Raw genomic sequence first — 57671 nt, forward strand, 5'->3', positions numbered from 1 at the left:
CAGAATGCCTATGTCGAGCGATTCAACAAGACCTATCGCACCGAAGTGCTGGACTGCTATGTGTTCGACTCACTGCATGAAGTACGGCAGATGACGCAGGACTGGCTGCACCGGTACAACCACCACCGGCCACACGAATCATTGGGTCGAATCCCGCCCGTCGAATACCGTGTGTCACAATTCCCCAACCTCTACTTCTGACTGGCTCAAGAATTCGAGGAGGCTACACCCGGGCTCTATGGTTCTTCACCATGGATGAGGCAGAAATTCTCAGTTTTCATGTCCCAGCAGGGCATGATCATCAGGAGGCAAGCGTTCGTCACGGGGTAAAGTTGGCTGCGATGGCGGATGCGTTGGAAGCCTTGCTCGGATCTCATGAATCTGCGCATGAGGTGCGTGACATACGGCGCATTGCTGTTCAGCACGGGTATCGCGTGAAGACCTAGGTCGTCGATGCAGCTAAACGGGTTGTCTCAGACTCTTTTGCCCGAAGGCCGTGGGGTCTGCTGGGCTCTCGGTGAGTTGTCTCAGACTCTGGCCCGGTAAACTGGGCACTTGGAAACCCCCGCCCCCTCCAAGAGTTGTCTCAGACTTTATTGGCATGGAACAGGGCCGGGCATGCACACGCCCAGCCCCTGTCAGCCCGCTCCATCTTTGCGTATGATGAGCCCTGCCGCACCAGCCTCATGCTGCGTTGCGGCATTTTCCGTAGCCGAACCCTCCATACCATGACCTCTCTTGCTGCCTACGCAGAAGCCGCCTTCCTCGGCCTGCTGCAGGGACTCACCGAATTCCTGCCGATTTCTTCCAGCGCACACCTGCGCATTGTCGGTCCGCTGCTGCCTTCGGGCGGTGACCCGGGCGCGGCGTTTACCGCCATCACCCAGATCGGCACCGAAGCGGCGGTGCTGATCTATTTCCGCCATGAGCTGTGGGCGATTCTCAAGTCCTGGTGGCAATCGGTGCTGAGCAAGGGCCGGCACATGGATGCCGATGCGCGCATGGGCTGGCTGATCCTGCTGGGTACCCTGCCGATTGCCATTCTGGGCCTGCTGTTCAAGGACGCGATCGAAACCCATTTGCGCAACCTCTACATCACCGCCACCATGCTGATCGTGTTCAGCCTGTTCCTGTGGCTGGCCGACCGCATAGCCAAACAGCGCCAGACGCTGGCCGAACTGAGCTGGCGCGACGGCCTGATCTTCGGTTTTGCGCAGGCCATGGCGCTGATTCCGGGTGTCTCGCGCTCGGGCGGCACCATCACGGCCGGCCTGCTGATGGGCTACACGCGGGAAGCGGCGGCGCGCTATTCCTTTCTGCTGGCGGTCCCGGCGGTGCTGCTGTCCGGCGGCTACCAGCTGCTGCGCAGCTTCCAGGTAGGCAGTCCGATTGCCCCCGGCCCGACGGCACTGGCCACACTGATCGCCTTTGTCACCGGCTATGCGGTGATCGTGGTGTTCCTGAAGTTTGTCTCCAGGAACTCCTACTTTGCCTTTGTGGCCTACCGCATCGTGCTGGGCCTGCTGGTGTTCCTGCTGCTGTACATGGGCGTGCTGACGCCCTGAGGCCAAGCCTGACAGGGCAGCCGCATCGGGCTGCCTGTCATCCAGGCTGCTGTCACTCCTGCGCTGCCGGTTCTGCCACGGCTGCTGCCTGCGCATCCACCGCCTGTTCCGCCCGTGCCGCTGCATAAGCCGCACGGGCTTCTTCCAGGCTAGCCACCGTACCATCAGCCTGTTCCTCCGTTGCGGCGTCTGCTGCCTCGGAAGCCAGAAGCGCGGCCTGGGCCGCGGTCACGGCTGCTTCGGCAGCCTCCACGGCAGCGTCATGAGCGCTGTCACCGTCTTCCGCCCAGGCCACATCATCTGTCTGCGTGCGTGCGCTGACATCGTCATGCATGCTGGCCAGCATGTAGCCCATCAGTGAACCCTTGACCGCCTCGCGCAGGCTGACCGCCTGCTCCGGCTGGATTCTGGCCACCGGCCCGGATGGCACGTCACCGTAGATTCTGCTGCCCATGGTCTTGACCTTCACATAGTCCTCTTCGTCGCCCAGGTGCAGGTCGTAGCGCTTGTCCTCGCGCAGCAGGCGGCCGCGGCGATCCAGCCACAGCCACTGCGTGATGGTGGAATCGTCCAGCGTGCGCGCCACGATCTTGTCGAGGCTGCCAGGCGCGTCCTCGACCGCATCGGCGTGGCTGCCGGATTCCGCGCTGACCGTGGCATCCGGCGTGGCGTTCGGGGCGCTGTCCCCGCTGAGCCTGTCCATTGCCGGAGTGTCAGCCTGATCCGGGAGCTGCGCTGCAGCTGCGGTTGCCTGCGACGGCTTCTGGAGGCCGCCCCCCATGCCGACCAGCACATCCAGCAGCTGGCCGACCTTTTCACGGTTCCTGTCTTCGCGCACGGTTTGCACGATGCCGTCCCGGTTGTCACGCAGGAAATTGCGGTTCTGCAGCAGCGCGGTACGCAGCGGCACCTGGTAGCGGATCTTGCGATAGGCTCCCGGCACCTGCGGACCGTCTTCCAGCGGCTCGTAGCCGATCGCTCCGGCATCGGCATGTTCCAGCGCATAGCTGCGCTGCTGGCGCAGGATGCCGTACAGCTTCATCGCATCCACCTTCCGGTTCAGCGGCCCCAGACCGATGCGTATCGGCTTGTCACGCGTGACCGGGTTCATCAGCATGCTGATGGCTTCGGCGTCCCAGTACAGCTGGCGATTGCGCACATCCACCAGGAACGGCATGTGGTAGCTCTGGCTGGAGGTGCGGGTACGGTAATCCATGCCGGACACATGCTCGATACGGCCAGTGCTGCCATCCACCACGGTATCGCCCTGGAACCGGATGTTGCGCAGCATGTGCAGATAGCCGCTGCCCAGGTTGCCCACCACGCCCAGCAGGTCCAGTTCGCGGTTGTCGGCCGCGATTCCGGCCAGCATGTCTTCATCGGCATCTGCATCGCTGCCGTCGGCAGGCTTCTGCTGCGGCTTGGCGATTCTTGTCGCGGGCTCACCCTCACGGGACGCATCGACGGGAGCCTTGCCGGCCATGCCGCGCAAGGCCTCGCGCGCAGCGCCCAGCGCCGTCCCCGCCTCGCCACTGGCCAGGATCTCCTCGCCCTCTGCGCCCATCAGCGATTCGGCCAGCTCCTGCAGCGATTGCGACAGTTCGACATCTTCCAGCCGGACTTCGCTCTGAACCCGGTAGCTGGTCGCCTCCTGCTGCTGGCGCATGCTGGCCCAGGCCGCCGAGGCAGCAGTCGGGTATGTGTCGTAAAAGCTGCTGCAGGCACCCAGCGAGCCGGCCAGGGGGAGCAGGGTCAACAGGCGGGCATGACGGCGGACAGGATGGGTGGACATGATGCTGGCTCCAGATGACATATGAAATTGAAAATTGTTGGCGCAGATTATGCAGGCTTCAGGACAGCTCATGACAAGGCATCGCACCGGGCCTGACGGCCAGACCCACAACTCCCCGGGGATTCAGGGGCATGCCACAATCGGGTTTTCTGCCAACGCATCCCTTGTGGACCCTGCCCTGACCGCCATGGACCTTCCTGCCCACCAGCTCAGCATGACCGTGCTGATGACGCCCGATACCGCCAACTTCTCCGGCAATGTGCACGGAGGGCATCTGCTCAAGTTGCTGGACCAGGTGGCTTTTGCCTGCGCCAGCCGCTATGCCGGCCATTATGTGGTGACGCTGAGCGTGGACCAGGTGGTATTCCGCCAGCCGATTCACGTTGGCGAACTGGTGACGCTGCTGGCTGCTGTCAACTACACCGGCTCGTCCTCCATGGAAATCGGCATCAAGGTGCTGGCCGAAAACATCCGCACCCAGGACAAGCGCCACGTCAACAGCTGCTTCTTCACCATGGTGGCGGTGGACGAGAGCGGCAAGCCGACCGCCGTGCCGCCGCTGCGCCCGTTCACGCCGGAAGAAAAGCGCCGCTACGCCGCCGCCGAGCTGCGCAAGACCATGCGCCGCGAGATGGAGCAGCGTTACGCGGCAATTCGCGAGGAATCCTGATCAGTTCCTGAACACCGGCTTGCGCTTTTCCAGGAAGGCGTCGATGCCTTCGGCGGCATCGTCTTCCATCATGTTGCAGGCCATCGATTCGGCTGCCAGCGCATAGGCATCGGCCAGTGGCAGCTGGCGCTGGCGCTGGAACATGGCCTTGCCGTGGCGGATCGCTGCCGGGCTCTTGGCGCAGATGCTGCTGGTGTACTCGGCAATCGCGGCATCGAGCTGCCCGGCCGGCACCACGCGGTTCACCAGGCCCCAATCCTGCGCCATGGGCGCATCGATGAAGCGGCCCGTCACCAGCATGTCAAAGGCATTCTTCGCGCCCACATTGCGCGACAGCGCCACCGAGGGCGTGGCACAGAACAGGCCGACATTGATGCCCGATACGGCAAAGCGCGCTTCTTCTGCCGCCACCGCCAGATCGCAGGTGGCCACCAGCTGGCAACCGGCTGCAGTGGCCACGCCATGCACACGCGCAATCACCGGTACCGGCAGCGCCACAATTGACTGCATCAGCGCCGCACAGCGCGCAAACAGGGTCTGGTAGTAGTCCTTGCGATACTGGCTGCGCATTTCGCGCAGGTCATGGCCGGCACAGAAGGCCTTGCCGCGCGCGGCGATCACCACGCAGCGGATGCTGCTGTCGGCAGCGATATCGGCAAGGGCCTCTTCGAGCGCCCCCATCATCGCTTCGGACAAGGGGTTGAACTGGCGCGGGCGGTTCAGCCACAGGGTGCAGACGCCGTCGGCGCGCTCCAGTTGCACATACGGTTCATCGGCGGGGGTAGCGGTACTGCTCATGCGGACTCCAGTGACAAAACGCGCTACAGGATACACTGGGACACTCCGGCCCGCCATGGGCTGTTACCCGCAAGACCTGCCTTTTCCCGTCATGACCGCTGCCGTACCCGCCCTTCCCCGCCTGCCTGGTGCCCGCATCTACATGGTGGGTGGTGCCGTGCGCGATACCCTGCTCGGCCTGCCGGTGCAGGACCACGACTGGGTTGTCGTCGGGGCCACGCCGGAGCTGATGGTGGCGCACGGCTTTGTGCCGGTGGGCAAGGATTTTCCGGTGTTCCTGCACCCGGACACGCACGAGGAATACGCGCTGGCGCGCACCGAACGCAAAACCGCGCGCGGCTACAAGGGCTTTGCCATCCATACCGATCCCGGCGTGACCCTGGAAGAAGACCTGGCGCGCCGCGACCTGACCATCAACGCCATCGCCCGGGCCGAAGACGGCAGCCTGGCCGATCCGTTCCAGGGTCAGCGCGACCTGCAGCAGCGTGTGCTGCGCCATGTGACCGATGCCTTTGGCGAGGATCCGGTACGCATCCTGCGCCTGGCGCGCTTTGCCGCACGCTTCAGCGACTTCCACACCGCCCCGGAAACGCTGGCACTGATGCAGCAGATGGTGGAGGACGGCGAGGCCGATCACCTGGTGGCGGAGCGCGTCTGGCAGGAAATCAGCCGCGGCCTGCTGGAGCAGCGCCCGTCGCGCATGCTGCAGGAACTGCGTGCCAGCGGTGCACTGCAGCGCATCCTGCCCGAAGTGGCGGCCCTGTACGGTGTGCCGCAACGCGCCGAGTACCACCCGGAAATCGATACCGGCGTGCATCTGGAAATGGTGCTGGACATGGCGGCCCGGCTGCAGACGCCGCTGACCGTGCGCTTTGCCTGCCTGTGTCACGACCTGGGCAAGGCCACCACGCCGGCGGATGTGCTGCCACGCCATATCGGCCACGAGCAGCGCAGCGTGCAACTGCTGCGCGGGCTGTGCGAACGCCTGCGCGTGCCGGTCGCCTGCCGCGAGCTGGCCGAAGTGGTGGCCCGCGAGCACGGCAACATCCACCAGAGCCTGGAGTTTTCACCGGTAGCCACGGTGCGTCTGCTGGAGCGCTGCGACGCGCTGCGCCAGCCGGAACGCTTTGCCGAGGTGCTGCTGGCCTGCGCATGCGATGCCCGCGGCCGGCTCGGTTTTGCCGAACGCCCCTACCCGCAGGCGGCACGCCTGCAGGCTGCGCTGGACCGGCTGCGCACGCTGGACGAAGGCGCCATCGCACGCCAGCTGCAGCAACAGTGGCAGACCCCGGATGGGACGCGCCCGGCCAACCCCGGGGAACAGATCCGCCAGGCCATCCACGCCGCGCGCGTGCAGTTGCTGCAGGACGCTGACGCGCAGGCCTGACAAGGCTGTTGCGGACACCGGGGCAAGCGTGCCTCGTCCAGCTCCGGCACGCAGCAGGCTGCCGGATATCTTGTGCTGCCGCCCATGGTCTGCGGATCAGCGGTACGCTACACTAGCAATGCAGGTAGCATTTCCATGCCGGTTCCGGAATCCCGTTTAGCCCTTTTCTCTCATGCCCCACTTTCTGGTTGTAGAAGACGACACCATTCTCCTGGACGCCCTGACCAGCAAGCTCAGCCAATGCGGCTACCAGGTCAGCACTGCCACCACCGGGCTGGAAGCGCAGAAGCTGCTCCAGGAGCACAAGTTCGATGGCCTGGTGCTGGATCTGGGGCTGCCGCTGCTGGACGGCTTGGAGTTGCTGCGCTGGTTGCGCCAGCGTGATGAAACCCTGCCGGTGATGGTGCTGACCGCCCGTATCAATATCGAGGACCGGGTAGCCGGCTTGCGCGCCGGAGCCGATGACTACCTGATCAAGCCCTTTGCCATGGCCGAACTCAAGGCCCGCATCGAGGCCCTGCTGCGCCGCTCCAACCTGCAGGCGCCTGTTGCCGTGCTGGCCCCGCAGGACAGCAGCGCACCGCCGGTGCTGCGCCTGGACCCGGTCGGACGCAGCGCCTGGCTGCAGGATCAGGAGCTTGAGCTGGCCCCGCGTGAATGGACGCTGCTGCGCCTGCTGACCGAACATTTCGGCAATGCCATCAGCCGCGCCCAGATCATTGCCGCCTGGGAACAGGACGCCGATGCGGCCGCCAACCTGATGCAAACCAACACGCCCGAGGTCTATATCCACCGTCTGCGCAAGAAGCTGGAGCATTCGCCGGTGACCATCCGCACGGTACGCGGACTGGGATACATGCTGCGCAACCGCTAAGGGCAGCCAGGGGGCGGCATGGGGGCGCTGACACAGAAAACCATCCGCGGCTCGCTGCTGCGCTGGCTGCTGATACCGGCCTGGGTGCTGGGCGGGCTGGGACTGCTGGCCAGCCTGCTGATGCACAACCTGACGCACCGCAACCACCTGGTGGAGCACGCCCATGATGAGCTGTGCCGCATCGGACGCATGTACCAGCCCGATGCCCCGCTGCAGCAATCGCTGTCCCGGATGGAGCTGGCCAGCACCCTGTTTTCCACTGCTACCAGCCATGGCCACCCGCACTTCCGCTTCAACACCCTGCCCACGCTGCTGAGCGTGGGGGGCCCGCCGATCCCGGTGCCGGAGGATGCCTGGCGCTACCAGCAGGATGGCTGCGAAGTGCGCGTGCACACCATCTGGGACCAGGGCAGCCGGCAGCAGGTGACCTCACTGCTGATCACGCCCGAGCGTGCCGGAGACAAGCGCATGCTGGTGCAATCGGTGCACTTTGCCCCTGTCATCAACTGGCGTGTCCGGGACCTGGGACTGCAAATGGCCATTTCCACGGTGGTGGTCGCCATCGTGTTCAGCCTGATCGTGCTGCTGGGCGTGCGCCGTGGCCTGCAGCCGCTGGCGAATCTGGTCACCGCCATCCGCCAGCTGGACAGCAGCAAGCCCGGCCCTATCCATGTGGACAAGCCACCGCGTGAAATCCGCTATCTGGAGGACACGCTGAACCAGCAGTTGCAACGCATTGGCGACCATGTGCAGCGCGAACGCCAGTTCCTGAACGATGCCGCCCACCAGCTGCGCACGCCGATTGCCGGCATCATGAACCAGGCCGAGCTGGCGCTGGACGACACCGATGCGCAGCAGGTGCGCCAGCGCCTGCAGCACATTCTGCAGGCCGCGGAACGCGGTGCCACGCTGATCCGTCAGCTGCTGATGCTGTCACGCGGCTACGAAAATGGCTCGCTGGGAGCCGTGCCCTTTGACCTGCCCCAACTGGCACGCGAGGTAGCCTTGCAATGGGCCGGCCCGGCCGCCGATGCCGGCATCGAGATCAGCTACGAAGGCGAGGCACAGGGCCTGATGGCCGGCAACCCGGAACTGATCCGGGAGGCGCTGGGCAACCTGCTGGACAACGTCATCAAGCACGCCCGCCACGCCACCGAAGCCGTTGTCAGCGTGCATGCCGATTCGCAACAGGGTCGGTGCATGCTGGTGCTGCAAGTGCAGGACAACGGCAAAGGCGTCACGCCGGAGCAGCTGCAGCACCTGTTCGAACGCTTCTGGACCTGCGATGACAACCAGGGCAACGGCATCGGACTGGCGCTGGTCAGGGAAATCGCCCAGGCCCACCAGGGCCGGGTGGAGGCCGTGCTGCGGCAGCCCCGCGGGCTGCTGGTGCGCATGTGCCTGCCCGCCGCAGTGGCCTGAGCCGGCCGTGACTTACAGCATGCGCAGCCGGTCCCCGCCGGCAAAACCCTGCGCCGCCCAGGGCTCGCCCTTGCACAGGCCGATAACCTTGAACAGCTCGCCCATTTCGTGCTCCATGAGCAGCTTCTGCGCCATGGTGCGGGTGGGCAGGTCAGAGGCTTCCATGCGCTGTGCCAGCCCCAGATTGAGCAGAAACCAGCCCTGGCTGGTGTAACCCAGAATCTCCAGCCCGGCCTGCTGTGCCGCCACCGCCACGCCGGTAAAGTTGACGTGGGCGGTGATGTCCTTGTCTCCCACCGCCAGCAGCGGGTTGTCATCGGCGCGGTGACCCTGGTGGCACATCAGGGTACCGCCGTCGCGCTGCGGATGGTAGTACTCGCGCTCGCCAAAGCCGTAATCGATGAAGAAGGCCGCCCCCTGCTGCAGATGCTGCGCCAAGGTAGCGATGAAGGCCTCGCCCTGCGGATGGATTTCGGTCAGGTAGTCATGGTCGCCGGGCACGTCCAGCGGCGGGCGCAGCGCCGTGGGCCGGTCTTCCCAGATCCATTGGCCATCGGCCGTGCAGGCCACGCCACGCTCGTGCCAGACACCGGCCACGCGGTGCAACAGCTGCACCGGCATGGCATCCAGCACCTCGTTGCCCAGCACCACGCCGCGCATCTGCTCCGGCAGCGCATCGGCCCACTGCACGATGCCGCCAAAGCGCGCCAGGCGCTGCTGCTGGCGTGCGCGCAGACTGCCGGAGACATCGACAATCGTGTAACGGCGCAGCGCCACGCCCTGCTGCTGCAGGCCGTCCAGCACCTGCTCCGCCAGCGCGCCGCTGCCGGCACCAAACTCCCAGACCTCGTCCGTGCCGGTCGCCTGCAAGGCCTCGGCCACCTGCACCGCCAGCGTCTGGCCAAACAGCGGGCTGAGCTCGGGCGCCGTGACAAAATCGCTGCCGTCCTGCGGCAACCGGCCCAGCTTGCGGCTGCCATGCGCGTAATAGCCCAGCCCCGGCGCGTACAGCGCCAGATGCATGAAACGGTCAAACGGCAGCCAGCCGCCGGCATCGTGCACGGCAGCGCGTATCATGGCAGACAGGGCAGCATCCGGCGCACCGGATGCAGGACGGGAAGACAGCGGAATCGACATGGCAGCAATCTACCATCGAACGCCGCTTCCCTGCCGGCCCCGCAACCGCTTTTTCCCCTGATTCACCCGCATGACCCACACGACCGACGCCCGCCGTACCGTGCTGATCACCGGCGGTGCCCGCCGCCTGGGTGCCGTGCTGTGCCAGACCTTTGCCGCCGCCGGCTGGCAGGTGCTGTGCCACTACCAGCACAGCGCCCGCGAAGCCCTTGCCCTGCAGCAGCAGCTGGCCGATGCCGGCACGCCCATCACGCTGTATCAGGCCGATCTGGCCGATGCCGCCCAGCGCCAGGCCATGATGCAGGCGATTGCCGAACAGCACGGCCCGCTGCAGGCCCTGGTCAACAACGCCTCCATGTTCGATGCCGATGGCGGCCACGATTTCCCGCTTGCACTGGCGCGCCAGCAACTGGAAGTGAATCTGCTCGCGCCGCTGGACCTGACCCGCCAGATGGCGGCCCAGCACCCGGCCGATGCCGTGGCCGCCTGCATCGCCATCCATGTGCTGGACCAGAAGGTCTACAACCTGAATCCGGACTATTTCAGCTACTCGGTCAGCAAGCTGGCGCTGGAACGCGCGGTGGAACTGCAGGCCCAGGCGCTGGCCCCGCGCACCCGCGTCTGCGGCGTGGCACCCGGCCTGATGCTGGTCAGCGGTCCGCAAACCGATGCCAACTTTGCCGCTGCCAGCCGCGCCAACCTGCTGCGCCGCCCGCTGGATCCACAGGATGTGGCCCGGGCCTGTGTCTTCCTGGCCGACAACCCGGCCATCACCGGCAGCACGCTGTGCGTGGATAATGGCCAGCACCTGGTTCCCCTGCCGCGCGACATCATGTTCGTGGTGGATGAACTGCTCCAGCAACACCTGCCCCCCACCCCATGAACACGCCTACCCACTGGAACGAATCCCTGGCCCTGACCTGCCGCCGCCTGTTTCTGCGCGATTACGAGGTGCACATCAACATCGGCGTGCACGATTTTGAAAAGCTCGGCCCGCAGCGCGTGCGCGTGAACGTGGACATGTACGTGCTGTTGAGTGAATCCACGCCAGTGCAGGACAAGGTACATGAGGTCGTCGATTACGACTTCATCCGTCGCACCATTGCCGCCCGCGTCGGCGCCGGCCATATCGAGCTGCAGGAAACCCTGTGTGATGATGTGGCCGACACCCTGCTCACCCACCCCAAGGTGCGGGCAGTGCGGGTGTCGACCGAGAAGCCGGATGTCTATCCGGACTGCGATGCCGTGGGCGTGGAGGTGTTCCGCCTCAAGGACGCCGCACTTCTACCGGGTTGAAGCCGGGCTCGCCGGCCAGATTCGTCACCGGCTCACCGGCACGATGCAGCGCCGCTGTCTGGGCGTGGCATTGCGACACGATGTCGCGCGCACACTCGCCGCAGCAGCCGCACTGGGTGGCCACGCCCAGCTCCAGCTGGATCTCGTCAAAGCTCATGCCGTTGCGTGCATGGCGGGCGATGTCACGGTCGGATACGCGCTGGCAAAGACAAACAATCATGGTCGATTCCGGATACGGGAAGTACAGCAGGTGCTGCGATAAGCCGCATCTTAATTGATAATTGTTTTTATTCTCAAACCCTGTCGACATCAGGGTTGTATCCAGGCTACACCGGGCGCGGTCCCAGCATGCGCGCCGGGTCCACCAGCTGGTCAAACTGCTCCGGCGTGACCACGCCCAGCTCCAGCGCCACCTCGCGCAAGGTGCGGCCCTCGCGGTGCGCCTGCAAGGCCACCCTGGCGGTCTGGTCGTAACCGATCACTGGTGCCAGCGCCGTGGCCAGCATCAGCGAACGCTGCAGCAGTTCGGCCACCCGCGCCTCTTCCACCTCGATGCCTTGCGCACAATGCTGGTCAAAGCTGCGCATGCCGTCGGCCAGCAGACGCACGCTCTGCATGGCGTTGTGCATGGCCATGGGCCGGAACACATTCAGCTCGAAATTGCCGGATGCGCCGCCGATGCCGATGGCCACATCGTTGCCCAGCACCTGCGCCGCGATCATGGTCAGCGCCTCGGACTGGGTCGGGTTCACCTTGCCCGGCATGATGGATGAGCCGGGCTCGTTGGCCGGAATGCGCAACTCGCCAATGCCGGCACGCGGGCCGCTGGCCAGCCAGCGCACATCGTTGGCGATTTTCATCAGGGCACAGGCCAGGGTTTTCAGGCTGCCATGCGCCTGCACCACCGGGTCCATGCTGGCCAGGGCGGCAAAGGTGTTGTCGGCCTGCACATAAGGCAGTCCGGTGCTGCGCGCCAGTTCGGCTGCCACGGCCTGGCCAAAGCCCTCAGGCGCATTCAGCCCGGTGCCCACTGCCGTGCCACCCACTGCCAGCGCCTGCAGACCCGGCAAGGAAGCCCGCACCTGGATGGCCGCCTGGCGCAGTTGCGCCGCCCAGCCGGAGATCTCCTGCCCCACCGTCAAGGGCGTGGCATCCTGCAGATGGGTGCGCCCGATCTTGATGATGTGGGCAAAGGCATCGCGCTTGGCCTCGAGTGTGCCGGCCAGCCCGTCCAGCGCCGGCAGCAGCTGCTGCTGCAAGGTACCGGCCAGCGCCACATGCATGGCCGTGGGAAAAATGTCGTTGCTGGACTGGTTGCGATTGACATGGTCATTCGGGTGTACCGCCTGCCCCTGCAGCAGCTGACTGGCCCGGTGCGCCAGCACCTCGTTCATGTTCATGTTGCTTTGGGTGCCGGAGCCGGTCTGCCAGATCGACAGCGGAAACTCGTCGGCCCACTGGCCATCCATGACCTCCTGCGCCGCCTGCGCCACGGCTTGCGCCACTTCGGGCGGCAACTCGCCCAGCGCGCCATTCACGCGCGCACAGGCCTGCTTGACCCGCGCCAGCGCCTGCACGAAGGCAGGCGGGCAGCGTTCGGTGGATATGGCAAAAAAGTGCAGCGAGCGCTGCGTTTGCGCGCCCCACAGGCGATCGGCCGGCACCTGCACCGGCCCCAGGCTGTCGTGTTCCAGACGGTATTCCATGACCATCCCCTCCCCTGTTGCGGGCAGGCACGGCTGCCCTGATCGACATCGCCCGTTGCGGGCTGACCAGACTCAGCCGATCTGGCTTTGCAGGTAATTCTGCAGGCCCAGATCCTCGATCAGGTCCAGCTGGGTTTCCAGCCAGTCCATGTGCTCCTCGTTTTCATCCTTGAGCTCGACCAGCAGCGCCCGCGACACATAGTCCTGCTCCGCCTCGCAAAAGGCAATCGCCTCGACCAGGGTCTGGTGCTTTTTCTGTTCCAGGCGCAGATCACATTCCAGCGCCTCCTGGGCATCCTCGCCCAGCAGCAGCTTGCCCAGATCCTGCAGATTGGGCAGGCCGTCCAGCAGGAAGATGCGCTGGACCAGCTTGTCCGACATCTTCATTTCCTCGATCGACTGCTCGTACAGCTGCTTGCCCAGTCCGTCCAGGCCCCAGTTCTTGAGCATGCGCGCATGCATGAAATACTGGTTGATGGCGATCAGGGAATCGCCCAGCACGGCATTGAGCTGCTTGTGGATGGCGGCTTGGCTTTTCATGATGACGCCTCCTTAGCTGGCCTGGCTTTGCAGGTAGTTCTTCAGGCCCACCTGATCGATCAGGCGCAGCTGCTGCTCCAGCCAGTGGGCATGGTCTTCCTCGGTGTCCTTGAGCTGTTCGACCAGCATTTCGCGACTGACATAGTCCTGGTGCTGTTCGCACAGGGCCACGCCCTTTTTCAGCGCATCGCGCACGCGCAGCTCGACTTCCAGATCGGCCTGCAGCATGGAGGGCACATCGTTGCCCAGTACCAGCGCCTCGGGCACCATGTCGGGCATGCCTTCCAGCATCAGAATGCGCTGGATCAGCGCGCTGGCATGCTGGGTTTCGTCGTCCATCTCGTGGTTGATGCGCTCGTACAGCTTGTCGTAGCCCCACTCGTGGTACATGCGGGAGTGGATGAAATACTGGTCGCGTGCTGCCAGTTCGCCAGCCACCAGAGTGTTGAGATAAGCAATGACTTCGGGATGACCTTTCATGGGGTGCCTCTTCTGGTTGTGATGGGAATGGCAACAAGCATACCTGCAATGCCGGCAGGCGTCTGCAACAGGCTGCATGCCGACAGCAACTTCAGGATATCTCCTGATGCCGCAACGGCCCGGCGGCCAGTGGCAGACAGTACACAGGTCGCTGGACGGGTCATGTCCCGCCTCGTAAAATCATGGGTTTACCTGATGATGCGCGCCCTAGCGGGCCGCCCTGTGCTGCCCATGTCTGCCACCCTGCCGCTTTCCGACGCCCCGCCCGCCACCAAGCCTGCCAAGGATTCTCCCGAGGCGCGCCAGCTACGCGAGATGCGCAAGCTGGAAAAACGCCTGAACCGCCAGGTCGGCCAGGCGATTGTCGACTTCAACATGATCGAGGAAGGCGACAAGGTGATGGTGTGCCTGAGCGGCGGCAAGGACAGCTACACCCTGCTGGACGTGCTGATGAAGCTGCAGAAGCGCGCGCCGATCCGCTTTGAGCTGGTGGCGGTCAACCTGGACCAGAAGCAGCCGGGCTTTCCGTCCGACGTGCTGCCGGCCTACCTGGACAGCGTGGGCGTGCCCTACCATATCGAAACCCAGGACACCTACAGCGTGGTCAAGCGCGTGGTGCCCGAGGGCAAGACCATGTGCAGCCTGTGCTCGCGCCTGCGCCGCGGCGCACTGTACACGGTGGCGCGCCGGCTGGGCTGCAACAAGATCGCGCTGGGCCACCACCGCGACGATATCGTGGCCACCTTCTTCCTGAACCTGTTCTTTGCCGCCAAGATCAAGAGCATGCCGCCCAAGCTGGTAACCGACAACGGCGAGTTCATGGTGATCCGCCCGCTGGCCTATGTGAAGGAAGCCGATACCCTGGCCTGGGCCGAGCACATGCAGTTCCCCATCATCCCCTGCAACCTGTGCGGCAGCCAGGAGCACCTGCAGCGCAAGCAGGTCAGCAACATGCTCAAGGAGTGGGAAAAGCAGTACCCCGGCCGCACCGAGCTGATCCTGACCGCGCTGCAAAACGTGGTGCCTAGTCACCTGCTGGACCGCAAGCTGCACAACTTTGCCGATCTGCAGATCACCGGCATTCCCGATGCCGATGGCGACAAGGCCTTTGACGAGGAAGAGCGCATTCCGCCGCTGGTCGCCATTGACGCCGACAGCATTCCGCTGGCGCGCGGCTGAGCGCAGCCGTGCCAAAGCAGGGATAATGCCGGCATGTCCTCTGTCGCCGCCGCCACCCGCCTGCTGATCATTCGCCATGGCGAAACCGACTGGAATGCCCAACGGCGCATCCAGGGGCATACCGACATCCCGCTCAATGCCGTGGGGCACCAGCAGTCACGGCTGCTGGCCCAGGTACTGACCGACAGCCCGATCCACCATGTCTACAGCAGTGATCTGCTGCGGGCCGCCGAAACGGCCGAGGCCATTGCCGCCCCGCATGGCGCCCCGGTGGCGCGCACGCCGCAATTGCGCGAGCGCCACTTTGGTGCCATCGAGGGCAGCAGCTTCATCGATTTCGAACAGCACTACCCGCAGGACTCGCTGCGCTGGCGCAAGCGCGACCCGGCCTGGGAGCCGCCTGGCGGTGGCGAATCGCTGCAGCAACTGCGTGACCGCATCGTGCAGACCGTGCTGGAAATTGGCCGCCAGCACAATGGCGAGCATGTGGCCATCGTGACGCATGGCGGCGTGCTGGATGTGCTGTACCGCGCTGCCACCCGCCAGGGCCTGCAGGCCCCGCGCACCTGGTACCTGCCCAACTGCGCCATCAACCGCCTGCTGTGGACACCCGAAGGCCTGACGCTGATCGGCTGGGGCGACACGCGGCATCTGGAGGCGCTGGAGGGCGCGCCGCTGCAGGATAGCAGCGTGCGCTGAGAATCAGGCTTCCAGCAGGCTGCGCAGCATCCAGGCGGTTTTTTCGTGCACGTCGATGCGCTGGGTCAACACATCGGCCGTGGGCTGGTCATTGGCCTTGTCCACTACCGGGAACAGTTCGCGCGCGGTACGGGCGGTGGCTTCCTGCGCCAGCACCAGGTGGCGGATCATGTCGTCGGCCTTGGGCACGCCTTCCACTTCCTCGATCGAGGCCAGCTGGACAAACTCCTTGTAGGTGCCCGGTGCCGGGAAACCCAGGGCACGGATGCGCTCGGCGATCACGTCCAGGGCGTTCCACTGCTCGGTGTACTGGTCCATGAACATCACGTGCAGGCTGTTGAACTGCGGGCCGGTGACGTTCCAGTGGAAGTTGTGCGTCATCAGGTACAGCGTGTAGCTGTCGGCCAGCAGGCGCGACAGGCCTTCGGCAATCTTCTTGCGGTTGGCGTCGGAAATGCCGATGTTGACGGGTAGGGAAATGCTTTTCTTGGCCATGAAGTGCTCCTTGTCAAAGTGGGGAACAGCGGTACCCGCTGTCGTGATGACTTCATTGTAAGGACCGGAGCCTGACTTGCTGCGCATGTGCACTTATGACGGTCTTAGACAGGATTTATGGCTGGCTGGCCATTCCCGCCACCGAGCCCGTCCACTCACGGCTGCACCGCCTCCAGCAGCAACTCCAGCAACAGCTGGTTGCCCTCGGGCTCCGGCAGCGCCAGCAGTTTGCCGACCATGTCCAGCTCCGGGTTGCAGAACATGCTGCTGATGGCGCGGCCCATGGCGTGTTCGTCGTATCCTGCCATCGGGTAACGCTCCGGATGCCGCTGCAGCTCGTCGGCTACCAGACGGGCGAATTGGGCGCGCGCCCGTTCCAGGCCTGCCGTATCCGGCCTGGCAACCGCCGGACTTTGCCGGATTGCGGCCAGCATGGCGTCACGCGTCAGCTGCAGGGCCTGATCCAGCTCGGTGGTGGACATGGCAGACAGCGCCCGCAGCTCCATGCGCATCCAGTCGCCTGCCGTGATCAGGTCGGAGGTGATGACACGGCAATCGTCGGCCTGCAGGGTGCGCAAAAAGGGCCGGGTCAGAGCGACTTGCTGACGCCAGGCCGACGCCGGCAGGCGCACCAGGCCAAGCTCCAGCAGCGTGGGCGGTGCGCCACCTTCACTCGGCGGCTTGCCATGCCAGAACAAGGTATCCGGATGGCGTTTTTCCATGAAGCTGAAGCCCAGACCATCCAGCAGGCTGATGCCCTGATAGCGCGTATCCGCTTCCACCGCGCGCGCATGCTGCAGGAACAGCGCCTTGTGCGTGTCCGGCAGCGCATAGGTCTGGATACGCTGCGCAACAGCATCGAAGCGCTGCTGGGCCACAGCCGGCAGGGGCTGGGCGGCACGCTGCTCCAGGCTGGTGCTGCAGCCCGTCAGCAGGAGCAAGCCCAGCAGGGAGGACAGACTGGCATGTCGGAATCGGTTCATGGGCATCACACAGGTAAAGGGGAGCCACGCCGCCGCCCGGGGTCAGGCTGGCGGTGGCTAGCCGCAATGAGCGTACCACAGTAAAATCATGACTTTGCACGCGATCCGGGTCCTGTGTCCCGGATGTTCGCGCCTCCAGCCGCCCCTGCGCGGCTTTTTTCTATCTTTCCCAAAACCCGATCCCGTGTCCTACGCCTCCGAAACCCGCCGTCGCCGCACCTTTGCCATCATCTCCCACCCGGATGCCGGTAAAACCACCCTGACCGAGAAGCTGCTGCTGTTCTCCGGCGCGATCCAGATCGCCGGCGCGGTGAAGGGTCGCAAGGCCAGCCGCCATGCCACCTCGGACTGGATGGAGATCGAGAAGCAGCGCGGCATTTCGGTTGCCTCGTCGGTGATGCAGATGAGCTACCGCGATCACGTGATCAACCTGCTGGACACACCCGGCCACAAGGACTTCTCGGAAGATACCTATCGTGTGCTGACAGCCGTGGACAGCGCGCTGATGGTGATCGATGCCGCCAACGGCGTGGAAACCCAGACCCGCCGCCTGATCGAGGTCTGCCGCCAGCGCGATACGCCCATCATCACCTTCGTCAACAAGATGGACCGCGAGGTGCGTGACCCGCTCGACATCCTGGACGAGGTGGAGCGCGAGCTGGGCATGCCCTGCTGCCCCATCACCTGGCCAGTGGGCCAGGGCAAGAGCTTTGGCGGCATCATCAACCTGCGCACGCAGAGCATGACGGTGTTCCAGGCCGGCAGCGAAAAGCGTCCGCAGGATTTCGAGGTGATTCCGCTGAGCGATAGCGACTCGCTGCGCGCGCGCTTCGGCAAGGCCTATGACGATGCCATCGAGAGCATGGAGCTGGCGGTGGGCGCTTCGGCCGAGTGGGACCATGAGGCCTTTCTGGCCGGCAAGCTGACGCCGGTGTTCTTTGGCTCCGGTGTGAACAACTTCGGGGTGATGGAAGTGCTGGATGCGGTGGTCGACATGTCGCCCTCGCCCGGTTCGCGCCTGGCCTATGCCGAGGTCAACCGCAACCGCGAGGAACACATCGTGCAGCCCGATGACGAGAGCTTTGCCGGCGTGGTGTTCAAGGTGCAGGCCAACATGGACAGCAACCACCGTGACCGCATCGCCTTTGTGCGCGTGGCCAGCGGCAAGTACACGCCCGGCATGAAGATGAAGGTGCAGCGCACCGGCAAGGAATTGCGCCCGACCAGCGTGGTGACCTTCATGTCTCAGCGCCGCGAGGCGGTGGAAGAAGCCTACGCCGGCGACATCATCGGCTTTACCACGCACGGCGGCGTGCAGCTGGGTGACAGCATCACCGACGGCCCCAATCTGCAGTTCACCGGCCTGCCCTTCTTCGCACCCGAGATGTTCATGACCGTGGTGCTGAAGAACCCGCTGCGCACCAAGCAGCTGCAGCAGGGTCTGATGCAGCTGGGTGAGGAAGGCGCGATCCAGGTGTTCAAGCCCGATGCCGGCGGCAACATGCTGCTGGGAGCAGTCGGCCAGCTGCAGTTCGAGGTGGTGCAGCACCGCCTGAAAACCGAGTACGACTGCGAGGTGCGGCTGGAAGGCTGCCAGTACACCGGCGCGCGCTGGATCACCGCCGATACCCCGGCCGAACTGCGCGAATTCGAAAACGCCTATCCGATGCGCATGGCGCACGATGCCGCCGACACGCTGGCCTTTTTGTGCACCAGCCCGTATGACGTGCGGCTGGCGCAGGAGCGCTTTCCCAGGATCCACTTCCACCCGCTGCGCGAGCACGCGGGGCTGTCACTCGGCACGTCCTGATGGCGGATGCATGGAGCCGGCCACCAGGCCGGTTTACCGTTGTTCACATCTGCCCGTAGGCAGCGGCCAGGCGCAGGCGGATAATCACAAGGTTCAATACTGTGATCTTTCAAGGAGAACCTTATGATGCGACATGCGCCTGGTTACCGCCTGCATGCAACACTGGCTGTTGCCGCCTTCGGCCTGTCCCTGTCTGCCACGGCCGCCACCCCGCCTGATGGCCACAACGCGCGCAATGCGCTGGACTGGGCCGGGACCTATATCGGCACCCTGCCCTCGGGTTCCGGTAGCGGCTACCAGACCCTGCTGGTGCTGCGCGACAAGCAGCGCTACGACCTGTACCAGCAGATCGAGCACAAGGGCGAAACCTACCGCGAAGCCACGCGCAACCAGCGTTTCCGCTGGGACAAGAGTGGCTCCGTGATCCAGCTCTCGGCGCGCAATGACCGCCAGCGCTACTTTGTCAGCGAAGGCTATGTGGAATTGCAGGGCAGCCAGGGCCGCCAGACCGGCAAGCTGGCCGAGGACTACCGCCTGCAGCAAATGCACCGCCACGCCGGTCAGAAGGAAGAGCTGCTGATCGATCCGCGCAAGCTCCAGCCCCGGCAGGCGGCCGGCCAGCAGGTCAGCTTTGACGGCATCTGGAACATGCAGCACGCCACCCAGCTCGGCCACCGCTCGCTGGCAGCCCGCTTCGTGCTGAATTGCAAGCAGCAGAGCTACCGCATGAACGATGTGCGCTACTACAGCCGCAGCCACCTGCAGGGCAAGCTGCTGGACAGCATGCGCGGCCAGGGTCACGATATCCCGGTCACGCCCGAGGACAAGGTCATGACCGAGGTCATGCAAACCTACTGCGCGGCCCGATAACGGAGTCGGCCGCCCGCTGCGGGGCCGGGCTGCGTCAGCGCAGCCTCAGCGCCCGGCAGCCGGCATGCCCGGCAGGCGGCTGTAGGCCTGGCGCGTACCGGCCGTGACCGCCGCCAGCACCTGGCCGTACGAGGTCTTGTGCTGTGCATGCAGCCGCGCCGAAGCCAGCGCGCGCGAGCGGCAATACCAGTGGCAGCTGTGCTGCATCAGCATCAGCTCGGCCGTCATGGCAAAGGCGCGGCGCTTGCGCGATTCGGCATCTTCTTCGGTATCCGCTGCCTGGCAGGCCAGAATGCCACGCGCATGCACCTGCATCACTTCGCGCAGGTCAAAGCTGCCTTCCGTGCCCAGATAGCGGCCCAGCGCGGCCTGATACGGAATCGGCGCCATGCGGGTATCGCCTTCGGCACGCTGCAGATCGGCCACAAAGGCGCTGAACTGGCGCTGCAGGCTGCGTTCGGTGTCCTGCAACACGCCCCAGACCTGCTCCTGCCGTACCGGGTCCTGCTCGCCCAGCACGCGCAGGTAGCCGTTCATCAGGCTTTCCATCTGTTTTTCGATCTGGTAGGGGCGCAGGTATTCGGCCAGCAAGGCCATGCGCTTGCGCTGTTCCTGGCGATTCCAGAAGGACAGGCCCAGCCACAGGACCAGCAGCAGACTGAAGAGGTGTTCCATGTGATGCAGGGGAATGGGGAGACAAGCCGTCTAGTGTAACGGCAGGGCAGCAGGTCTTTGGCTGTGCCGGCCTGCCAGGCCCGTCCGGCAGCTGGAAATTGTCACACCCCTGTCCCCATGCCGGAGGTACCATGCAGCTATTGCCGGCTGCTGCGGCCGGCCTGCATCGGTCATCCCCTGCCCACCCCGTTTCCAGGAGCCTGCCGTGAACCATCGTCTTGTCTTCTACACCCACCCCATGTCCCGGGGCCGCATGGTCCGCTGGATGCTGGAAGAATGCCGCGCCAGCTACGACACCGTGGTGCTGGACTACCAGGGCGGCATGAAGACCCCGGAATTCCTGGCGCTCAACCCCATGGGCAAGGTGCCGACGCTGCAACACGGCCCGCTGGTGGTCACCGAAACCGCCGCCATCCTGTGTTACCTGGCCGATCTGCATGCCGAGGAAAAGCTGGCCCCGCCCGTGAACGATGCCCGCCGCGGCAGCTATTACCGCTGGCTGTTCTTTGTGGCCGGCCCGATGGAGGCCGCCGTGACCGGCAAGGCGCTGGGCCTGCTGGCACCGCCCGACAAGGCCGGCATGGTGGGCTATGGCAGCCATGACGACGTGATGCGCACCCTGGCCACGCTGCTGGAGCAACTGCGCCAGCAGGGGCCTTTTGTGTGCGGCCAGGACTTCAGCGCCGCCGACCTGTACCTGGCCTCCCAGCTGCACTGGGGCATGCAGTTTGGCACCGTGGCCCGGCGCGGCCTGTTCGAGGATTACGTACAACTCTGCACGGACCGCCCGGCTTACGCCCACGCCGCAGCCCTGGACGAAGCCGAACTGGCGCATCTGCGCGGCGTACACGACCCGATCTGAACACGGGTTGCACCTTTTCATCTGGCGGGTTGCACTTTTTCGCCCGCACCAAGGGTTAACCCGCTATATCTCGACCAATTTCCTCCAGTACCATCGCTCCCACTCCGAAAACGGCGCGTGATTCGTCATCGCGTCGTCGATTCGGCATCGCAACGCCGCAGCCGCCCGGGCTGGGGCCATGGAGTTTTACTGATGAGTACCACCGTAGGAATCAAGGTCGACGACACCTTGCGCGAACGCATTCGCGTGGCCGCACAGCAATTGGGACGCACGCCGCACTGGCTGATCAAGCAGGCTGTCGTGCAATACGTGGATGCACTGGAGCGTGGCGCCCACACCATCCGCATCGCCCCGCAACAGGAAGGGATCGGCGACGACGCCGAGGTGCAACCCGATGCCCCGCAAGAGGTGCAACCTTTTCTGGAGTTTGCCCAGGGCATTCTGCCGCAAACCGAGTTGCGCGCCGCCATCACCGCCGCCTGGCATCGCCCGGAGCCGGAATGCCTGCCCATGCTGCTGCCGTTGGCACGCAGCAGCGATGCCCGGCAGGCCGAGGCCGTCCAGCAGCTGGCCAGCCAGTTGGTGCAAGGCCTGCGCGATGCCCCCGTGGCCAGCGGCGTGGCCGCGCTGGTGCAGGAGTTCTCGCTGTCCAGCCAGGAAGGCATCGCGCTGATGTGTCTGGCCGAAGCGCTGCTGCGCATTCCCGACAAGGCCACGCGTGATGCCCTGATCCGCGACAAGATCAGCCACGGCGACTGGCGTTCGCATGTGGGCCGTTCGCCTTCGCTGTTCGTGAACGCGGCGGCCTGGGGCCTGGTGATTACCGGCAAGCTGACCTCCACCACCAGCGAAAAATCCCTGACTTCGGCCCTGAGCCGCGTCATCAGCAAGGGCGGCGAGCCGGTCATTCGCCAGGGCGTGCATCGTGCCATGAAGCTGATGGGCGAGCAGTTCGTGACCGGCCAGGATATTGCCGAGGCGCTGGCCAATAGCCGCGCCTTCGAGAAAAAGGGCTTTCGCTACAGCTACGACATGCTGGGCGAAGCCGCCACCACCGAAGCCGATGCCCTGCGCTACCTGCAATCGTACGAGCAGGCGATCCACGCCATTGGCGCAGCCTCGGCCGGGCGCGGCATTTTTGAGGGGCCGGGCATTTCCATCAAGCTGTCGGCGCTGCACCCGCGCTACAGCCGGGCCCAGTACGAGCGCGTGATGGCCGAACTACTGCCGCGCCTGCTGCATCTGGCCGAACTGGCCCGCCGCTACGACATCGGCATGAATATCGATGCCGAGGAAGCCGACCGGCTGGAGCTGTCGCTGGACCTGCTGGAAGCGCTGTGCATGGCACCTTCGCTCAAGGGCTGGAACGGCATCGGCTTTGTGGTGCAGGCGTACCAGAAACGCTGCCCGCAGGTGATCGATGCCCTGGTGGACCTGGCCCGCCGCAGCCGCCGCCGGCTGATGGTGCGTCTGGTGAAAGGGGCCTACTGGGACAGCGAGATCAAGCGCGCCCAGCTGGATGGCCTGGCCGGCTACCCGGTGTACACACGCAAGGTCTATACCGATGTCAGCTACCTGGCCTGTGCGCGCAAGCTGCTGGCCGCACCCGATGCCGTCTACCCGCAATTTGCCACCCACAATGCGCAAACGCTGGCCAGCATCTACCACATGGCCGGCGGCAACTACTACAGCGGCCAGTACGAATTCCAGTGCCTGCACGGCATGGGAGAACCGCTGTACGAGCAGGTCACCGGTGCAACGGCCGATGGCAAGCTGGCCCGCCCCTGCCGCATCTACGCGCCGGTGGGCAACCACGAAACCCTGCTGGCCTACCTGGTGCGCCGCCTGCTGGAAAACGGCGCCAACACTTCGTTCGTGAACCGCATTGGCGATACCAGCGTGCCGGTCAGCGCGCTGGTAACGGACCCGGTGAACGATGCCGAGCAGCTGGCGCGCGAGGAAGGCGTGCTGGGGGCTCCCCATCCGCGCATTCCGCTGCCAGTAGCCCTGTTTGGCCAGCTGGGTACACAGGCCCGCCCCAACTCCCAGGGGCTCAACCTGGCCCACGAGCAGCAGCTGGCCTCGCTGGCGGCCGCCCTGCTGCACAGCACGCGTGAACGCCAACTGGCCGCCCCGCCGGAAGTGGCCCTGCCGGATCAGCCGCAGCAGGCAGCCGGCTGGCAGGCCGTGCGCAACCCGGCCGAACTGGCCGATACCGTGGGTCATGTGTACGAAGCCAGTGCCGACGAAGCCGCCGCCGCCGCCGAGCGTGCCGCCCAGGCCGCCCCGATCTGGGCCGGTACCCCGCCCGCCAGCCGCGCCGACATGCTGCAGCGCGCCGCCGATCTGCTGGAGCAGCGCAGCCAGTCCCTGCTGGGCCTGATCATGCGCGAAGCTGGCAAGACCCTGCCGAATGCCATCGCCGAAGTGCGCGAAGCAGTCGATTTTCTGCGCTACTACGCGGCCCAGGTGGCGGCCGATTTCGACAATGCCAGCCAGCGCCCGCTGGGCGTGGTGCTGGCCATCAGCCCGTGGAACTTCCCGCTGGCGATTTTCTGCGGCCAGGTCGCCGCCGCGCTGGCGGCCGGCAATACGGTGCTGGCCAAGCCGGCCGAACAGACCCCGCTGACGGCGGCGGCCATGGTGGCCATCCTGCATGCCGCCGGCATCCCGCAGGACGCGCTGCAGCTGGTGCCCGGCCAGGGCGACACCGCCGGGGCCACCCTGGTGGCGCACCCGCGCGTGCATGGCGTGATGTTTACCGGCTCCACCGAAGTGGCGCGCCTGATTGCCGGCACGCTGGCGCAGCGTCTGAGCCCGGAAGGCCGGCCGATTCCGCTGATCGCCGAAACCGGTGGCCAGAATGCCATGGTGGTCGATTCCTCCGCGCTGACCGAGCAGGTGGTGGGCGATGTGCTGGCATCGGCGTTCGACTCTGCCGGCCAGCGCTGTTCGGCGCTGCGCCTGCTGTGCGTGCAGGAAGACGTGGCCGATCGCACCATCGGCATGCTCAAACAGGCGCTGGAGCAATACACCCTGGGCAACCCGGATCGCCTGGCCACCGACATCGGCCCGGTGATCGACGCCGAAGCGCGCAGCCAGATCGAGGCCCATATCGAGCGCATGGCCGCTGCCGGCATGCCGGTGACGCGCGCCACGCGCCAGGACGGCCCGCTGAACGGCCACTATGTGGCACCGGCCCTGATCGAGATCGACAGCCCGGCGCGTCTGCAGCGCGAGGTGTTCGGCCCGGTGCTGCATGTGGTGCGCTACCGCCGTGATGCGCTGGACGCCCTGATCGACAGCATCAATGCCACCGGCTACGGCCTGACCTTTGGCGTGCACAGCCGCATCGACGAGACCATTGCCCACCTGGGCACACGCATCCACGCCGGCAACCTGTATGTCAACCGCAACGTGATTGGTGCCGTGGTAGGGGTGCAGCCGTTTGGCGGCATGGGTCTGTCCGGCACCGGCCCCAAGGCTGGCGGCCCGCTTTATCTGTACCGGCTGGTGCAGGCCCAGTCCGGCACCGCCCTGCGGGCCCTGCCCCCGGTCAGCCACGACGCCCTGATGCCGATCCGCAGCAAGCTGGACGCCCTGTGTGCCGCCCTGCGCCAGGGCCAGCTGCAGGCCCTGCCCGGCCAGGCTGCCGAGCAGGCCATGGCCCACTGCGAACAACTGCTGGCCAGCGCCCGCCCGCAGCTGGAACTGCTGCTGCCCGGCCCGACGGGCGAATCCAACCGCTACCGCCTGCTGCCACGCGGCCCGGTCTGGGCCCTGCCCGCCACACCGCTGGGCCTGGTGGTGCAAGTCGCCACCTGTCTGGCGGCGGCGACCCCGTGCCAGCTGGTGCTGCCGTCCGGCGATGCCGCCTGCCAGCAGACCTGGGAGCAGCTGCAGGCGCTGCCAGGCCTGAGCGACGCGGTGCAACCGGCCCAGGCCGATGCCCTGCACGCGGCGGAATCGCCCGTGGCCGTAGTCCTGTTCGAGGGTGATGGCGATGCCCTGCTGCCACTGGCACAGCAATTGGCGGCCCGCAACGGCCCCATCGTGCCCCTGTGCAGCCGCACCAGCCATGAACTGGCCTCCGGAGCTGGTTACGACCTCACCACCCTGGTGCACGAACAAAGCATCAGCATCAACACCGCCGCCGCCGGCGGCAATGCCCAACTCATGACCATGGCCTGAGCTGTGGCCGGCCATTCCGATTCACCTTTACCACCATTTCAAACCCAAGGGACATCATGCAATTCAACTGGAGCGACCCTACCGCCATCATGTTTGGCATCTACCTGATCGCCATGCTGGGCATTGGCTGGCTTGGCTATTTCAGCACCAAGAACCTGTCGGACTACATTCTGGGCGGCCGCAGCCTGGGCAGCTTTGTCACCGCGCTGTCGGCCGGCGCATCCGACATGAGCGGCTGGCTGCTGATGGGCCTGCCCGGCGCCATCTACCTGTCCGGCCTGTCCGAGTCCTGGATTGCCATCGGCCTGATTGCCGGCGCCTACCTGAACTGGCGCTTCGTGGCCGGTCGCCTGCGCCTGTACACCGAGCGCGCCGGCAATGCGCTGACGCTGCCCGACTACCTGTCCAACCGCTTCGAGGACCACTCCAACGTGTTGCGCATCGTGACAGCGCTGGTGATTCTGGTGTTCTTCACGCTGTACTGCGCCTCGGGCGTGGTGGCAGGCGCGCGCCTGTTCGAGAACATGTTCGGCATGCCCTACAGCACCGCCCTGTGGGTGGGTGCGCTGTGCACCATCGCCTATGTGTTCATTGGCGGCTTTCTGGCCGTGAGCTGGACCGACACCATCCAGGCCTCGATGATGATCACGGCGCTGATTCTGGTGCCCATCATGGCCTATCTGGCGATGCAGGGCCAACTGCAGCCGGGCCAGGACTGGACCAGCGTGATGCAGCCGCAGCAATTCGACCTGTTCCGCGGTGCCAGCTTTGTCGGCATCATCTCGCTGATGGCCTGGGGCCTGGGCTACTTTGGCCAGCCGCACATTCTGGTGCGCTTCATGGCGGCCTCCTCGGTCAGGACGATTCCTTCGGCCCGCCGCATCAGCATGACCTGGATGATTCTGTGCCTGGCCGGTGCCGTGGCCGTGGGCTTTATCGGCATTCCCTACTTTGCCACGCATCCCCAGCTGGCTGCTGCCGTCACGGCCAACTCCGAAACCGTGTTCATGGAACTGGCCAAGCAGCTGTTCAACCCCTGGATTGCCGGCGCCCTGCTGGCCGCCATCCTGGCCGCCGTGATGAGCACGCTGTCCTGCCAGCTGCTGGTATGTTCCAGCGCGCTGACCGAGGATATCTACCGCACCTTCCTGCGCCCGCAGGCCTCGCAAAAGGAACTGGTATGGCTGGGCCGTGGCATGGTGCTGCTGGTGGCACTGATCGCGATCTGGATTGCACGTGACCCCGAAGCCAAGGTGCTGGGCATGGTGAGCTACGCCTGGGCCGGTTTTGGTGCCGCCTTCGGCCCGGTGATCATCCTGTCGCTGTTCTGGAAGCGCATGACGCGCAACGGCGCGCTGGCCGGCATCATCGTGGGAGCCGTCACCGTGCTGGTGTGGAAGCAGTTCGGCTGGCTGGGCCTGTACGAGATCATTCCGGGCTTTATCCTGGCCTGGATCGCCACCGTGGTGGTGAGCCAACTGGGCACGCCGTCGGCCAGCATGCAGCAGGCGCATGCGGCGGTGGAGCAGGAAATCGCCACGCTGGGCCGGATCTGATCCGGTGTGAGTGGCTGGCACCCCGCCAGCCACCAGCCGGCGGGATGACGCATCGCGTCAGAACGCCGCCATGCCGGTCTGGGCGCGGCCCAGGATCAGCGCGTGGATGTCGTGCGTGCCTTCGTAGGTGTTGACCACTTCCAGGTTCACCAGATGGCGCGCCACGCCAAATTCGTCGCTGATGCCGTTGCCACCCAGCATGTCACGTGCGGTGCGGGCAATGTCCAGCGCCTTGCCGCAGTTGTTGCGCTTGAAGATGCTGGTGATTTCCACCGCCGCCGTGCCTTCGTCCTTCATGCGGCCCAGGCGCAGCACACCCTGCAGGCCCAACGTGATCTCGGTCTGCATATCGGCCAGCTTTTTCTGGATCAGCTGGTTGGCCGCCAGCGGCTTGCCGAACTGCTTGCGGTCCATGGTGTACTGGCGCGCCGTGTGCCAGCAGGCCTCGGCCGCGCCCAGCGCCCCCCAGGCGATGCCGTAGCGCGCGCTGTTCAGGCAGGTGAACGGGCCTTTCAGGCCGCGCACCTCGGGGAAGGCGTTTTCCTCGGGGCAGAACACCTCGTCCATCACGATCTCGCCGGTGATGCTGGCACGCAGGCCGACCTTGCCGTGAATCGCCGGAGCGCTCAGGCCCTTCCAGCCCTTTTCCAGCACAAAGCCGCGGATCGCGCCTTCATCGTCCTTGGCCCAGACCACGAACACATCGGCCACCGGCGAGTTGGTGATCCACATCTTGTTGCCGGTCAGGCTGTAGCCACCATCGACCTTGCGGGCACGCGTGACCATGCTGCCGGGATCGGAACCATGGTTGGGTTCGGTCAGGCCGAAGCAGCCAATCCATTCGCCCGATGCCAGCCTGGGCAGATACTTTTGCCGGGTTTCCTCGTTGCCGAATTCGTAAATCGGCACCATCACCAGCGAGGATTGCACGCTGGCCATGGAGCGATAGCCGGAGTCGACGCGCTCGATCTCGCGGGCAATCAGGCCGTAGCTGACGTAGTTCAGGCCGGGGCCGCCGTACTGTTCGGGAATGGTGGGGCCGAGCAGGCCCAGCTCGCCCATTTCGCGGAAGATGGCAAGATCAGTCTGTTCGTTGCGAAAGGCGTCGAGCACGCGCGGGGCCAGCTTGTCCTGGCAATAGGCGGCGGCGGCATCGCGCACCATGCGCTCTTCGTCGGTCAATTGCTGGTCCAGCAGCAGCGGATCATCCCAGTGGAAGGCGGTTTTGTTGGAAGCCATGGTATCTCTCCTGAATCAAGTAGGTCGTGGCCGGAGCGGCAGGATGCCGCCGTCCGGGTCCGTCATGTCAATACGTGGGGGTGCCTGCCGTCATTCGCGGCCCACCAGCTCGCGGCCGATGATGATCTGCTGGATTTGCGTGGTGCCTTCGTACAGGCGCAGCAGGCGCACATCGCGGTAGAAACGCTCCACCGGAAATTCGTTGATATAGCCCGAACCACCATGCACCTGCACGCCACGGTCGGCCACGCGGCCGACCATTTCGGTGCAGAACAGCTTGCAGCACGAGGCGCGCATGCTCACGTCCGGATCGCTCACGGCAGGCGAAGGCTTGCCGTCGTAGCGGCGGGCGCAATCCTGCACCATGCTCCAGCCGGCGTACAGCTCGGCCTGGCTGTCGGCCAGCATGGCCTGCACCAGCTGGAAATCGCCAATGCGCTTGCCAAACTGCTTGCGCTGGCGGGCATAGGCCACCGATTCGTCCAGAATGCGCTGCGCCATGCCACAGGCCACGGCCGAGATATGCAACCGGCCGCGATCCAGCACCTTCATCGCGGTCTTGAAGCCCTGGCCGGGCACGCCGCCGATGATGTTGGCCGCCGGCACCCGCACGCCGTCCATGTTCACATCGCAGGTCTTGGTGCCGCGCTGGCCCATCTTCTTGTCCGGCTTGCCCAGCGTCAGGCCGGGCAGATCGGCCGGCACGATAAAGGCACTGATGCCGCCGGCGCCCGGCCCGTCGGTACGCGCCATCAGCGTGAAAGCTCCGGCGCGCGGCGCATTGGTGATGAAGCGCTTGGTGCCGTGCAGCACATAGTGGTCGCCATCCCGCTCGGCCCGGGTCTTGACCGCGGCCGAATCGGAGCCGGCATCCGGCTCGGTCAGGGCAAACGACATGATCAGCTCGCCGGTCGCCACCTGGGGCAGGATCTGCTGCTTCTGCTCCTCGGTGCCGTCCATCAGGATGCCTTGCGAGCCAATGCCCACATTGGTCCCGAACACCGAGCGGAAGGCCAGCGCGGTATGGCCGATCTCGTAGGCCACGCGGCATTCCTGCTCCATGGACAGGCCGATGCCGCCGTAGGCCTCGGGAATCGACAGGCCGAACAGGCCCATGTCCTTCATGTCCTGCACGATGTCGGCCGGCACCTCGTCCTGCTCTTCCACCACGTTTTCTGCCGGTATCAGGCGTTCGCGCACAAAACGCTGCACGCTGGCCAGCAGCAACTCAAACGATTCATGGTCAATCGCCATGGGGAAACTCCTTTTTCTGGTCTGCCATGCCAGCGTCAGATCTGGCCATCGCGCAACATGTCGCGCAGCTTGAATTTCTGTACCTTGCCCGAGGGCGTGGCCGGCATGGCTGCCAGCAACACCAGGCGCTCCGGAATGTACTGGTTGGCCACGCGCTGCTGCTGCATGAACGCCACCATCTCCTCCTTGCTCAGGCTGGCGCCCTCCTTCGGCACCACCACGGCGCAGGCACGTTCGCCCATGCGCTCATCGGCGTAGGCCACCACGGCCACCTGCGACACCGCCGGATGCTTGTACAGCATCGATTCGATCTCGAACACCGGGATGTTCTCGCCGCCACGGATGATCACGTCCTTGCTGCGACCGCTGATGCGGATATAGCCGTTGGCGTCCACGCGCGCCAGGTCACCGGTATCGAACCAGCCGCTGTCATCGGTGGCATTCAGATGCGGGCGCTTGAGGTAGCCGCCAAAGTTGGAGCAGGAACGCACCAGCAGCTTGCCGATCTCGCCCGTGGGCATCTCGCTGTCGTCAAAGTCCACCACCTTGACCTGCACGCCGGGCAGCGGCTGGCCATCGGTGGTCACGGACAGGCTGTCGTCGTCTTCCGGCAGGGTGGTGGTCACGGCGCCGTTTTCCGTCATGCCCCAGGCCGAAATGATCTTGGTGCCCAGCCCCTGGCGCGCCTGCTCCACCAGCGGGCCGGGAATCGGCGCGCCGGCGCAGACAAAGGTGTTCAGCGTCGGCACCTGCTGGCCGGTTTCCAGCACGGTGCGCGTGAGGTCGGTCAGGAACGGGGTCGAGGCCATGGTGAAGGTCACGCCTTCCTGATTGATGATGTCGATCGCCTTTTTCGGATCCCAGATGTCCTGCAGCACGGCATGCGCCTGCAGCAGGATCGGCATCACCAGGCCATACATGAAGCCGGTCTGGTGCGCCATGGGCGATGCCATCAGCACCACATCATCCGCGCCCAGATGCAGGCGGTCGGCATAGGCCACGATGTTGGAAGTCACGGTATTGGCGCTGTGCTGCACGCCCTTGGGCTCGCCGGTGGTGCCCGAGGTGTAAAGCAGCTGGGTCACGTCATCCGGGCCCGGACGGTGTTGCGACAGAATGGCGGCGGCATCGGCGTCATTCTCCCATGCGGGGCCGGACAGCAGTGCCTCGAAACCATGCGCGGCCGTGGAACCCACCACCACGATCTGGGTCACCGTCGGCAGCTCCGGCTTCAGCGCCATGGCCATGGCTTCGTAATCAAAGCCACGAAAGCTCTTGGGCACTACCAGCAGCTTGGCTTCGGCATGGTTGACCATGAACGTCAGCTCGCGTTCACGGAAAATGTGCATCATCGGGTTGAGCACGGCACCAATGCGCGAGCAGGCCAGATACAGCAGCGTGAACTGCCACCAGTTGGGCAGCTGCATGGCCACCACATCGCCCTGGCGCACACCCAGCCGGTGCAGGCCGACGGCCAAGCGGTCTGCCATTTGCGCCATTTCGCGGTAGCTGAAGCGGCGTGTCTCGCCCGCGGCATCCAGGCTGATGGCCGTCAGCGCCGGCTTGTCGGGGTGCTGCTCCACGCAGGCCTGCAGATAATCGTTGATGGTGCGATCCTGCCAATGGCCTTGTGCGATGCTTTCCGCACGGCGGCCGGGCAGCAATACGGCGTCGAATTCCATGATGCTCTCCTCTGTTCCTTGGTCTGTAGGGAGCGCCGGGCTCAGGCCGGCACGGCCTCGCGTCCGGCACGGGTACGGGCGATGATGGTTTTCATGATCTGTGCCGTGCCGTCACCGATCTGGAAGCCCATCACGTCGCGCAGGCGCTGCTCCATCACGCCGCGGTCGTAACCGCCGTGACCGAACATCAGCAGGCACTGGTGCACCACGTCGTAGGCCAGCTTGGGGCCCCACCACTTGCACATGGCGGCCTCGGCGGTATGCGGCAGGCCTCGGTCCTTGGCCCACAGCGTCTGCAGGCACAGCAGCCGCGCTGCCGCCACCTGCGTCTCGTAATCGGCCAGCGGATGCGACACGCCCTGGAACGCCGACAGCGGCTTGCCAAAGGCCTCGCGCTCGGCCACGTATTCCCAGGTTTCCTCCAGCGCCACCTTGGCCACCGCCAGCACCTGCAGGCCGATCAGCGCGCGCGAAAAGTCAAAGCCCTGCATCACCTGCACAAAGCCCTTGTTCTCGTCGCCCAGGCGGTGGTCCACCGGCACGCGCACGTTCTCGAAAAAGATGGAACCGCGACCAATGGCGCGCTGGCCATGGCAGTCGAAGCGGTTGGTGGTCACACCCGGTGCATCCATCGGCACCAGCAGCGCCGTCACGCCGTGCGCAGCCGATTCCACGCTGCCGGTACGGCCAAACACCACGGCGGCATCGGCCTGGTCGGCGGCGGAGATCGAGGTTTTTTCGCCGTTGATCACATACTCGTCACCCACCCGCTCCACGCGCAGACGCAGGTTGGCAGCGTCGGAGCCGCCACGCGGTTCGGTCAGCGCGATGGCGAACAGCGCCTCGCCCTGCGTCAGCTTTTCCAGCCATGGCCTGACCACCTCGGGCTGGCCATGCTGCGACAGGATCTGGCCGTTGAGCGAAGCCAGCAGGTTGATATAGCTGATGCTCAGGTCGGCACGGGCGATTTCCTCGTGGATCACGCCAGCCGCCAGGCAGCCCATGCCCTGGCCGCCATAGGATTCGGGCAGCTCGGGCGCGATGAAGCCCATCTCGCCCATTGCACGCATCAGCGTGCGGTCCAGCACGCGGGTATCGTCGCGCTCCAGAAAGCCCGGGGCCACGCGGTCGGTGGCAAAACGGCGGGCGTGCTCTGCAATCGCCTGCAGGTCTTCATCGATATAGGGATTCATGCGCTTGTCTCCAGTGTTCTTGTCGGTTTTGGGGTGCAGCCGGCCTGCACGGGGGCAAAACTCCCATGCAAGGCGGGGCTGCAGCCCCGGCTCGGCGGTTGGCAGGAATTACTTGAAGTGCTTGCGGAACTCGGGCTTGCGCTTTTCCTTCAGCGCATTCACGCCCTCGCGCGACTCTTCGGTGTCGTAGTACAGCTTGAGCGCGTACATACCCATGCCGGCAATGCCGCTCTGGTGCGCCGTGTCCATGTTGAAGCTGCGCTTGGCAATGGCAATGGCCGTCGGGCTGCGCTCGCAAATGGTCTCGGCCCACTCCTGCACGGTGGCATCCAGTTGCTCGGGCGGCACACAGATATTGGCCAGACCCATATCCACCGCTTCCTGGCCGCTGTAGCGCTTGTTCAGGTACCAGATTTCGCGTGCCTTCTTCTCGCCCACCACGCGGGCCAGGAACGCGGTGCCGTAGCCCGGGTCCACCGAACCCATCTTGGGGCCAACCTGGCCGAAGATGGCCTTCTCGGAGCAGATGGTCAGATCGCAAATCGTGCACAGCACGTTGCCACCGCCGATGGCGTAGCCCTGCACGCGGGCGATGACCGGCTTGGGGACATCGCGGATCGCCGTGTGCAGCTCTTCCATCGGCAGGCCGATGGTGCCGCGGCCGTCGTAGTTGCCGTCGTGGGCCGACTGGTCGCCGCCGGTGCAGAAGGCCTTCTCGCCAGCGCCGGCCAGCACGATACAGCCCACTTCGCGGTCATAGCCGGCCTTGTTCAGGGCCTTGATGATCTCGTCGCAGGTGGTACCGCGGAAGGCGTTCATCTTCTCGGGGCGGTTGATGGTGATCCAGGCCACGCCGTTGCGCACTTCGTACAGGATGTCTTCAAACGGGATGTCTTTGCTCATGGGAATCTCTCGTCAGGATGGAATCGGGGAAAGGAAATGGCCGTGATCAGCCGTTCATGGTCAGGCCGCCCGACACGGACAGCACCTGGCCGGTGATGAAGGAGGCATCGCTGCTGCCAAAGAAGGCAATGGCGGAGGCCAGATCGTCGCCCTGGCCCAGACGGCCCAGCGGAATCGCTTTGGTGAAGGCCTCGATCAGCTTTTCGGGGTTGGCCGCACCTTCGGCCACGCCCGCCAGCAGCGCGGTATCGGTCGGGCCCGGGCAGACCACGTTCAGCGTGATGTTGTGGCGCGAATGTTCGCGCGCCAGCGTCTTGGTCAGCGCCACCAGGCCGCCCTTGCAGGCGGCATAAACCGCCTCGCCCGAGGAGCCCACGCGGGCCGCATCGGAAGCCACGTTGACGATGCGGCCGCTCTTGCGCTCCACCATGCCGGGCAGCACGGCGTGGTGCATGTTCAGGGCACCCACCAGGTTGATGGCGATCAGCCTGTCCCACTCGCCGGCTTCGGTCTTGAGGAAAGGCTTGAACACGTCCCAGCCGGCGTTATTGACCAGCGTGTCGATCGGGCCCAAGGCGGCGATGGTGTCGGCCACGGCCTGATCGACGGCAGCGCGGTCGGTGATGTCGCAGCGGAAGGCCTGGGCCTGGCCGCCGGCAGCGCGGATCTCCTGCACGACCTTTTCGGCCGCATCCAGGTTCATGTCGAACACGGCAACTTTGGCGCCTTCGGCTGCCAGACGGCGGCAGGTGGCACTGCCGATTCCGCCGCCGCCACCGGTCACAATAACGGTCTGGTTCTCATAACGTTGCATGCTTGTCTCCTTCGGGAATGTTGGCTGCATTGTGGATTGGGGTTGCTTGCATTTATGCAAACATGTTGTCATAATACACAGCATGCCATGCATATGCAAACACCCTATTTATCGTGGTTTTCCCTATGAATGACAATGAAACTACCCGCCATGACCTGGCCAACAGAATCTTCTTCCGCTTGTATCAATGCGCAAATATGTTGCATAAAACCGGCTCCAGGGCGGTAGAACAGGAAGGGCTGACCACGCAGCAGTGGGCGGTGCTGGGAGCGCTCTCGCGCGACAGCGCACGCGCCGGTATGAGCCTGGGCGATCTGGCGCGCTACCTGATGGTGAGCCGGCAGAACCTGTCCGGCCTGATCAGCCGCATGGAGCGCGACCGGCTGGTGCAGGTCGTGCCGGACGACAAGGACCGCCGCTCACGCCTGGTGGTGATGACGGCGCATGGCCAGGACATCTGGCAGGTGCAGGCCCAGGCCAAGATCCACGCCTATTACGAGGCGGTGCTGGGGGATTTTTCCGTCACCGACATGACGCACACCCTGCACTACCTGATCCGCATGCTGGAAAGCATGGATCGCGTCGATAGCCAGCAACTGGGCGGCAGCGATGCCGACCCGGAAGACCGTATTCCGGATCTTTGAACCCTTTCTTCAGGACTGCCACATGGACTTTCTGCAACTGGACCACCCCTCCGAAGGCGTAGCCCGCCTCACCATCCACCGCCCCGAGGTGCGCAACGCCCTGAACCAGGCCGTGCGCGAACAGCTGGCCGCGCAGTTCCACCGCCTTGGCCAGGACGCCGGCGTGCGCGCCATCATCCTCACCGGCGGCGACAAGGTGTTTGCCGCCGGCGCCGACCTGACCGAATTTGCCGACAAGAATGCGGTGCAGATGCAGCAGCGCACCGTGCATCTGCTGTGGCAGGCGATTGCCGAGTGTCCGACGCCTATCGTGGCCGCAGTGAACGGCTATGCGCTGGGTGGCGGTTGCGAGCTGGCCATGCACGCCGACATCATCGTGGCCGGACGCAACGCCACCTTTGGCCAGCCGGAAATCCGCGTTGGCGTGATGCCGGGCGCTGGCGGCACGCAGCGCCTGACCCGCGCCATCGGCAAGTTCCAGGCCATGAAGTACCTGCTGACCGGCCTGCCGTTCAAGGGTGAAGAAGCGTTTGCCATGGGGCTGGCGAGCGAGGTGGTGGACGACGAGCAGGTGCAGGCACGCGCCCTGGAACTGGCCACGATGATCGCCGGCATGCCACCGCTGGCCGCCACCCAGATCAAGGAAGTGGTACTGGCCGGCCAGGATGCCTCATTGAACACCGCGCTGCTGCTGGAGCGTAAGGCCTTCAACCTGCTGTTTGCCAGCCAGGACCAGAAAGAAGGCGCACGCGCCTTTCTGGAAAAGCGCCCGCCGCGCTACACCGGCGAGTAAGCCGGACACGGTAGCAGTACAGCAGGCCGCTCAGCCGGCCTGCACGGCCTCCAGTTTGTCGCGCACGGCATCGGGCAGCTCCACCGGACGGCGCTCCTGGTAGTTGAACAGCACGATGCCGATCTTGCCGCGCGCCACGGCGCGGCCGCTGGCCTTGTCATGCGCCTGCCAGCAAACGTCGAAGCCATAGCGGTTGTAATCGGCAGTCCCCATCTCGAACACCAGAATCTCGCCGTGGAAGGCTTCGGACAGGTATTGCAGGCCCTGGTCACCCACCACGGTACCGGCACCCATCACGTCCATTTCGTCATAGCCCAGCCAGCGCAGAAAGCGCAGCCGTGCCTCCGAGGCCAGGCCGACCAGCTGGGCGTTGTCCAGGTGGTTGCCGTGGTTGATGTGGCTGGTGTAGAGCTGGAGTTCGGTGCGGAAGGGGTAGTTTTGCAGGGGTTCGAATTTCAGGCGGGGCATGGGGCTTGTCCTTTTGTGAATGGTGTTGGGGGTAGTTTGCCAAATTCCGGGCGGTTCGGGCGGCAGGTGCGGAACGCCCGCCCTACGGCAACAGCTTCAACCCCAGCTCCGCCAAAAAAGCATTGTGCTTGTCTCGCGCCGCCGCAATCGTCTTTTCAATCTCCATCAGCTCCTGGTGCGTCGCGTCCAGATCAATCTCCGCCTCGGCCACCGCCGTGCTGATGTAGCGCGAGATGTTCAGGTTGAAATCGTTCTTTTCGATTTCGGCCATGCTGACCTTGCGTGCATAGCGCGGCTCTTCCTCGCGGAACTGGTAGGTCTGGATGATCTTGGCGATGTGCTCGGGTTTGAGCTGGTTCTGCCGCTTGCCTTTGTCAAAGTGCTCGGCGGCGTTGATGAACAGCACATCATCCGGCTTCTTGCATTTCTTCAGCACCAGAATGCAGACCGGAATGCCGGTGGAATAGAACAGGTTGGCCGGCAGGCCGATCACCGTGTCGATGTGCCCATCCTTCAGCAGTTTGGTGCGGATGCGTTCTTCCGCCCCGCCCCGGAACAGCACGCCGTGCGGCAGGATGATGGCCATCACGCCCTCGTCCTTCAGGTAGTGAAAACCGTGCAGCAGAAAGGCAAAATCAGCCGCAGACTTGGGAGCCAGACCGTGGCTCTTGAAGCGCACGTCGTCGGCCAGCGCATCTGTCGGCTGCCAGCGGTAACTGAATGGCGGGTTGGCGACGATGGCGTCAAAGCCCGGTTTTCTGGCCGGGTTCTGCTCGCGCATCATGTCCCACTCGTTGAGCAGCGTGTCGCCGTGGAAAATCTCGAACTCCGTATCCTTCACGCCGTGCAGCAGCATGTTCATGCGCGCCAGGTTGTAGGTGGTGATGTTCTTTTCCTGGCCAAAGATCTTGCCGATGGTGCCACCGGCCTTGGCCACCTGCTTGCGCACATTGAGCAGCAGCGAACCCGAGCCGCAGGCAAAGTCCAGCACGTTGTCCAGCCGCTTGCGGGTACCGGTTTTCGGTTCCTGGCTGTCCAGTGTGACGATGCCCGAGAGGATGTCGGAAATCTGCTGCGGCGTGTAGAACTCGCCCGCCTTCTTGCCCGATCCGGCGGCAAACTGGCCAATCAGGTACTCATAGGCATCGCCCAGCGCGTCCACATCGGTAGAGAACTCCGCCAAGCCTTCGGCAATCTTCTGGATGATGGTGCAGAGCTTGGCGTTGCGGTCGGCATAGGTCTTGCCGAGCTTGGGCGAGCTCAGGTCAATTTCGGAAAACAGGCCCTGAAAAGTGCTCTCGAACGATTCCGTCTCGATGTACTTGAAGCCCGCCTGCAGCGTATTCAACAGGTCGGCATTCTGGGTACGTGCCATGTTGGCAACGCTGTTCCACAGGTGCGCGGGCTGGATCACATAGTGCACCTTGCGGCGCATCTGCTTCTCGAAGTCCGGCACGTCGTCCACGTTGTGGGCATACCAGAGCGCCAGCGGCACCTGGCGCGTGTCGTCGCCCACATCGGGGTAGTCGCGCCCCAGTTCCTTGTGTGCCGCCGTCTCGTAGTTGTCGGAGAGATAGCGCAGGAACAGGAAGGACAGCATGTAGTCGCGGAAGTCGTCCGCGTCCATGGCGCCGCGCAGCTGGTCGGCAATGCTCCAGAGCGTGTTGCCCAGTTGTTTTTGATTGGCTTCGGTCATTTTTTCGGGCGTCGTTTTAATTGGGCTTCCAGCGCCTGGAGGTCGGCCTCGTCCTGCTGGTCGGCGGCGATGGCTTCGCGCTGTTTGCGCTCCTGGTCGAACTGGCGGTACAGCGCATCCGTGTGCATTTCCATCTGCTGATGGCGAATGGTACCGGCGTGGGTGAGCAGCGGAAAACCGTTGGAGGTGATGATCTGGTCCACGTTCTGTTTCCAGAAGGCCATGCGCGTTTCCTGCATGCCCTTGGCGCGCAGTTCGGCGGTTTCCAGAAAGATGACCACCAGCCGGTTCAGGGTGTCGATTTCGTCTTCGGTCAGGTAGTTTTTCGCCACCACGATGTCGGTTTTTCGCACCTGGTCACCCTTCCAGGCGAGCAAGCCGAAATGCGGATCGGCCGGATTGGCGCGTGCCATGACGAGTTCGGCGGCCGTTTGTTGCGTCACGGCAAAGATCAGCAGGTTTTGCACGGTGGCAAAGAACACCTGCGTGGCCTTGTCCGTCTTGTCGTAGTCGCTGGACAGCGCAAACAGATCGCGCACCTTCTGGTAAAAGCGCTTTTCCGAGGCGCGGATGTCACGGATGCGCGCCAGCATCTCGTCAAAGTAATCGGGACGGCCATCCGGGCTTTTCAGCCGCTCGTCGTCCATCACGAAGCCCTTGGTCAGGTACTCCTTCAGCACGGTCGAGGCCCAGCGGCGGAACTGCACGCCACGCGGCGAGCGCACGCGGTAGCCCACGGCCAGAATGGCGTCGAGGTGGTAGAGCGTGACGGGGCGTTGCACCGTGCGGCTGCCCTCGGTTTGAACTGTCAAGGATTCCTTGACAGTTGCCGCCGGGTCCAGCTCCCCGTCCTCGAAGATGTTCTTCAGGTGCAGGGAGATATTCTGCTTGGTGGCGTCAAAGAGTTCCGCCATCTCCAGTTGCGTCAACCAGACGGTTTGCTCTTGCGCCCGTAGCTTGATCTGGCTGCGGCCGTCTTCGGTGGTGTAGAGGATCAGGTCGGTCATGCCGCTGCCTCGTCCGGCGAGGGGAATAGCTGCTGCATCAGGCCCTTCTTGTGGGTCTTGAGGGTTTCGAGTTTCTGGGTTTCGGCGGTGATTTGGGCGTCGAGGCTGCCCAGGCACACGGCGATGCGTTGTTGTTCCTGACGAGTCGGTGGGATAGGTATCGTGAACGACCTTATTTGAGCAAAGTTGAGCCCTTGCCTATTCCCACCAGCTTGGAAGCTATCGATCTGCCTCTGCCCGCAATCCGATATAAGGTATTGATTCAGGAAAAAAGGGTTCAGTTCGTCGGGTTTCGTGCGGATGATACAGACATGCTGATTCACATTGCCACCAGCAATTCTCTTGTCAGCTAAGGCGCTCCGTCCAATTGATGCGCCGGTGATGTTTAGCAAAACGTCCCAGGCCTGAATCTCAGTGGAATTGAAAGAAGCGTGAGTCTCATCATCAATGTACGCAATGTCGTCCAACAACAAAACTCCCCAACCAACGTTCTGACTGCGAACAAACGGTCGGCCGAACTGTTTGTAATTCTTGTCACCTCCAGCTGGAGTGATTCCACTACCAACTTTTTTCGTTCTCGTCCCAAGTTCAATCTCTTCCCAATTTCCAATATCTTGGAATTCGGGGAAACGGAAGCGAGGTTGTGTCTCGTCTTCCCAAGGGAAAAGCTGCTGCATCAGCCCTTTTTTATGGGTCTTGAGCACATCCACTTTCCGCGCTTGAGCGGCGATCAACTCGTCCAGCGAACTCAGGCAATCGGCGATTTTTTGTTGTTCGGCAGAGCTTGGCAGCAAAGTTTGCCATTCACAAAGCCTGCTGAAATAAAGCCGGGTTCGTGTCCCCCCTGCTTTTTGCGATAGAGCAAATTTCTTAAATTCTGGACTATCGTTCAGCTTGGCAAGCAAGAATACATGATTCAAATCCTTGGTTTTAAAAACGGGATATTCTTTGCTAACCGCAATTTCTCCACCGGTTTCGTTAATATTGAATTTAAATTTTCCGTCGTCACTCATGTGGCGATAAACCATGCATCCCGGAGGAACGACGCCATATTCGTTGCTGTTCAGCAGAGTTCTGCCGTCGAAATAGGCATCTTGGCGTTTTAGTCCTTCCCGCGTTGAGCTATAGACCGGCAATTCAGTATCTGATGCTACTCGGCCTGAGCAATCCTCCAGATAAGGGCCGACGAGCTTGCTTTCCCAACCATTCGCCTGCCGGAACTCCGGGAACCGCAACTTCGGCACCAGCACTGGATTTACCGCTCCATTCGTAACGACGGATTCACTCTTGCTGCTCATACGTCTTAAATCCTTCATTCTCCGGGTAGCAAGTCAGCACGATGCCCTCAATCTGCCGCCCTGTCCCAGTTCCAATTTTGACCATTTTCCTGACGTCGGGAAGATGGTTCTCTATCACTCTATCCGACAGCTCGCATGCAATTGTTGCCTTGGCCAACCGGATCATTTTGTTGACGTCAACAAAATGATCGGAAACCACGTGACCAGAGACTTCGCAGGCGATCTTGGCCTTGGTGATAGCGGTCTGATTGAAGTTGCGCCACTCTGCGTAGCCAAGAAGCTGCTGAAGATCACGGGCGAGCCAGTACTCCACGCCTGTTTCGGTCTGCTGGGCGTGGCCTTCGAAAGTGGCAGTGAGCTGATGAACGAGATGGGTTTCCATGGGCATTCTCCAAATCACAAATCATAAGCAGAAAGACCAGATATTTCGCGGCCACCAGCACGCTTGTTAAGCAAATGGTATAAATCCGCCATCAACGCCAACTCCGCCCGGCTACGCGCCTTCCACCCCAGATCCAGCGGTGCCATCAAATCACTCAACTGCTCCCCATCAAAAATCATCCGGTCCAGAATGCCGTCCACAAACCCTTGCAGTGCCGCCGTGGCCAAGCCATGCTTGGCCGCAATATCCGCCAGTTCCCTGGCGTTCTTCTCGGCCTTGAAGCGCGTGTAACCGTCGCGGATGGCGTCCTCGGAAAGCCCTTCACCCGCCTTGAGCGTGCCAATGTAGGCGGCAATGTCGTCGCGCTCGTCCATGAACTTGGCATCGGCGCTGATCAGGCCGATCAGTTCCTCGCGCGTCATGCGGGCCTTGTCCGGCCCCTGGCCCAGCTCACCCGCCGAGAATCTGGCGATCAGGCCCATGATGTAGTCGTAATCGATCACGGCTGAGGCAAACAGCACAAACTCGAAATCGAGCTGGTCCACGCCATCCTCTGCGGCATCGCCCTGCCCGCCGGTTTTGCCCTGCTGGTCCCGCAGCTGCCTGGCGGTTTCCAGATACTGGCCCTTGAAGCCGCGCAGGTCTGCATTGGGCAGCACCTGCTCAATGGTGGCCTTGTGCGCGTCGGTCAGATCGGTGTATTGGTCGAGCTGGGTCTTGAGCCGCTGCACTTCCTTGAAGTGGGTCACAAAGGCGGCGCGGGCCGCATCGCCCTTCAGGTTGGCCACCTCTGAAGGCGCACAGGCCAGTCCCTGCGATGCCATGAATGCATCCAGCTTTTGCACGGCAGCTTGCAGCTTGTCGATGACCACGGGGGCCTTGTCCACCAGCCAGATTTCACGCGCCTGCTCGCCGGTTTTCTCGCCGCTGAAGAGCGCAATGGCAGCATCCACCGCCTCCTGCTGCTGGCGAAAATCGAGAATATTGCCGTAAGGCTTGGTGCTGTTGAGCACGCGGTTGGTGCGCGAAAACGCCTGGATCAGGCCATGGTGCTTCAGGTTCTTGTCCACGTACAGCGTGTTCAGGAACTTGGAATCAAAACCGGTCAGCAGCATGTCCACCACAATGGTGATATCGATTTTTTGCGCTGCAGGCAAGTCGGCATGGGGCCATTGCTGGTCCTTGATGCGCTTTTGCACATCCTGGTAGTACAGGTCAAACTCGCCCAGGCGGTGGTTGGTGCCGTAGCGCGCGTTGTAATCGGCCAGAATCGCCTTGAGCGCGGCCTTCTTGCCTTCCGGGTCTTCCTGGTTGTCGGCCTGCTCCTGCGGCAGGTCTTCCTGGATCTGCTTCACATCCGGGTCACCCTCCGCCGGCGGGGAAAACACGCAGGCGATGTTCAGCGGCTTGAAGTCCGGATCGGCAGCCTGGCGTTCGGCTTGCAGTTCCTTGAACAGCGCGTGGTAGGCAATGGCGTCGTTGATGGACGCGGTAGCCAGAATGGCGTTGAAACGCCGCCCGCCAGTGGCAGCATCGTGCTTGGCCAGAATCGCCTCGATGACGGCCTTTTTGGCCACCGCTTCGCCCGGCTTGGGTGGGTTCTTGCCTTCGGGCTTGTAGTAGTCCACGTGGAAGCGCAGCACGTTGCCATCCTCGATGGCATGGGTAATGGTGTAGGCATGCAGCTGCTTCTGGAACAGGTCTGCCGTGGTGCGCATGGAGGCCTGGGTATCCTCGATTTTCTGCTGGCTGGCATTGGCCTCGAAAATGGGTGTGCCAGTAAAGCCGAACAGCTGCGCCCTGGGGAAAAACGCCTTGATGGCCTTGTGGTTGTCGCCAAACTGCGAGCGATGGCATTCGTCAAAAATGAAGACGATGCGCTGATCCTGCAGCGCTTCCAGCTGTTCCTTGTACGTGGCCTGACCACTCCTGCTGCGCTGCCTGTTGCGCTTGCTGTTTTCGTCCAGCGCTAGGCCCAGTTTCTGGATCGTGGTCACGATCACCTTGTCGGCGTAGTCGTCTGACAGCAGGCGGCGCACCAGGGCGGCGGTGTTGGTGTTTTCTTCCACACAGCCTTCCTGGAACCGGTTGAATTCCTCACGCGTCTGGCGGTCCAGGTCCTTGCGGTCCACCACGAACACGCACTTGTGAATGTGGTCGTTTTCCTTCAGCAAGGTCGATGCCTTGAAGGAGGTGAGCGTTTTGCCGCTGCCGGTGGTGTGCCAGATGTAGCCATTGCCGTTATCTTCGTCAATGCACTGCACGATGTGCTGCACCGCATAGATCTGGTACGGCCGCATGATCATGAGCTTTTGTTCGCCCGCCAACAGCACCATGTAGCGGCTGATGGTGCGGCCCAGATCACACTTTTTCAGAAAGTGCCCGGCAAACTCGTCGAGCTGGGTGATTTTGCGGTTGCCCTCATCCGCAAATTCGTAGATGGGCAAAAAGCGCTCGTCGGCATTGAAGGCAAAGTGGCGGGCGTTGTTGTTGGCAAAGTAGTAGCTGCGATCGCGGTTGCTGACGATAAACAGCTGCAGAAAGCACAGCAGCGTGTTGCCGTAGCCATTGCCACGGTCCTGCTTGTACTCGACGATCTGCTCCATGGCCCTGCGCGGATTGACGCCCAGGGTTTTCAGTTCTATCTGCACACAGGGCACACCGTTGATAAGGATCAGAACGTCGTAGCGGTGGTGGCTGTTCTCGGTGTTGATGCGCAGCTGGCGCACCACCTCGAAGTGGTTTTTGCACCAGTCCTTGATGTTGACCAGCGTGAAGTGCAGCGGCGTACCATCGTCGCGGGTAAAGGAGTTGATGCTGCGCAGGGTTTTGGCAGCGGCAAACACGTCCGGCGTGACGATGTCATCCAGCAGGCGGGCAAACTCGGCGTCGGTCAGCTTGACACGGTTGAGCGCCTCGAACTTGTCGCGGAAGTTCTTTTCCAGCGCGGCGCGGTCGCGGATGTCGGCGCGGTATTCGTACTTCAGGTTTTGCAGCTTGCCAATGAAGCCGTATTCGATGTGTTCTTCTTTGACGATGAAGCCCGGTGCTCCGGGCGGCAAATCATGGGGAGGCTTGAATGCAGGCATGGAGGCAAAACAGGCGTTGGCAGAGGGGCGAAGCAGTGCAGCTGCTCAAGGCAGCAAGATAGCATGGATTGGGCAGCCCACTCCCCGCCCGGGCAGCGCCCAGCCTGGCTGTGGCGGCAACCCCGGCAACCTGTGCAGGCTCATGGCACGGCCGCGTCCGGCACCCCACGCCCCAGCACCGCCGCCAACGCCACCCCGGTATGACTCCCACTGGCCACCACCGCCTCCGGCGTCCCCGCAATCACCAGGCGGCCACCACCGCCCCCCCCTTCCGGCCCCAGATCCAGCACCCAATCGGCCTCGGCCACCACGTCCAGATCGTGCTCGATCACCAGCACGCTGTGGCCGCCATCCACCAGCCGGTGCAGCACATGGATCAGCTTTTCCACATCGCTCATGTGCAGGCCTACAGTGGGCTCGTCCAGCACATACAGGGTGTGCGGTGCCTTCTGGCCGCGCCGCGTGATGTCGTCGCGCACCTTGGTCAGCTCGGTCACCAGCTTGATGCGCTGCGCCTCGCCGCCCGATAGCGTGGGGGAAGGCTGGCCCAGCGTCAGATAACCCAGGCCCACGTCCTGCAGTAGCTGCAGCGGGTGCGCAATGGACGGCATGCTGGCAAAGAACGCCACGGCATCGTCCACCTCCATTTGCAGCACTTCGCCGATGCTCTTGCCGCGCCAGGTCACGGCCAGGGTTTGCGGGTTGAAGCGCGCCCCGTGGCAGACTTCGCACGGCACTTTCACATCGGGCAAAAAGCTCATCTCCACCGTGCGCATGCCCTGCCCCTCGCAACCGGGGCAACGGCCTTCGCCGGTGTTGAAGCTGAAGCGGCCCGGGCCAAAACCACGCGCCTTGGCCTCCAGCGTGCCGGCGTAGAGCTTGCGGATCGCATCCCAGAATCCGATATAGGTTGCCGGGCAGGATCGGGGAGTTTTCCCGATCGGGGTCTGATCCACTTCCAGCACGCGCTGAATCGTTTCATATTCCGTCACGCTGCGGCAACCGCTCCAGGCCGGCCGTTCACCGCGCTCATCGGCTTCACGCCCGGCACGGGTGGATCGTTGCAGCACGATGGCTTCCACATTCTTCAGCAGCACATCGCGCGCAAAACTGGATTTGCCCGATCCGCTCACGCCCGTCACCGCCACCAGCCGATGCAAGGGCACCGAGGCCGTCAGCTGCTGCAGATTGTGCAGGCCGGCCTGGTGCACGGTCAGCTGCGGCAGTTCCGCATCCATGGCACGGCGGCTGCCGCGCAAGGGGTGGCGCATGGCATCGCGCAGATAGCGCCCGGTGACCGAATCGGCATCGGCGGCAATCGCCTCCACCGTACCCTGGGCCACCACGCGGCCACCGCGAATGCCGGCCCCCGGGCCAATATCGATCACGTGATCGGCACGGCGGATCGTGTCCTCGTCGTGTTCCACCACCAGCAGCGTGTTGCCCTTCTGGCTCAGGTCTTCCAGCGCATCGATCAGGATCTGGTTGTCACGCGGGTGCAGGCCGATGGTCGGCTCGTCCAGCACATAGCACACGCCCTGCAAATTGCTGCCCAGCTGCGCCGCCAACCGGATGCGCTGCGCCTCGCCGCCCGACAGCGTGGGCGCGCCCCGGTCCAGCGTCAGGTAGGCCAGCCCCACCTGCTGCAAAAAGGCCAGCCGGCTGCGGATTTCCGGCAGGATGTCGCGCGCCAGCTCGGCCTCGCGGCCCTCGAACTGCAGCCCGTCCACCCAGTCGGCCACATCGGCCACGCTCATCGCCGCCACCTCGGCAATACCGATACCGTGCAGCCGCACATGGCGCGCCACCGGGTTCAGGCGCGTGCCCTGGCAGCTCGGGCACACCACATCGCCCACCACCTCCACATCGGGTTCGGCAAAGGTCTGCTCGCGGCCCTTGTTGTCCTTGGCCGCCACCGAATCGTCCAGCGCCTCGCGCTGCTTGCGATCCAGCTTGAGGCCGGTACCCACGCAATCCGGGCACCAGCCCTGCTTGCTGTTGTAGCTGAACAGGCGCGGATCCAGTTCGGCATAGCTGGTGGCGCACACCGGGCAGGCGCGCAGGGTGGAAAACACCTGCACCTCACCGATGGCCGCCGTGCTGCTGCCAGCCGTCATCGCTTCGGCCAGGCCGTCCAGCGCACTGAGCACCTGTACCACGCCCTTGCCATGCTGCAGCGCGGTTTGCAGGCCCACGCGCAGCAGCGCCTCATTTTCCGGCGTGATGTCCAGGCTCAGCACCGGCAGCTCGATATGGTGCTCCTTGAAGCGATCGATGCGCGGAAAACCGGTAGTCGGCAGAAACTCGCCATCCACGCGCAGATGCGTGTAGCCACGCGGCCGCGCCCAGTCGGCCAGCTCGGTGTAGACGCCCTTGCGCCCCGTCACCAGCGGTGCCAGCAAGCCCACCTGCTGGCCACGGTACTGCTTCAGGATCTGCGCCAGAATGCGCTCCATGCTTTGCGGCTCCACCGCGGCATCGTCATGCACACAGTGCTGCACCCCCAGCTTGACGTAGAGCAGGCGCAGGAAATGCCACACCTCGGTGGTGGTGCCCACGGTGGACTTGCGACCGCCGCGGCTCAGGCGCTGCTCGATCGCCACCGTGGGCGGAATGCCGTATACCGCATCCACTTCGGGCCGGCCGGCCGGTTGCACCAGGCTGCGCGCATAGGCGTTCAGGCTTTCCAGATAGCGGCGCTGCCCTTCGTTGAAGATGATGTCGAAGGCCAGCGTGGACTTGCCGGAGCCGCTGACGCCGGTAATCACGTTGAACTTGCCGCGCGGCACCTGCACCGACAGGTTTTTCAGGTTGTGCTCGTGCGCGTTGATCACCTCGATGGCCTGCAGCGACGGCGCTGCCGGCGCACGCGGTGCGGCGGCATAGGGCGGTGCCGCTTCCTGCACGCCCTTGCCGCCTGCTGCCCAGCCCATGGCCAGATCGTACTCGCGCAGCGCAGCGCCAGTATGGCTGTCGGGCTGCTGGCGCACCTGGTCCGGCGTGCCCTGCGCCACGATGCGGCCACCTCCCTCGCCACCCTCTGGTCCCAGGTCTATCAGCCAGTCGCTGGCGCGGATCACGTCCAGATTGTGTTCGATCACCACCAGCGAATGGCCGGCCTCCAGCAGTTGGCGGAAGGCCTGCATCAGCCGCGCAATATCGTCAAAGTGCAGGCCGGTGGTGGGCTCGTCAAACAGGAACAGCGTGCCCTTGGCCGCCAGCCGCTGGCGGCTCTTGCTGGCGCTGCGCGCCGCTTCGGCCAGAAAACCGGCCAGCTTCAGGCGCTGCGCCTCGCCGCCACTCAGCGTGGGTACCGGCTGGCCCAGTCGCACATAGTCCAGGCCCACATCCACGATCGGCTTCAGCGCGCGCAGCACCTCGCGATCCGGCGCATGGGCCGGGCCGCGCGCGGCGGCATCGGGCATGCTGGCTCCAAACAGCAGCACCGCCTCGTGCACCGTCAGCGCCAGCACATCGGCCACGTTCAGCGTGCGGCCACCGCGTTCGATGGTCACTTCCAGAATCTCCGGGCGATAGCGCTGGCCATCGCAATCCGGGCAGCGCAGGTAGACATCGCTGAGAAACTGCATCTCCACATGCTCGAAGCCGCTGCCGCCACAGGTCGGGCAGCGGCCATCACCGCTGTTGAAGCTGAACTTGCTGGCGGTATAGCCACGTTGCTGCGACAGCGGCGCGGTGGCAAACAGCTGGCGAATCGCGTCCCAGGCGCCCACATAACTCACCGGATTGGAACGCGCCGTCTTGCCGATGGGCGACTGGTCCACAAACACCACATCGGCCAGGTGGTCAGCCCCGAGCAGGCGCTCATGCGCGCCCGGAGCCTCGGTCGCCTTGCCAAACTGGCGCAGCAGCGCCGGGGCCAGCACGTCCTGGATCAGCGTGGACTTGCCCGATCCGCTCACGCCAGTCACGCAGACCATGCACTGCAGCGGAATCTCCACCGACACGTTCTGCAGGTTGTTGGCCGTCACGCCTTCCAGAATCAGGCGCGGCGTGTTGTCCTGCACCTCGCGCCGCAGCCAGCGGCTGGCATCGATCACCTGGCGGCGGCCGCTCAGGTACTGGCCGGTCAGGGTATCGGCCTGGCGCAGCGCCTGCGGCGTGCCGTCGAACACGATCTGGCCGCCGCGCTCGCCCGGGCCGGGGCCCATGTCGATGATGCGGTCGGCCGGCCACATCACGGCCGGGTCGTGCTCCACCACCACCAGCGTGTTGCCGGCATCGCGCAGGCGCAGCATGGCCTCGGTGATGCGGTGCATGTCACGCGGGTGCAGGCCGATGCTGGGCTCGTCCAGCACGAACAGCGTGTTCACCAGCGAGGTGCCCAGCGCCGTGGTCAGATTGATGCGTTGCACCTCGCCGCCGCTCAGGGTACGGCTCTGGCGGTCCAGCGTCAGGTAGCCGATGCCGACATCGCACAAATAGCGCAGCCGGTTGCCAATTTCCTCGAACAGCAGCTTCTGTGCCTGCACATCGGCGGCATCGCCAGCCTGCCCGGCACCGGACTCGGCCAGCAGTGCAAAAAATTGCCGCAGCCGCTCAATTGGCAGCTGCATCAGGTCGTGCAGGCAGAGGCCGGGCAAGGCCTCCAGTTGCGCACGTGTCCAGTCCGTGCCCTGGGGCATGAAGCGCTTGTGCGGCGGCAGCACGGCATCGGCCTGGGCCTTGTCGCCCACGCGCCAGAGCAGGCTTTCCGTTTTCAGGCGCGCGCCGGCACAGGTCGGGCATTCGGTATAGCTGCGGTACTTGGACAGCAGCACCCGGATATGCATCTTGTAGGCCTTGGTTTCCAGGTAATCAAAGAAACGCTGGATGCCGTACCACTGCTTGTTCCAGCTGCCCTTGTAGTTCGGCGCGCCGTCGATCACCCAGCGCTGCTGCGCCTCGGTCAGCTTGTACCAGGGCGTGTCACGCGGAATGCCGGCCTCTTCGGCGTGGCGCATCAGGTCGTCCTGCGCTTCCACCCAGGCCGGCGTCTGGATCGGCTTGATTGCGCCCTGGCGCAGCGTCAGCTTCTGGTCCGGAATCACCAGCCCCCAGTCCACGCCAATCACGCGGCCAAAGCCACGGCAGGCCTCGCATGCTCCCACCGCCGAGTTGAACGAGAACATGGACGGCATCGGCGCACTGTAGGCGATACCGCTTTCCGGGCACAGCAGGCTGCTGGCGTATTTCCACAAGGCGGGCTCGCCCTCGCCGTCTGTCGGCAGCACGTAAACACGCACCCGGCCTTCGCCATGGCGCAAGGCGCTTTCCAGCGCCTCGATCACGCGGCTGCGCTCCACCTTGCCCATGCGGAATCGGTCCGCCACCACATGCAGCCGCAGGCGCCCGTCCAGCGCCTCGCGCTCCTGCACCCGCGTGTAGCCCGATGCCGACAGCCACTGCTCCAGCTCTTCCTCGCTGATGGTATCGGGCAGCTCGACCGGAAACGTCAGCACCAGACGCGGATCACCAGCCTCGGCCGCACGCTGCTGCAGCTCGGCAAAAATCGAATCGGGATGGTCCTGGCGCACCGGCAAGGCCGTGACACGGTCATGCAGATGGCCGAAGCGGGCATAGAACAGCTTCAGGTGATCGTTCAGCTCGGTCATGGTGCCCACGGTCGAGCGCGAGGTGCGCACCGGATTCGTCTGGTCGATCGCAATCGCCGGCGGCACGCCCTCCACCCGGTCCACCGCCGGCTTGTCCATGCGGTCCAGAAACTGGCGCGCATAGGCGCTGAACGTTTCCACATAGCGGCGCTGGCCTTCGGCGTACAGGGTATCGAACACCAGGCTGGACTTGCCCGAACCGCTCGGGCCGGTCACCACGGTCAGCTCGCCGGTGCGGATGTCCAGATCCAGGTTGCGCAGATTGTTCTGGCGTGCGCCACGGATGCGGATGCGTTCACCCAGATAGCTGCCGGACGCCTCGCTGGCAGCAGACCGGGACACGACGGGGAGGGGAGTAGCTTCAGACATGCGGCCTCTTGGTTGGGAGTTGCGGATGATTGTAGAAGCAGCCCCGCCAACCAGCCGCACGGCGCCTACATACCAGTACGCCGGCACAGTTTCCGCCACGAGGAAAAAAACCATGCCCTTCCGTGCGAATTGTCATATCCGGAGAATAGACCGGTTCAACTTGATACATTTACCAACCCCTGCACCACCATGACCACTACCCGACTGGAACACGATCTGCTGGGCGACCGCGAAGTCCCCGCTGAAGCCTACTACGGCGTCCACACCCTGCGCGCCCAGGAAAATTTCCAGATTTCCGGTATCACCATCGCCACCATGCCCGAGCTGATCGTGGCCCTGGCGGCCGTCAAGGCGGCGGCAGCCGAGGCCAACGCCGAGCTGGGCCTGCTACCCGAAAGCCAGCGTGACGCCATCGTCGCGGCCTGTACCGAAATCCGCTGCGGTGCCCTGCACGACCAGTTCGTGGTCGACGTCATCCAGGGCGGTGCCGGCACCTCCACCAACATGAATGCCAACGAGGTGATCTGCAACCGCGCGCTGGAGCTGATGGGCCACCAGCGCGGCGAATACCAGCACCTGCACCCGAACGAACACGTCAACATGGCGCAAAGCACCAATGACGTCTACCCCACCGCCATCCGCATCGCCACCTGCTACGCCATCAAGCGCCTGCTGGCCGCCATGGCCCACCTGCGCGATACCTTTGCCGCCAAGGCCGAAGAATTTGCCGGCCTGCTGAAAATCGGCCGCACCCAGCTGCAGGATGCCGTGCCCATGACCCTGGGCCAGGAATTCTCCACCTACGCCGTGATGCTGGAAGAGGACATGGCGCGCCTGATCCGCGCCGAAGTGCTGATCCGCGAAATCAACCTGGGCGCCACCGCCATCGGCACCGGCATCACCAGCCATCCCGAATACGCCGCCAAGGCGCTGTACCATCTGCGCGAAATCACCGGCCTGGACCTGAGCACCGCGCCCAACCTGATCGAGGCGACCCAGGACTGCGGCGATTTTGTGCAGCTGTCCGGCGTGCTCAAGCGCATTGCCGTCAAGGTCTCCAAGATCTGCAATGACCTGCGCCTGCTGTCCAGCGGCCCGCGCTCCGGCTTTGGTGAAATCAATCTGCCGGCCATGCAGGCCGGCTCGTCCATCATGCCGGGCAAGGTCAACCCGGTGATCCCGGAAGTGGTCAACCAGGTCGCCTTCGAGGTGTTAGGCAACGACGTCACCATTTCCTTTGCGGCCGAAGGCGGCCAGCTGCAGCTCAACGCCTTCGAGCCCATCATCATGAACGCGCTGTCGCGCAGCCTGAACCTGCTGACCACCGGCTGCCTGACGCTGGCCGACCGCTGCGTCGCCGGCATCACCGCCAATGAGGAGCGCCTGCGTGAAAACGTGGAACGCTCGATTGCGCTGGTAACAGCCCTCAACCCCATCATCGGCTACGCCCAGGCCACCGCCATTGCCACCGAGGCGTTTGCCCAGGGCACCAATGTGCGTGACGTGGTGCTGCGACGCCAGCTGATGAGCGAGGAAGACCTGAACGACGCCCTGCGTCACGAAGTGCTGACGCAGCCGCGCGCCTACGCCAAGAAGCAGTAAGCCGCAGCGACTCCTGCTCCCCACCGCGCCCGGCTCCGTCCGGGCGCAGTCGTTTCCGGGCAACCCTTGCAGGGTTGCGGCTTTTACCATCTCTCACGCATCTGTAACAGGCCGCTGGCTACACTGAAAATCTCCCATCACCCTTCAAGAAGCCTCTCATGTCCCAGTACCAGATCGCTGTCGTCGTTGGCAGCCTGCGCAAGGATTCCTACAACCGCCAGCTGGCCCAGGCCATCACCCAACTGGCGCCGGCCGATTTCGGATTTGTCTTCGTCGAGATTGGTGATCTGCCGCTCTACAACCAGGATGACGATGCCAACCAGGCCGATAGCGTCAAGCGCATGAAGGCCGAGATCGCCGCTTCGCAAGGCGTGATTTTCGTGACGCCCGAATACAACCGCTCGATTCCCGGCGTGCTCAAGAATGCGCTGGACCACGGCTCACGTCCCTACGGCCAGAACGTCTGGGCCGGCAAGCCGGCGGGCGTCATCGGTGCCTCCATGGGCGCCATCGGCACCGCCATGGCCCAGCAGCACCTGCGCAACATCGTGGCCTACCTGGACATGCCCACCCTCAACGCGCCCGAGGCCTACCTGAAGTTCGACGACCAGACGGTTGACGCCCAGCACCAGTTCAGCAACGAAGGCACACGCAAGTTCGTGCAGAGCTGGGTCGATGCCTACGTGGCCTGGGTGAAGAAGATCGCCGGCTGAGCCGGCACGGGCAGCAGGCTCAGGCCTGCAGCTCGGTCTGGATACGCACCTCGCCCGTCAGCAACTTGTGCATCGGGCACAGATTGGCGATCTTGAGCAGCTGGGCGCGCTGGTCCTCGTCCAGCTCGCCCTGCAGCGTCACCTTGCGCACGATGTCGGTGCCGGCTTCCGGCTTGCCGTCCGGGTTGAGCGACAGCTCCACCTGCACGCCGGTCAGCGGGATCTGGCGGCGCGTGGCCACCATGCGGATGGTGATCGCCGTGCACGCTCCCAGGCTGGCCAGGATCATCCGGTCCGGGCTGCTGGCCGTATTGCCGCCGCCCAGTTCCTCGGGCTCATCGGCGGTCCAGGTATGCCCCAGATCGTCCTGCAGCGTGACGACATACGGGGTTTCGCCAAGCGTGGCGCTGACATGGGGAATGGCGGCCATGGGTGTGATCTCCTTGTGACATATCCGGCCAGGGCCGGGAACAGGCTTGCAGCCAGAGCTTTGACCACAAGCCTACCACTGCGGCACGCCGCACACACGCCATGGCCTGATCGCCGCGCGGGTTTTGCCGCCTGACACACGGTACCACGTGAACGCAAAACGCCAGCCGGGAAACCCTGCCCCGGCTGGCGTCTGCATCGTGTCACAGGGCAGCAGTGCCGCCCTGCCTGTCAGCGCCTCAGCGCTGCTGCTTTTTCTGCTCCATATCGTCTTCCATCATCTCGAACCACATCGCGTTCATGACCGCGAACAGGGCCGCCAGCGGGAGGCCCAGAAGCCAGGCGAAATACCACATATCAGATGTCCTTTCGTGAATGTTTGCTGCGGAAATGGCGTGCCGGCTCAGTAGGCATGGCCGCCACCACCCTCGATCTCATCCTCGGTGACCTTGCCGCGCATCACCGAATACACCCAGCTGGTATAGGCCAGAATGATCGGAATGAAGATGATGCTGGCCACCAGCATGATGAACAGGATCATGTGGCTGGATGAGGCATCCCACACCGTCAGGCTGGCCCGCGGCTGCACGCTGGATGGCAGGATGAAGGGGAACATGGACACGCCCACGCACAGCACCGTGCTGGCCACCGCCACGCCATTCGCCAGCAGCGTCAGCAACTCGCGGCGCTGCGTGAAGCCCCAGGCCGCCACCAGCGATCCCAGCACACCCAGTGCCGGCACCAGCCACAGCACCGGAGCCTGGGCATAGTTGGCAAACCACATGCCGGCCACGCCACCTTCGGCAGTCTTCAGCATCGGGTTGGACGGGCCGGTGGTCACCACCTCGCTGGTGATGCGGTAACCATCCACCGTCAGCCACAGCATCACGCCGGCCAGGATGAACAGCACTGGCGTCAGCAAGGCAAACACGCGGCCATAGCGGCGTGCACGCTGCTGCACCGCCCCCTCGGTCTTGAGCTGCAGCCAGGCCGCGCCATGCGCCGCCAGCATCGCCACCGACACCAGTCCGCACAGCAGCGCAAACGGATTCAGCAGGCCGAAGAAGGTGCCGTCATAGTAGATCTGCATGTCGGGTTCCAGGCGGAACGGCACGCCCTGCAGCACATTGCCCATGGCCAAGCCAAAAATCAGCGCCGGCACCAAGCCGCCAATGAACAGGCACCAGTCCCAGGTCTTGCGCCAGGTCGGGTGCTCGATCTTGCTGCGGTACTTGAAACCGACCGGGCGCAGGATCAGTGCCATCAGGATGGCAAACATGGCGAGGTAAAAGCCCGAGAAGGACACCGCATACAGCTGCGGCCAGGCGGCAAAAATGGCCCCCCCGCCCAGAATCAGCCAGACCTGGTTGCCCTCCCAGATCGGGCCCACGGTATTGATGCCCACGCGACGCTCCACATCGGTACGCGCCACAAAGGGATTGAGCATGCCGACGCCCAGGTCAAAACCGTCGGTCACGGCAAACGCGACCAGCAGTACGCCCAGCAGCAGCCACCAGATGACGCGCAACACGTCATAGCTCAGGAGTTCGTGAAGAATCATGTTATTTCTCCGGTCATGCGTGTGTCAGGCCTTGGCCGCGGTCTGCTGCGGCAGGGCGTAGGGCGAGGTTTTCAGTTCGCGGCGATCCTGTGCATCCAGCACCGGACCCTTGCGGATCGCCTTCAGCATCAGTTTCATCTCCACCACCAGCAGCACGCTATAGAGTGCGACAAAGCCCAGCAGCGTGCCCAGCACGGTGCCGGCACTCAGGTTGGACACGGCCACCGCCACCGGCAGCACGCCCTCGATCGCCCAGGGCTGGCGGCCAAACTCGGCCACAAACCAGCCGCACTCGGCGGCAATCCAGGGCAGCGGAATGCTCCACACCGCCAGCTTCAGCAGCCACGGGTAGGCATCGAGCTTGTGGCGTGCCGACAGCCAGAAGAACACCCCCATCAACAGGATGAAGTAGAAGCCCAGTCCGACCATGACGCGGAAAGCCCAGAACAGCGGAGCCACCTGCGGCACGGTATCCCAGGCGGCCGCGGCAATCTGCTCCTCGGTGGCCTGGCGCGGATCATCCACATAGGCCTTGAGCAGCAGCGTGTGGCCCAGATCCTGACTGTGCGCATCGAAACGGGCGCGCAACTCGGACGGAATCTCGCCGTAGCCATGGCTGCGGATTTCCTCCAGCGCGTCATAGGCCGCCATGCCGTTGCGGATACGGCCCTCGGCCAGCTTCACCAGATCGTAGATGCCCGGAATCTCGGTTGTCAGCGAGCGCGTGCCGATCAGACCCATGGCCCAGGGAATGTGCACGGCGTAATCGGTGCGGCGCTCCGCCTGATTCGGCAGGCCGAAGGCGGTGAACGATGCCGGCGGCGGCTCGGTTTCCCACATCGCCTCGATCGCCGCCAGCTTCATGCTCTGGTGCTCGCCGGACAGGTAGCCGCTCTCGTCGCCCAGCACCACCACCGACAGCGCCGACGCCAGGCCAAAGGAGGCAGCCACCGTCATCGAGCGGCGCGCCAGATCCAGATGGCGCCCCTTGAGCATGTACCAGGCCGATACGCCCAGCACGAAAATCGCCGCCACCGTGTAGCCGGCCGATACCGTGTGCACGAACTTGGCCTGGCCGACCGGGTTGAACAGCACCTCGGCAAAGCTGGTCACCTCCATGCGCATGGTCTGCGGGTTCAGCGCCGATCCCACCGGATTCTGCATCCAGCCGTTGGCAATCAGGATCCACAGCGCCGAGAAATTGGTGCCCAGCGCCATCGCCCAGGTGACGATCAGGTGCTTGACCTTGCTCAGCCGCTCCCAGCCGAAGAAGAACAGGCCAACCAGCGTCGCCTCCAGGAAGAAGGCCATCAGGCCCTCGATTGCCAGCGGTGCACCGAAAATGTCCCCCACATAGTGGCTGTAGTAGCTCCAGTTCATGCCGAACTGGAACTCCATGACGATGCCGGTGGCCACGCCAAGCGCAAAGTTGATGCCGAACAGCGTGCCCCAGAACTTGGTCATCTGCCGCCAGACCGGCCGCTTGGTCATGACGTAAACCGTCTCCATGATGGCCAGCATGATGGACAGCCCGATCGTGAGTGGCACGAACAGGAAGTGGTACAGGGCCGTGGCTGCAAACTGCAACCGTGACAGCCCGACGATATCGAGATCCATGGAAACTACCCCCTTCGTATCTCAGTCCAAAAAAACAGAACCCGCCCGCTGCCGGCAGTCGCCAGCTGCAAGCCCGTCACCATCAGCCATCGCGCAGGCGCGCCAGCGCCTCGGCATGGCCTGCCGATCCGCGTGGCCAGTCTCCCGTCACGCGTCCGGCCTCCAGCACCAGCAGGCGATCGGCCAGCTCGGCCTCGCGCCGCATGTGGGTCGCAATGACGGCCGTGCGCCCCTGCAGCGCAGCACCCAGGCGCTGCAGCACATCGGCCGCCGTGGCGCTGTCCAGCCCGTCGGTCGGCTCATCCAATAGCCAGACCGTGCTGTCCGCCAGGAACAGCCGCGCCAGCGCCAGCCGGCGCGCCTGGCCACGCGACAGACCCAGTCCGCCCTCGCCCAGCACCTCGTCTAGCCCTTCCGGCCTGGCCGCCATCACCTCCTGCAGACCGGCGGCATCCAGCGCCTGCCAGATCTGCGCATCCTCCAGCGCACGCTGCTGCAGATTCACGTTGGCGCGCACGCTGTCATGGAACAGCGCCGGCTGCTGCGGCAGCGCCACTGCCGGCTGCGCACGCACGCTGCCGCTGCCGGCCTCCAGCTCGCCGGAAATCAGCGCCAGCAAGGTGGACTTGCCACTGCCACTCGGACCGATCAGGGCCACGATCTCGCCTTGCGCCACACGCAGATCCACCCCCGCCACGCGCGCCTGCTGTTGCGCGCCGGGCACCGACACCTGCTGCAGCTCGGCCACCAGACCGGCGGCCGGCAGCGGCAGCGCGGTCTCCGCATCGGGCCGGGCACGCAGCGGTGTCGCCAAACGGCGTGCCGCCAGCAGGCTGGCCGACCATTCGAGCGCACCGCGCCGCATGGCGGCAAACGGTTCCATGCCGGCCATCGCCATCAGCAGCAGAAAAGCCGCATTCGGCACCGACATGCCATGTTGCAGCACCAGCCAGCCTGCCGCCATGGCCGCCGCCGCCATCGTCAGCGCATGCAGGATCTGCCACAGGGCAGCTGCCAGCGCATCACGGCGCTGCAACTGCGCGTCCAGCGCGGCCAGCCGCGCCTCGGTCTGCTGCCAGCGTGCCAGCCAGGCATCAAACTGGTTGGCCATCACCAGCTCGGTCTGGGCACCGGCCAGATCCAGACTCTGCTGACGCAGGCGTTCGGCCAGCCGCGATTGCGCCAGGCTCAGCCGCGTGGTGCTGCGCACCAGCCAGAGCACGATGCCAAAGCCCCACAACAGGAACCAGCACAGGCTGGCCACGCCCAGCCCCGGGTGGTGCCAGGCCAGCCACAGGCTGATCAGCAGCGTGCCGCACAAGGCCGCCGCCGTCGGCACGATCAGCCGCAAATAGAGCGATTCCGCCGCATCCAGATCACGCGTCAGGCGCAGCAGCATGCGGCCCGGATGCAGCCGCCAGCGGCTACCGTCCCCGGCCCCGCGCGCGGCATAGGCGCGGAACAGGCGTTCGCGCACCTGCACCAGCGCCTGCAGCGTGGCCTGGTGCGTGACCACCCGCTCGCCATAGCGCGACGCGGTGCGGCCCAGCGCCAGCAGCCGGATGCTGGCCGAAGGGGTAAACACATCAAAAGCGATGGCGGCAGCGCCCAGCAAGCCGGCCATGGCCGTGCCGGCCAGGAACCAGCCCGAAATGCCCAGCAGCAGCACGCCGGCCAGCGTCGTGCTGGCGGCCAGCAACACGCCCAGTGCCATGCGGCGGCCATGCCGGGCCAGCAGCGCCTGCAGCAGCAGGCGAACCGCCTGGCGATTCCGCTGCCCGCTCATGCGCCCGCCTCCGGCCGGACCCAGCGCGCCCGGCCATGGCCATCCAGCGCCAGCTGCTGCGGCATCGCCGCCATCAGCAAGGGATCGTGGGTGGCCACCAGCAGCGTCTTGCCACGGGCAATGCGCGCCAGGGCCTGCACCACCTGCGTGGCCGTGGCGCTGTCCAGGTGCGCCGTCGGCTCATCCAGCAACAGCAGATCGGCATCCTGTGCCACGGCCAGCCGTGCCAGCGCCAGCCGCAGCGCTTCACCACCCGACACCCCACTGCCGCCCTCGCCCAGCGGATAGCCGCCACGCGCCTGATAGACATCGCCCAGCCCCACCTTGTGCAGCAGCTCTGCCGTCTGTTGCGGCGTACTGTCGCGCCCCAGGTGCAGATTGCTGCGGATGGTGCCGGCAAAAAATGCCGGCTGCTGCCCCATCCAGGCCATGCGCTGGCGCAGTCCGGCCACGCTGCTGTCCTGCAGCACCACCTCATCGATCCGGACTTCGCCCTGACGCAAGGCGGCCAGCCCGGCCACCATCGCCAG

48 protein-coding genes (1 of these 48 running past the window's edge) are annotated in these 57671 nt (G+C 64.4%); 19 read left to right on the forward strand and 29 right to left on the reverse strand.

The genetic code is table 11. The features are described from left to right. Together C513_RS0106815 and C513_RS0106825 are read left to right on the forward strand one after the other, a co-directional pair. Positions 1–201 (forward strand): integrase core domain-containing protein (locus C513_RS0106815; RefSeq protein ID WP_018715293.1); only part of this gene is annotated, 201 nt, incomplete at its 5' end. Positions 202–728: 527 nt separating this feature from the next. After that, positions 729–1565, forward strand: coding sequence for an undecaprenyl-diphosphate phosphatase (locus C513_RS0106825; protein ID WP_026320634.1), 837 nt, complete (start codon positions 729–731; stop codon positions 1563–1565). 52 nt (positions 1566–1617) lie between these two features. Here the strand turns inward: C513_RS0106825 and C513_RS0106830 are convergent, their stop codons facing one another. Next, positions 1618–3357, reverse strand: coding sequence for a hypothetical protein (locus C513_RS0106830; protein ID WP_018715296.1), 1740 nt, complete (start codon positions 3355–3357; stop codon positions 1618–1620). 187 nt (positions 3358–3544) lie between these two features. Here C513_RS0106830 and C513_RS0106835 point away from each other — a divergent pair, with 187 nt between their 5' ends. Then, positions 3545–4027, forward strand: coding sequence for an acyl-CoA thioesterase (locus C513_RS0106835; protein ID WP_018715297.1), 483 nt, complete (start codon positions 3545–3547; stop codon positions 4025–4027). On the opposite strand, the gene C513_RS0106840 is transcribed toward C513_RS0106835, so the two are convergent. Continuing rightward, positions 4028–4825: an enoyl-CoA hydratase gene (locus C513_RS0106840; protein ID WP_018715298.1), complete on the reverse strand. Its 798-nt coding sequence runs from the start codon at positions 4823–4825 to the stop codon at positions 4028–4030. Between the two features lie 91 nt (positions 4826–4916). Here C513_RS0106840 and C513_RS0106845 point away from each other — a divergent pair, with 91 nt between their 5' ends. The 3 genes from C513_RS0106845 to C513_RS13670 all read left to right on the forward strand — a co-directional run bounded on the left by C513_RS0106845 (position 4917) and on the right by C513_RS13670 (position 8508). Next, the gene (locus tag C513_RS0106845; RefSeq protein ID WP_051084412.1) at positions 4917–6212 is read left to right on the forward strand and encodes a multifunctional CCA addition/repair protein; all 1296 of its coding nucleotides are present in this window, start codon (positions 4917–4919) and stop codon (positions 6210–6212) included. 172 nt (positions 6213–6384) lie between these two features. Then, on the forward strand, positions 6385–7086 hold the full coding sequence (locus tag C513_RS0106850; protein WP_018715300.1) for a response regulator: 702 nt from the start codon (positions 6385–6387) through the stop codon (positions 7084–7086). A gap of 18 nt (positions 7087–7104) precedes the next feature. Further along, entirely contained in the window at positions 7105–8508 is a 1404-nt protein-coding gene (locus tag C513_RS13670; protein WP_018715301.1) for a sensor histidine kinase, read from the forward strand. A 12-nt stretch (positions 8509–8520) separates the two neighbouring features. Here the strand turns inward: C513_RS13670 and C513_RS0106860 are convergent, their stop codons facing one another. After that, positions 8521–9645 (reverse strand): class I SAM-dependent methyltransferase, encoded by a 1125-nt coding sequence (locus C513_RS0106860; RefSeq protein WP_018715302.1) that lies wholly within the window; start codon positions 9643–9645, stop codon positions 8521–8523. Positions 9646–9715: 70 nt separating this feature from the next. Here C513_RS0106860 and C513_RS0106865 point away from each other — a divergent pair, with 70 nt between their 5' ends. Then, positions 9716–10528 carry an SDR family oxidoreductase gene (locus tag C513_RS0106865; RefSeq protein ID WP_018715303.1) on the forward strand — a complete coding sequence of 271 codons (813 nt, stop codon included), beginning with the start codon at positions 9716–9718 and terminating at the stop codon, positions 10526–10528. Next, positions 10525–10941: a dihydroneopterin aldolase gene (locus tag C513_RS0106870; RefSeq protein ID WP_018715304.1), complete on the forward strand. Its 417-nt coding sequence runs from the start codon at positions 10525–10527 to the stop codon at positions 10939–10941. Before C513_RS0106865 ends, C513_RS0106870 begins: the two co-directional genes overlap by 4 nt. Here the strand turns inward: C513_RS0106870 and C513_RS12905 are convergent. The 4 genes from C513_RS12905 to bfr (C513_RS0106890) form a co-directional block, all read right to left on the reverse strand. Continuing rightward, complete coding sequence (locus tag C513_RS12905) at positions 10913–11161, reverse strand: (2Fe-2S)-binding protein (protein WP_018715305.1); 249 nt, start codon at positions 11159–11161, stop codon at positions 10913–10915. The two genes, C513_RS0106870 and C513_RS12905, sit on opposite strands and share 29 nt — an antisense overlap. A 106-nt stretch (positions 11162–11267) precedes the next feature. Beyond that, on the reverse strand, positions 11268–12647 hold the full coding sequence (gene fumC / locus C513_RS0106880) for a class II fumarate hydratase (RefSeq protein WP_026320637.1): 1380 nt from the start codon (positions 12645–12647) through the stop codon (positions 11268–11270). 72 nt (positions 12648–12719) lie between these two features. Beyond that, on the reverse strand, positions 12720–13187 hold the full coding sequence (bfr, locus tag C513_RS0106885) for a bacterioferritin (RefSeq protein ID WP_018715307.1): 468 nt from the start codon (positions 13185–13187) through the stop codon (positions 12720–12722). 12 nt (positions 13188–13199) lie between these two features. Continuing rightward, on the reverse strand, positions 13200–13667 hold the full coding sequence (bfr, locus tag C513_RS0106890; RefSeq protein ID WP_018715308.1) for a bacterioferritin: 468 nt from the start codon (positions 13665–13667) through the stop codon (positions 13200–13202). A gap of 231 nt (positions 13668–13898) precedes the next feature. Here bfr (C513_RS0106890) and ttcA point away from each other — a divergent pair, with 231 nt between their 5' ends. Then, positions 13899–14846: a tRNA 2-thiocytidine(32) synthetase TtcA gene (gene ttcA, locus C513_RS0106895; protein ID WP_026320638.1), complete on the forward strand. Its 948-nt coding sequence runs from the start codon at positions 13899–13901 to the stop codon at positions 14844–14846. A gap of 33 nt (positions 14847–14879) precedes the next feature. Further along, positions 14880–15545, forward strand: coding sequence for a histidine phosphatase family protein (locus C513_RS0106900; protein ID WP_018715310.1), 666 nt, complete (start codon positions 14880–14882; stop codon positions 15543–15545). A gap of 3 nt (positions 15546–15548) precedes the next feature. Here C513_RS0106900 and C513_RS0106905 read toward each other — a convergent pair whose 3' ends face one another. Beyond that, positions 15549–16040 carry a Dps family protein gene (locus tag C513_RS0106905; RefSeq protein WP_018715311.1) on the reverse strand — a complete coding sequence of 164 codons (492 nt, stop codon included), beginning with the start codon at positions 16038–16040 and terminating at the stop codon, positions 15549–15551. A 155-nt stretch (positions 16041–16195) separates the two neighbouring features. Then, the gene (locus tag C513_RS0106910; protein ID WP_018715312.1) at positions 16196–17023 is read right to left on the reverse strand and encodes a hypothetical protein; all 828 of its coding nucleotides are present in this window, start codon (positions 17021–17023) and stop codon (positions 16196–16198) included. A 184-nt stretch (positions 17024–17207) separates the two neighbouring features. Here C513_RS0106910 and C513_RS0106915 point away from each other — a divergent pair, with 184 nt between their 5' ends. Further along, positions 17208–18833: a peptide chain release factor 3 gene (locus C513_RS0106915; RefSeq protein WP_018715313.1), complete on the forward strand. Its 1626-nt coding sequence runs from the start codon at positions 17208–17210 to the stop codon at positions 18831–18833. Between the two features lie 123 nt (positions 18834–18956). Beyond that, the gene (locus C513_RS13675; RefSeq protein WP_018715314.1) at positions 18957–19703 is read left to right on the forward strand and encodes a copper resistance protein NlpE; all 747 of its coding nucleotides are present in this window, start codon (positions 18957–18959) and stop codon (positions 19701–19703) included. A gap of 45 nt (positions 19704–19748) precedes the next feature. Here C513_RS13675 and C513_RS0106925 read toward each other — a convergent pair whose 3' ends face one another. Then, positions 19749–20378, reverse strand: coding sequence for a hypothetical protein (locus tag C513_RS0106925; protein WP_018715315.1), 630 nt, complete (start codon positions 20376–20378; stop codon positions 19749–19751). A 205-nt stretch (positions 20379–20583) separates the two neighbouring features. Between C513_RS0106925 and C513_RS0106930 the strand changes: the two genes are divergently transcribed. The 3 genes from C513_RS0106930 (at position 20584) to putP (ending at position 26987) form a co-directional block, all read left to right on the forward strand. Continuing rightward, on the forward strand, positions 20584–21240 hold the full coding sequence (locus C513_RS0106930; RefSeq protein ID WP_018715316.1) for a glutathione S-transferase family protein: 657 nt from the start codon (positions 20584–20586) through the stop codon (positions 21238–21240). 189 nt (positions 21241–21429) lie between these two features. After that, a complete protein-coding gene (putA, locus tag C513_RS0106935; RefSeq protein WP_026320639.1) occupies positions 21430–25431 on the forward strand; it encodes a trifunctional transcriptional regulator/proline dehydrogenase/L-glutamate gamma-semialdehyde dehydrogenase in 4002 nt (1333 codons plus the stop codon). 56 nt (positions 25432–25487) lie between these two features. Then, on the forward strand, positions 25488–26987 hold the full coding sequence (putP, locus tag C513_RS0106940) for a sodium/proline symporter PutP (RefSeq protein WP_018715318.1): 1500 nt from the start codon (positions 25488–25490) through the stop codon (positions 26985–26987). A 57-nt stretch (positions 26988–27044) separates the two neighbouring features. Here the strand turns inward: putP and C513_RS0106945 are convergent, their stop codons facing one another. The 6 genes from C513_RS0106945 to badH all read right to left on the reverse strand — a co-directional run bounded on the left by C513_RS0106945 (position 27045) and on the right by badH (position 34072). After that, complete coding sequence (locus C513_RS0106945) at positions 27045–28226, reverse strand: acyl-CoA dehydrogenase (protein WP_018715319.1); 1182 nt, start codon at positions 28224–28226, stop codon at positions 27045–27047. Positions 28227–28316: 90 nt separating this feature from the next. Further along, on the reverse strand, positions 28317–29480 hold the full coding sequence (locus tag C513_RS0106950; RefSeq protein WP_018715320.1) for an acyl-CoA dehydrogenase family protein: 1164 nt from the start codon (positions 29478–29480) through the stop codon (positions 28317–28319). 35 nt (positions 29481–29515) lie between these two features. After that, positions 29516–31162, reverse strand: coding sequence for a cyclohexanecarboxylate-CoA ligase (aliA, locus tag C513_RS0106955; protein WP_018715321.1), 1647 nt, complete (start codon positions 31160–31162; stop codon positions 29516–29518). Positions 31163–31203: 41 nt separating this feature from the next. Further along, positions 31204–32355 carry a cyclohexanecarboxyl-CoA dehydrogenase gene (gene aliB, locus C513_RS0106960; RefSeq protein WP_018715322.1) on the reverse strand — a complete coding sequence of 384 codons (1152 nt, stop codon included), beginning with the start codon at positions 32353–32355 and terminating at the stop codon, positions 31204–31206. 108 nt (positions 32356–32463) lie between these two features. Then, positions 32464–33246, reverse strand: a complete 783-nt coding sequence (badI, locus tag C513_RS0106965; protein WP_026320640.1) for a 2-ketocyclohexanecarboxyl-CoA hydrolase — start codon at positions 33244–33246, stop codon at positions 32464–32466. Positions 33247–33304: 58 nt separating this feature from the next. Further along, a complete protein-coding gene (badH, locus tag C513_RS0106970; RefSeq protein ID WP_018715324.1) occupies positions 33305–34072 on the reverse strand; it encodes a 2-hydroxycyclohexanecarboxyl-CoA dehydrogenase in 768 nt (255 codons plus the stop codon). A 197-nt stretch (positions 34073–34269) separates the two neighbouring features. Here badH and C513_RS0106975 point away from each other — a divergent pair, with 197 nt between their 5' ends. Beyond that, the gene (locus tag C513_RS0106975) at positions 34270–34716 is read left to right on the forward strand and encodes a MarR family transcriptional regulator (RefSeq protein WP_018715325.1); all 447 of its coding nucleotides are present in this window, start codon (positions 34270–34272) and stop codon (positions 34714–34716) included. Between the two features lie 22 nt (positions 34717–34738). Beyond that, positions 34739–35509 carry an enoyl-CoA hydratase gene (locus tag C513_RS0106980; protein ID WP_018715326.1) on the forward strand — a complete coding sequence of 257 codons (771 nt, stop codon included), beginning with the start codon at positions 34739–34741 and terminating at the stop codon, positions 35507–35509. A 30-nt stretch (positions 35510–35539) separates the two neighbouring features. Here C513_RS0106980 and C513_RS0106985 read toward each other — a convergent pair whose 3' ends face one another. From C513_RS0106985 to uvrA, 7 genes are all read right to left on the reverse strand, one after another. Beyond that, entirely contained in the window at positions 35540–35977 is a 438-nt protein-coding gene (locus C513_RS0106985; RefSeq protein WP_018715327.1) for an acyl-CoA thioesterase, read from the reverse strand. Positions 35978–36059: 82 nt separating this feature from the next. Further along, entirely contained in the window at positions 36060–37673 is a 1614-nt protein-coding gene (locus C513_RS0106990) for a type I restriction-modification system subunit M (protein ID WP_018715328.1), read from the reverse strand. Continuing rightward, entirely contained in the window at positions 37670–38680 is a 1011-nt protein-coding gene (locus tag C513_RS0106995; RefSeq protein ID WP_018715329.1) for a virulence RhuM family protein, read from the reverse strand. The genes C513_RS0106990 and C513_RS0106995 overlap by 4 nt, the downstream gene beginning before the upstream one ends. Then, on the reverse strand, positions 38677–39978 hold the full coding sequence (locus tag C513_RS0107000; RefSeq protein ID WP_245552819.1) for a restriction endonuclease subunit S: 1302 nt from the start codon (positions 39976–39978) through the stop codon (positions 38677–38679). The genes C513_RS0106995 and C513_RS0107000 overlap by 4 nt, the downstream gene beginning before the upstream one ends. After that, on the reverse strand, positions 39962–40360 hold the full coding sequence (locus C513_RS14445; RefSeq protein WP_018715332.1) for a hypothetical protein: 399 nt from the start codon (positions 40358–40360) through the stop codon (positions 39962–39964). The genes C513_RS0107000 and C513_RS14445 overlap by 17 nt, the downstream gene beginning before the upstream one ends. Before the next feature lie 14 nt (positions 40361–40374). Next, on the reverse strand, positions 40375–43449 hold the full coding sequence (locus C513_RS0107010) for a type I restriction endonuclease subunit R (protein ID WP_051084409.1): 3075 nt from the start codon (positions 43447–43449) through the stop codon (positions 40375–40377). Positions 43450–43589: 140 nt separating this feature from the next. Then, positions 43590–49433, reverse strand: coding sequence for an excinuclease ABC subunit UvrA (uvrA, locus tag C513_RS0107015; protein WP_083927374.1), 5844 nt, complete (start codon positions 49431–49433; stop codon positions 43590–43592). 189 nt (positions 49434–49622) lie between these two features. On the opposite strand from uvrA, the gene aspA reads away from it, so the two are divergent. Further along, a complete protein-coding gene (gene aspA / locus C513_RS0107020; RefSeq protein WP_018715335.1) occupies positions 49623–51035 on the forward strand; it encodes an aspartate ammonia-lyase in 1413 nt (470 codons plus the stop codon). Positions 51036–51193: 158 nt separating this feature from the next. Continuing rightward, on the forward strand, positions 51194–51748 hold the full coding sequence (locus C513_RS0107025; protein WP_018715336.1) for an NADPH-dependent FMN reductase: 555 nt from the start codon (positions 51194–51196) through the stop codon (positions 51746–51748). Between the two features lie 19 nt (positions 51749–51767). Here C513_RS0107025 and C513_RS0107030 read toward each other — a convergent pair whose 3' ends face one another. The 6 genes from C513_RS0107030 to cydD all read right to left on the reverse strand — a co-directional run. After that, positions 51768–52178, reverse strand: a complete 411-nt coding sequence (locus C513_RS0107030) for an OsmC family protein (RefSeq protein ID WP_018715337.1) — start codon at positions 52176–52178, stop codon at positions 51768–51770. A gap of 238 nt (positions 52179–52416) precedes the next feature. Continuing rightward, positions 52417–52533, reverse strand: coding sequence for a cytochrome bd-I oxidase subunit CydX (gene cydX, locus C513_RS13890; protein ID WP_018715338.1), 117 nt, complete (start codon positions 52531–52533; stop codon positions 52417–52419). Between the two features lie 47 nt (positions 52534–52580). Then, positions 52581–53738: a cytochrome d ubiquinol oxidase subunit II gene (cydB, locus tag C513_RS0107040; protein ID WP_018715339.1), complete on the reverse strand. Its 1158-nt coding sequence runs from the start codon at positions 53736–53738 to the stop codon at positions 52581–52583. A gap of 24 nt (positions 53739–53762) precedes the next feature. After that, entirely contained in the window at positions 53763–55355 is a 1593-nt protein-coding gene (locus C513_RS0107045; protein WP_026320644.1) for a cytochrome ubiquinol oxidase subunit I, read from the reverse strand. 82 nt (positions 55356–55437) lie between these two features. Next, complete coding sequence (locus C513_RS0107050; protein WP_018715341.1) at positions 55438–57141, reverse strand: amino acid ABC transporter ATP-binding/permease protein; 1704 nt, start codon at positions 57139–57141, stop codon at positions 55438–55440. After that, positions 57138–57671, reverse strand: the 3' portion of a protein-coding gene (gene cydD / locus C513_RS12920) for a thiol reductant ABC exporter subunit CydD (RefSeq protein WP_083927375.1). The gene runs 1203 nt beyond the window's last position; 534 of the gene's 1737 nt are visible here — the last part of the coding sequence; the start codon falls outside the window, past its right edge — the gene reads right to left on this strand; the stop codon is at positions 57138–57140. Before cydD ends, C513_RS0107050 begins: the two co-directional genes overlap by 4 nt.

Origin of the sequence: Allobrachymonas chironomi DSM 19884 (assembly GCF_000374625.1) — a bacterium.
Lineage (GTDB): Bacteria > Pseudomonadota > Gammaproteobacteria > Burkholderiales > Burkholderiaceae_C > Brachymonas > Brachymonas chironomi.

Excerpts from the sequence above, each read along its gene's own strand:
- badH (WP_018715324.1), bottom strand. The coding sequence starts at position 34,072 with ATGCAACGTTATGAGAACCAGACCGTTATTGTGACCGGTGGCGGCGGC.
- bfr (WP_018715307.1), bottom strand. The coding sequence starts at position 13,187 with ATGAAAAGCCAAGCCGCCATCCACAAGCAGCTCAATGCCGTGCTGGGC.
- C513_RS0106995 (WP_018715329.1), bottom strand. The coding sequence starts at position 38,680 with ATGACCGACCTGATCCTCTACACCACCGAAGACGGCCGCAGCCAGATC.
- aliA (WP_018715321.1), bottom strand. The coding sequence starts at position 31,162 with ATGGAATTCGACGCCGTATTGCTGCCCGGCCGCCGTGCGGAAAGCATC.
- C513_RS0106845 (WP_051084412.1), top strand. The coding sequence starts at position 4,917 with ATGACCGCTGCCGTACCCGCCCTTCCCCGCCTGCCTGGTGCCCGCATC.
- C513_RS0107025 (WP_018715336.1), top strand. The coding sequence starts at position 51,194 with ATGTCCCAGTACCAGATCGCTGTCGTCGTTGGCAGCCTGCGCAAGGAT.
- C513_RS0106830 (WP_018715296.1), bottom strand. The coding sequence starts at position 3,357 with ATGTCCACCCATCCTGTCCGCCGTCATGCCCGCCTGTTGACCCTGCTC.
- cydX (WP_018715338.1), bottom strand. The coding sequence starts at position 52,533 with ATGTGGTATTTCGCCTGGCTTCTGGGCCTCCCGCTGGCGGCCCTGTTC.
- C513_RS0106840 (WP_018715298.1), bottom strand. The coding sequence starts at position 4,825 with ATGAGCAGTACCGCTACCCCCGCCGATGAACCGTATGTGCAACTGGAG.
- C513_RS0106980 (WP_018715326.1), top strand. The coding sequence starts at position 34,739 with ATGGACTTTCTGCAACTGGACCACCCCTCCGAAGGCGTAGCCCGCCTC.
- C513_RS0107050 (WP_018715341.1), bottom strand. The coding sequence starts at position 57,141 with ATGAGCGGGCAGCGGAATCGCCAGGCGGTTCGCCTGCTGCTGCAGGCG.
- C513_RS14445 (WP_018715332.1), bottom strand. The coding sequence starts at position 40,360 with ATGGAAACCCATCTCGTTCATCAGCTCACTGCCACTTTCGAAGGCCAC.
- cydB (WP_018715339.1), bottom strand. The coding sequence starts at position 53,738 with ATGATTCTTCACGAACTCCTGAGCTATGACGTGTTGCGCGTCATCTGG.
- uvrA (WP_083927374.1), bottom strand. The coding sequence starts at position 49,433 with ATGTCTGAAGCTACTCCCCTCCCCGTCGTGTCCCGGTCTGCTGCCAGC.
- C513_RS0107000 (WP_245552819.1), bottom strand. The coding sequence starts at position 39,978 with ATGAGCAGCAAGAGTGAATCCGTCGTTACGAATGGAGCGGTAAATCCA.
- C513_RS0106860 (WP_018715302.1), bottom strand. The coding sequence starts at position 9,645 with ATGTCGATTCCGCTGTCTTCCCGTCCTGCATCCGGTGCGCCGGATGCT.
- C513_RS0106865 (WP_018715303.1), top strand. The coding sequence starts at position 9,716 with ATGACCCACACGACCGACGCCCGCCGTACCGTGCTGATCACCGGCGGT.
- aspA (WP_018715335.1), top strand. The coding sequence starts at position 49,623 with ATGACCACTACCCGACTGGAACACGATCTGCTGGGCGACCGCGAAGTC.
- C513_RS0107030 (WP_018715337.1), bottom strand. The coding sequence starts at position 52,178 with ATGGCCGCCATTCCCCATGTCAGCGCCACGCTTGGCGAAACCCCGTAT.
- C513_RS0106985 (WP_018715327.1), bottom strand. The coding sequence starts at position 35,977 with ATGCCCCGCCTGAAATTCGAACCCCTGCAAAACTACCCCTTCCGCACC.
- C513_RS0106870 (WP_018715304.1), top strand. The coding sequence starts at position 10,525 with ATGAACACGCCTACCCACTGGAACGAATCCCTGGCCCTGACCTGCCGC.
- fumC (WP_026320637.1), bottom strand. The coding sequence starts at position 12,647 with ATGGAATACCGTCTGGAACACGACAGCCTGGGGCCGGTGCAGGTGCCG.
- C513_RS0107045 (WP_026320644.1), bottom strand. The coding sequence starts at position 55,355 with ATGGATCTCGATATCGTCGGGCTGTCACGGTTGCAGTTTGCAGCCACG.
- C513_RS0106990 (WP_018715328.1), bottom strand. The coding sequence starts at position 37,673 with ATGACCGAAGCCAATCAAAAACAACTGGGCAACACGCTCTGGAGCATT.
- C513_RS0106925 (WP_018715315.1), bottom strand. The coding sequence starts at position 20,378 with ATGGAACACCTCTTCAGTCTGCTGCTGGTCCTGTGGCTGGGCCTGTCC.
- C513_RS13675 (WP_018715314.1), top strand. The coding sequence starts at position 18,957 with ATGATGCGACATGCGCCTGGTTACCGCCTGCATGCAACACTGGCTGTT.
- ttcA (WP_026320638.1), top strand. The coding sequence starts at position 13,899 with ATGTCTGCCACCCTGCCGCTTTCCGACGCCCCGCCCGCCACCAAGCCT.
- C513_RS0106910 (WP_018715312.1), bottom strand. The coding sequence starts at position 17,023 with ATGAACCGATTCCGACATGCCAGTCTGTCCTCCCTGCTGGGCTTGCTC.
- aliB (WP_018715322.1), bottom strand. The coding sequence starts at position 32,355 with ATGAATCCCTATATCGATGAAGACCTGCAGGCGATTGCAGAGCACGCC.
- putP (WP_018715318.1), top strand. The coding sequence starts at position 25,488 with ATGCAATTCAACTGGAGCGACCCTACCGCCATCATGTTTGGCATCTAC.
- C513_RS0106825 (WP_026320634.1), top strand. The coding sequence starts at position 729 with ATGACCTCTCTTGCTGCCTACGCAGAAGCCGCCTTCCTCGGCCTGCTG.
- C513_RS0106945 (WP_018715319.1), bottom strand. The coding sequence starts at position 28,226 with ATGGCTTCCAACAAAACCGCCTTCCACTGGGATGATCCGCTGCTGCTG.
- C513_RS0106850 (WP_018715300.1), top strand. The coding sequence starts at position 6,385 with ATGCCCCACTTTCTGGTTGTAGAAGACGACACCATTCTCCTGGACGCC.
- C513_RS0106905 (WP_018715311.1), bottom strand. The coding sequence starts at position 16,040 with ATGGCCAAGAAAAGCATTTCCCTACCCGTCAACATCGGCATTTCCGAC.
- C513_RS0106835 (WP_018715297.1), top strand. The coding sequence starts at position 3,545 with ATGGACCTTCCTGCCCACCAGCTCAGCATGACCGTGCTGATGACGCCC.
- bfr (WP_018715308.1), bottom strand. The coding sequence starts at position 13,667 with ATGAAAGGTCATCCCGAAGTCATTGCTTATCTCAACACTCTGGTGGCT.
- C513_RS0106975 (WP_018715325.1), top strand. The coding sequence starts at position 34,270 with ATGTTGCATAAAACCGGCTCCAGGGCGGTAGAACAGGAAGGGCTGACC.
- C513_RS0107010 (WP_051084409.1), bottom strand. The coding sequence starts at position 43,449 with ATGCCTGCATTCAAGCCTCCCCATGATTTGCCGCCCGGAGCACCGGGC.
- C513_RS0106950 (WP_018715320.1), bottom strand. The coding sequence starts at position 29,480 with ATGGCGATTGACCATGAATCGTTTGAGTTGCTGCTGGCCAGCGTGCAG.
- C513_RS12905 (WP_018715305.1), bottom strand. The coding sequence starts at position 11,161 with ATGATTGTTTGTCTTTGCCAGCGCGTATCCGACCGTGACATCGCCCGC.
- C513_RS0106900 (WP_018715310.1), top strand. The coding sequence starts at position 14,880 with ATGTCCTCTGTCGCCGCCGCCACCCGCCTGCTGATCATTCGCCATGGC.
- C513_RS13670 (WP_018715301.1), top strand. The coding sequence starts at position 7,105 with ATGGGGGCGCTGACACAGAAAACCATCCGCGGCTCGCTGCTGCGCTGG.